Annotated in this window: 47 protein-coding genes, 1 tRNA gene and 1 pseudogene; 17 read left to right on the top strand and 32 right to left on the bottom strand. The window is 71.5% G+C overall.

Annotated elements, in window-relative coordinates:
• Positions 1–144 precede the first annotated feature (144 nt).
• From ACZ7N4_RS21920 to ACZ7N4_RS21895, 6 genes are all read right to left on the bottom strand, one after another.
• Positions 145–1,149: a helix-turn-helix transcriptional regulator gene (locus ACZ7N4_RS21920; RefSeq protein ID WP_471360103.1), complete on the bottom strand. Its 1,005-nt coding sequence runs from the start codon at positions 1,147–1,149 to the stop codon at positions 145–147.
• Between the two features lie 15 nt (positions 1,150–1,164).
• Complete coding sequence (locus tag ACZ7N4_RS21915; protein ID WP_471360101.1) at positions 1,165–2,118, bottom strand: helix-turn-helix transcriptional regulator; 954 nt, start codon at positions 2,116–2,118, stop codon at positions 1,165–1,167.
• A gap of 148 nt (positions 2,119–2,266) precedes the next feature.
• Complete coding sequence (locus tag ACZ7N4_RS21910; protein ID WP_360745168.1) at positions 2,267–2,638, bottom strand: FKBP-type peptidyl-prolyl cis-trans isomerase; 372 nt, start codon at positions 2,636–2,638, stop codon at positions 2,267–2,269.
• 85 nt (positions 2,639–2,723) lie between these two features.
• Positions 2,724–3,728, bottom strand: coding sequence for an FKBP-type peptidyl-prolyl cis-trans isomerase (locus tag ACZ7N4_RS21905; protein ID WP_471360099.1), 1,005 nt, complete (start codon positions 3,726–3,728; stop codon positions 2,724–2,726).
• A gap of 146 nt (positions 3,729–3,874) precedes the next feature.
• Positions 3,875–5,236 (bottom strand): Pup--protein ligase, encoded by a 1,362-nt coding sequence (gene pafA, locus ACZ7N4_RS21900; RefSeq protein WP_471360097.1) that lies wholly within the window; start codon positions 5,234–5,236, stop codon positions 3,875–3,877.
• A 9-nt stretch (positions 5,237–5,245) separates the two neighbouring features.
• The gene (locus ACZ7N4_RS21895) at positions 5,246–6,505 is read right to left on the bottom strand and encodes an MFS transporter (protein WP_471360095.1); all 1,260 of its coding nucleotides are present in this window, start codon (positions 6,503–6,505) and stop codon (positions 5,246–5,248) included.
• A 116-nt stretch (positions 6,506–6,621) separates the two neighbouring features.
• Between ACZ7N4_RS21895 and ACZ7N4_RS21890 the strand changes: the two genes are divergently transcribed.
• Positions 6,622–7,641 carry a LacI family DNA-binding transcriptional regulator gene (locus ACZ7N4_RS21890; protein ID WP_471360094.1) on the top strand — a complete coding sequence of 340 codons (1,020 nt, stop codon included), beginning with the start codon at positions 6,622–6,624 and terminating at the stop codon, positions 7,639–7,641.
• A 57-nt stretch (positions 7,642–7,698) separates the two neighbouring features.
• On the opposite strand, the gene prcA is transcribed toward ACZ7N4_RS21890, so the two are convergent.
• The 6 genes from prcA to arc form a co-directional block, all read right to left on the bottom strand.
• Entirely contained in the window at positions 7,699–8,451 is a 753-nt protein-coding gene (gene prcA, locus ACZ7N4_RS21885) for a proteasome subunit alpha (protein WP_471360092.1), read from the bottom strand.
• A gap of 61 nt (positions 8,452–8,512) precedes the next feature.
• The gene (gene prcB / locus ACZ7N4_RS21880) at positions 8,513–9,358 is read right to left on the bottom strand and encodes a proteasome subunit beta (protein WP_471360090.1); all 846 of its coding nucleotides are present in this window, start codon (positions 9,356–9,358) and stop codon (positions 8,513–8,515) included.
• Positions 9,310–9,729: an endonuclease VII domain-containing protein gene (locus ACZ7N4_RS21875; RefSeq protein WP_471360487.1), complete on the bottom strand. Its 420-nt coding sequence runs from the start codon at positions 9,727–9,729 to the stop codon at positions 9,310–9,312. The genes prcB and ACZ7N4_RS21875 overlap by 49 nt, the downstream gene beginning before the upstream one ends.
• 220 nt (positions 9,730–9,949) lie before the next feature.
• On the bottom strand, positions 9,950–10,168 hold the full coding sequence (locus ACZ7N4_RS21870) for a ubiquitin-like protein Pup (protein WP_030608326.1): 219 nt from the start codon (positions 10,166–10,168) through the stop codon (positions 9,950–9,952).
• A gap of 172 nt (positions 10,169–10,340) precedes the next feature.
• The gene (dop, locus tag ACZ7N4_RS21865) at positions 10,341–11,852 is read right to left on the bottom strand and encodes a depupylase/deamidase Dop (protein WP_471360087.1); all 1,512 of its coding nucleotides are present in this window, start codon (positions 11,850–11,852) and stop codon (positions 10,341–10,343) included.
• A 232-nt stretch (positions 11,853–12,084) separates the two neighbouring features.
• Positions 12,085–13,851 (bottom strand): proteasome ATPase, encoded by a 1,767-nt coding sequence (gene arc / locus ACZ7N4_RS21860; protein WP_471360085.1) that lies wholly within the window; start codon positions 13,849–13,851, stop codon positions 12,085–12,087.
• A gap of 512 nt (positions 13,852–14,363) precedes the next feature.
• On the opposite strand from arc, the gene ACZ7N4_RS21855 reads away from it, so the two are divergent.
• Positions 14,364–14,666 (top strand): ferredoxin, encoded by a 303-nt coding sequence (locus ACZ7N4_RS21855; protein WP_467928978.1) that lies wholly within the window; start codon positions 14,364–14,366, stop codon positions 14,664–14,666.
• Positions 14,667–14,673: 7 nt separating this feature from the next.
• On the opposite strand, the gene ACZ7N4_RS21850 is transcribed toward ACZ7N4_RS21855, so the two are convergent.
• The 3 genes from ACZ7N4_RS21850 to ACZ7N4_RS21840 form a co-directional block, all read right to left on the bottom strand.
• Positions 14,674–15,297 carry a hypothetical protein gene (locus tag ACZ7N4_RS21850; RefSeq protein ID WP_471360083.1) on the bottom strand — a complete coding sequence of 208 codons (624 nt, stop codon included), beginning with the start codon at positions 15,295–15,297 and terminating at the stop codon, positions 14,674–14,676.
• A 225-nt stretch (positions 15,298–15,522) separates the two neighbouring features.
• Positions 15,523–16,425: a tRNA (adenine-N1)-methyltransferase gene (locus ACZ7N4_RS21845; RefSeq protein ID WP_189996165.1), complete on the bottom strand. Its 903-nt coding sequence runs from the start codon at positions 16,423–16,425 to the stop codon at positions 15,523–15,525.
• A 55-nt stretch (positions 16,426–16,480) separates the two neighbouring features.
• A complete protein-coding gene (locus tag ACZ7N4_RS21840; protein WP_471360080.1) occupies positions 16,481–17,938 on the bottom strand; it encodes a site-2 protease family protein in 1,458 nt (485 codons plus the stop codon).
• A 655-nt stretch (positions 17,939–18,593) separates the two neighbouring features.
• On the opposite strand from ACZ7N4_RS21840, the gene ACZ7N4_RS21835 reads away from it, so the two are divergent.
• Both ACZ7N4_RS21835 and ACZ7N4_RS21830 read left to right on the top strand, forming a co-directional pair.
• A complete protein-coding gene (locus ACZ7N4_RS21835; RefSeq protein WP_471360484.1) occupies positions 18,594–19,481 on the top strand; it encodes a RecB family exonuclease in 888 nt (295 codons plus the stop codon).
• 53 nt (positions 19,482–19,534) lie between these two features.
• On the top strand, positions 19,535–20,206 hold the full coding sequence (locus tag ACZ7N4_RS21830) for a response regulator (protein WP_010045368.1): 672 nt from the start codon (positions 19,535–19,537) through the stop codon (positions 20,204–20,206).
• Between the two features lie 87 nt (positions 20,207–20,293).
• Here ACZ7N4_RS21830 and ACZ7N4_RS21825 read toward each other — a convergent pair whose 3' ends face one another.
• From ACZ7N4_RS21825 to metH, 4 genes are all read right to left on the bottom strand, one after another.
• Positions 20,294–21,874, bottom strand: a complete 1,581-nt coding sequence (locus ACZ7N4_RS21825) for an ABC transporter substrate-binding protein (RefSeq protein WP_471360078.1) — start codon at positions 21,872–21,874, stop codon at positions 20,294–20,296.
• Between the two features lie 100 nt (positions 21,875–21,974).
• Complete coding sequence (locus ACZ7N4_RS21820) at positions 21,975–23,579, bottom strand: ABC transporter substrate-binding protein (RefSeq protein WP_471360076.1); 1,605 nt, start codon at positions 23,577–23,579, stop codon at positions 21,975–21,977.
• Between the two features lie 433 nt (positions 23,580–24,012).
• Positions 24,013–24,714, bottom strand: coding sequence for an HAD family hydrolase (locus ACZ7N4_RS21815; RefSeq protein ID WP_471360074.1), 702 nt, complete (start codon positions 24,712–24,714; stop codon positions 24,013–24,015).
• 112 nt (positions 24,715–24,826) lie between these two features.
• Positions 24,827–28,342 (bottom strand): methionine synthase, encoded by a 3,516-nt coding sequence (gene metH, locus ACZ7N4_RS21810; protein ID WP_471360072.1) that lies wholly within the window; start codon positions 28,340–28,342, stop codon positions 24,827–24,829.
• A 276-nt stretch (positions 28,343–28,618) separates the two neighbouring features.
• Here metH and ACZ7N4_RS21805 point away from each other — a divergent pair, with 276 nt between their 5' ends.
• The 6 genes from ACZ7N4_RS21805 to ACZ7N4_RS21780 all read left to right on the top strand — a co-directional run bounded on the left by ACZ7N4_RS21805 (position 28,619) and on the right by ACZ7N4_RS21780 (position 36,333).
• Positions 28,619–29,383, top strand: a complete 765-nt coding sequence (locus tag ACZ7N4_RS21805; RefSeq protein WP_467928991.1) for an IclR family transcriptional regulator — start codon at positions 28,619–28,621, stop codon at positions 29,381–29,383.
• 779 nt (positions 29,384–30,162) lie between these two features.
• Entirely contained in the window at positions 30,163–30,957 is a 795-nt protein-coding gene (locus ACZ7N4_RS21800; protein ID WP_471360071.1) for an MIP/aquaporin family protein, read from the top strand.
• 78 nt (positions 30,958–31,035) lie between these two features.
• Positions 31,036–32,574 carry a glycerol kinase GlpK gene (gene glpK / locus ACZ7N4_RS21795; protein WP_471360069.1) on the top strand — a complete coding sequence of 513 codons (1,539 nt, stop codon included), beginning with the start codon at positions 31,036–31,038 and terminating at the stop codon, positions 32,572–32,574.
• Positions 32,575–32,621: 47 nt separating this feature from the next.
• Positions 32,622–34,238: a glycerol-3-phosphate dehydrogenase/oxidase gene (locus ACZ7N4_RS21790; protein WP_467928995.1), complete on the top strand. Its 1,617-nt coding sequence runs from the start codon at positions 32,622–32,624 to the stop codon at positions 34,236–34,238.
• Positions 34,239–34,574: 336 nt separating this feature from the next.
• Positions 34,575–35,246, top strand: a complete 672-nt coding sequence (locus tag ACZ7N4_RS21785; protein ID WP_471360067.1) for a FadR/GntR family transcriptional regulator — start codon at positions 34,575–34,577, stop codon at positions 35,244–35,246.
• Positions 35,247–35,409: 163 nt separating this feature from the next.
• Entirely contained in the window at positions 35,410–36,333 is a 924-nt protein-coding gene (locus ACZ7N4_RS21780) for a PAC2 family protein (RefSeq protein WP_471360065.1), read from the top strand.
• A gap of 171 nt (positions 36,334–36,504) precedes the next feature.
• Here ACZ7N4_RS21780 and mshC read toward each other — a convergent pair whose 3' ends face one another.
• The 4 genes from mshC to ACZ7N4_RS21760 all read right to left on the bottom strand — a co-directional run bounded on the left by mshC (position 36,505) and on the right by ACZ7N4_RS21760 (position 40,007).
• A complete protein-coding gene (mshC, locus tag ACZ7N4_RS21775) occupies positions 36,505–37,734 on the bottom strand; it encodes a cysteine--1-D-myo-inosityl 2-amino-2-deoxy-alpha-D-glucopyranoside ligase (protein ID WP_471360063.1) in 1,230 nt (409 codons plus the stop codon).
• Between the two features lie 93 nt (positions 37,735–37,827).
• Entirely contained in the window at positions 37,828–38,667 is an 840-nt protein-coding gene (locus tag ACZ7N4_RS21770) for an SCO1664 family protein (RefSeq protein ID WP_471360061.1), read from the bottom strand.
• Complete coding sequence (locus ACZ7N4_RS21765; RefSeq protein ID WP_471360059.1) at positions 38,631–39,221, bottom strand: DUF3090 domain-containing protein; 591 nt, start codon at positions 39,219–39,221, stop codon at positions 38,631–38,633. Before ACZ7N4_RS21765 ends, ACZ7N4_RS21770 begins: the two co-directional genes overlap by 37 nt.
• A 99-nt stretch (positions 39,222–39,320) precedes the next feature.
• Complete coding sequence (locus ACZ7N4_RS21760) at positions 39,321–40,007, bottom strand: histidine phosphatase family protein (RefSeq protein ID WP_471360058.1); 687 nt, start codon at positions 40,005–40,007, stop codon at positions 39,321–39,323.
• A gap of 62 nt (positions 40,008–40,069) precedes the next feature.
• On the opposite strand from ACZ7N4_RS21760, the gene corA reads away from it, so the two are divergent.
• Positions 40,070–41,065 (top strand): magnesium/cobalt transporter CorA, encoded by a 996-nt coding sequence (gene corA, locus ACZ7N4_RS21755; protein ID WP_471360481.1) that lies wholly within the window; start codon positions 40,070–40,072, stop codon positions 41,063–41,065.
• A gap of 16 nt (positions 41,066–41,081) precedes the next feature.
• Here corA and ACZ7N4_RS21750 read toward each other — a convergent pair whose 3' ends face one another.
• Complete coding sequence (locus tag ACZ7N4_RS21750; protein ID WP_471360056.1) at positions 41,082–41,870, bottom strand: ferritin-like domain-containing protein; 789 nt, start codon at positions 41,868–41,870, stop codon at positions 41,082–41,084.
• Between the two features lie 218 nt (positions 41,871–42,088).
• The gene (locus ACZ7N4_RS21745; protein WP_471360054.1) at positions 42,089–43,144 is read right to left on the bottom strand and encodes an LLM class F420-dependent oxidoreductase; all 1,056 of its coding nucleotides are present in this window, start codon (positions 43,142–43,144) and stop codon (positions 42,089–42,091) included.
• Between the two features lie 168 nt (positions 43,145–43,312).
• Between ACZ7N4_RS21745 and ACZ7N4_RS21740 the strand changes: the two genes are divergently transcribed.
• Entirely contained in the window at positions 43,313–44,296 is a 984-nt protein-coding gene (locus tag ACZ7N4_RS21740; protein WP_471360052.1) for an aldo/keto reductase, read from the top strand.
• The gene (locus ACZ7N4_RS21735; RefSeq protein WP_471360050.1) at positions 44,293–47,016 is read left to right on the top strand and encodes a helix-hairpin-helix domain-containing protein; all 2,724 of its coding nucleotides are present in this window, start codon (positions 44,293–44,295) and stop codon (positions 47,014–47,016) included. Before ACZ7N4_RS21740 ends, ACZ7N4_RS21735 begins: the two co-directional genes overlap by 4 nt.
• Positions 47,017–47,121: 105 nt before the next feature.
• Here ACZ7N4_RS21735 and ACZ7N4_RS21730 read toward each other — a convergent pair whose 3' ends face one another.
• A complete protein-coding gene (locus ACZ7N4_RS21730; RefSeq protein WP_471360048.1) occupies positions 47,122–47,877 on the bottom strand; it encodes a hypothetical protein in 756 nt (251 codons plus the stop codon).
• Between the two features lie 47 nt (positions 47,878–47,924).
• On the opposite strand from ACZ7N4_RS21730, the gene ACZ7N4_RS21725 reads away from it, so the two are divergent.
• Positions 47,925–48,113, top strand: a complete 189-nt coding sequence (locus ACZ7N4_RS21725; protein ID WP_014671721.1) for a DUF5703 family protein — start codon at positions 47,925–47,927, stop codon at positions 48,111–48,113.
• Between the two features lie 68 nt (positions 48,114–48,181).
• Here the strand turns inward: ACZ7N4_RS21725 and ACZ7N4_RS21720 are convergent, their stop codons facing one another.
• From ACZ7N4_RS21720 to ACZ7N4_RS21710, 3 genes are all read right to left on the bottom strand, one after another.
• On the bottom strand, positions 48,182–49,015 hold the full coding sequence (locus ACZ7N4_RS21720) for a chaplin (RefSeq protein ID WP_471360046.1): 834 nt from the start codon (positions 49,013–49,015) through the stop codon (positions 48,182–48,184).
• Positions 49,016–49,134: 119 nt separating this feature from the next.
• Positions 49,135–49,368 carry a chaplin ChpH gene (chpH, locus tag ACZ7N4_RS21715; protein WP_471360044.1) on the bottom strand — a complete coding sequence of 78 codons (234 nt, stop codon included), beginning with the start codon at positions 49,366–49,368 and terminating at the stop codon, positions 49,135–49,137.
• A gap of 146 nt (positions 49,369–49,514) precedes the next feature.
• A complete protein-coding gene (locus tag ACZ7N4_RS21710; RefSeq protein ID WP_471360042.1) occupies positions 49,515–50,840 on the bottom strand; it encodes a M20/M25/M40 family metallo-hydrolase in 1,326 nt (441 codons plus the stop codon).
• A gap of 234 nt (positions 50,841–51,074) precedes the next feature.
• Here ACZ7N4_RS21710 and ACZ7N4_RS21705 point away from each other — a divergent pair.
• Positions 51,075–51,162, top strand: a tRNA-Leu gene (locus ACZ7N4_RS21705).
• 63 nt (positions 51,163–51,225) lie between these two features.
• Complete coding sequence (gene polX / locus ACZ7N4_RS21700; RefSeq protein WP_471360040.1) at positions 51,226–52,953, top strand: DNA polymerase/3'-5' exonuclease PolX; 1,728 nt, start codon at positions 51,226–51,228, stop codon at positions 52,951–52,953.
• Between the two features lie 4 nt (positions 52,954–52,957).
• On the opposite strand, the gene ACZ7N4_RS21695 is transcribed toward polX, so the two are convergent.
• The 3 genes and pseudogenes from ACZ7N4_RS21695 to ACZ7N4_RS21685 all read right to left on the bottom strand — a co-directional run bounded on the left by ACZ7N4_RS21695 (position 52,958) and on the right by ACZ7N4_RS21685 (position 55,697).
• Positions 52,958–54,076, bottom strand: coding sequence for a CapA family protein (locus ACZ7N4_RS21695; protein ID WP_471360038.1), 1,119 nt, complete (start codon positions 54,074–54,076; stop codon positions 52,958–52,960).
• Between the two features lie 10 nt (positions 54,077–54,086).
• Positions 54,087–55,386: pseudogene (locus ACZ7N4_RS21690) on the bottom strand (phosphoribosyltransferase family protein).
• Between the two features lie 11 nt (positions 55,387–55,397).
• Entirely contained in the window at positions 55,398–55,697 is a 300-nt protein-coding gene (locus tag ACZ7N4_RS21685) for a dsRBD fold-containing protein (protein WP_471360037.1), read from the bottom strand.
• A gap of 106 nt (positions 55,698–55,803) precedes the next feature.
• Between ACZ7N4_RS21685 and ACZ7N4_RS21680 the strand changes: the two genes are divergently transcribed.
• The gene (locus tag ACZ7N4_RS21680) at positions 55,804–56,178 is read left to right on the top strand and encodes a YchJ family protein (RefSeq protein WP_471360035.1); all 375 of its coding nucleotides are present in this window, start codon (positions 55,804–55,806) and stop codon (positions 56,176–56,178) included.
• The last annotated feature ends 88 nt before the right edge of the window (positions 56,179–56,266 follow it).

Raw genomic sequence — 56,266 nt, 5'->3', positions numbered from 1 at the left:
CGGACGCTCGCTCACAGGCCTCGCTCCCTCTTCTCTGGTCCGCCGGGCGTGCCACCGAGGCTGCCGTGTGGTGCCGTGGTGGCCGGTCGCGCCGACACGGCGGAGCCGCGCATCCGTCACGGCCCCGCGCCCCGCCGGGCGCTCTCACCGCCCGGAGCGCGCCGGTTCCGCCGTGTCGTACGCCGCCAGTGCCTCCGCCGCCGCCCGGCGGGCGCTGTCGGCCAGCTCCGGCGGCGAGACGATCCGGCCGTCGCGGCCGAGCCGCAGGGCGAGCCGGCGCAGGGAGGCCGGGTCGGGGGTGCGCAGAGTGATACGCAGCCCGCCGTCGGAGAGCTCATCGGCGCTGTCGTGCGGGTAGTACTCGGCGACCCAGCGGCCGCCGGGGCCGACCTCGACCACGACCTCCGGATCCTCGGCGGCCGGCTGCACCAGGGCCTCGGAGAGGTCGCGCAGTTCTATCTCGGGCGGGGCCGAGGGCTCGTCGAGGATGCGGATCTCGGCGACCCGGTCGAGCCGGAAGGTGCGCCGGGCCTCGGAGCGGCGGCACCAGGCCTCCACATAGGTGTGGCCGACGCTGACCAGCCGGATGGGGTCGATCTCGCGCTCGGTGACCTCGTCGCGGGCCGGGGAGTAGTAGCGGATCCACAGCCGGCGGCGCTCGGAGATCGCCCGGTCGACGTCGGCGAAGACACCGCCCTCGGACTCGAAGGTCACCGACAGGCGGGAGCTGGCCCCCGCGGCCTCTCCGGCCGCGGCCTCCACCTTGGCGGTGGCCCGCAGCAGCGCCTGCCGGTCACCCTCCCGCAGCCCGGGCAGGGTCGAGACCGCGCGGGCGGCGACCAGCAGCGCGGTGGCCTCGTCGGCGGCGAGACGGAGCGGTTCGGCCGCCTCCTCGCCCAGCGCGGCCGGGTTGTGCCACCAGATGCGCTCGCCGTCGGTGTCGATGTCGAGCAGGTCGCCGCCGCGGAAGCTGGTGCCGCACATGGGCAGCAGGTCGAGGTCGGCGACCAGCTCGTCCTCGGTGATGCCGAAGGCGCGCGCGACGTCGGCGATCCGGGCGCCGGGGCGCTCTCTGAGATAGGTCACCAGGGAGAGCATCCGCCGGGTCTGGTCGATGGCGTTGACGGTTCTGGCCGGTTTGACTGCCATGGTTCCGCTCCCCCTTCAGCCCTTGGCCACGGCACGCAGCCGGTCCACCACGTCGGCCCGCAGCTCGGCCGGCTCCAGGACCACCACGTCCGGCCCGAACTCCACCAGCCAGGCGTCCAGGCCGTGCCCGTACGGAATCTCCAACTCGTCCCAGCCGTCCCCGAGTTCCCGGACCTGGGTGGCTTTCGCCCGAAGGGGGTAACCGGCGCCGGAACGCAGCCGGATCAGCGCCGAGCGGTCGGCTATCTCACCGGCCCAGCCCGCGACGGTCTCCCGCACGGTGACGACGTCCGGCACGGGCGCGGTGAACCCGGTACCGCGGGAGCGCACCCTGCCGGTGATCCGGGAGAGCCGGAAGACCCGCTCGGCGCCCCGGTCGCGGTCGAAGCCGGCCAGGTACCAGTGGCCGCGCCAGCACTCCAGCGCCCACGGCTCGACGTGCCGGGGCTCGGGGTGGGCGGCGGAGGCCTTGCGGTAGTCGAAGACGACGGGGCGGCGGTCGCGGCAGGCCAGCATCAGCGGCTCGAAGGCGGCCTCGTGCACCGGGATGCGCGGCTCCAGCGCGCCGTGCGCCTCGTACGGGTCGACGTCCTCGGGGAGCCCCGCGGCGCGCAGCTTCTGCAGTGCTCCGCTGGCGGCCCCGGCCAGCCGGGCCTGCTGCCAGACCTTGGCGGCCAGGCCCAGGGCGGCGGCCTCCTCGGCGTCCAGGGTGATGGGGGGAAGGCGGTTGCTGTCGCGGCGGGCGAGGTAGCCGACCTCGCCCTCGATGTTCTCCACGGTGGCGATGACCAGGCCCAGCTCGCGCAGGTCGTCCTTGTCCCGCTCGAACATGCGGTTGAAGGAGTCGTCGCTGCCCGCTTCCAGATAGGCCTCGATCGACTCCCGCAGCTCGCGCTTGCTGAGCGGCCGGCGGGTGCCGAGCAGACACAGCGCGAGGTTCATCAGCCGCTCGGCCTTGGCAATGGCCATCGACGCCCTTCGCCTTCCCTATGGTGCTTCTGACCGATGACCGTACCGCTCCGCGGGGCCGTGACAAAAGCCGAGGGCCCATGCCCGAACAGGCATGGGCCCCAGGTGATCGAATCCGGTCGCATCCGGCCGGTCGATCGGGCGTGGATCAGACGCCGAGCAGGTCCACCACGAAGATGAGCGTCTCGCCGGGCTTGATCGCCGGGGTCGGGCTCTGGTTGCCGTAGGCGAGGTGGGCGGGGATGGTCAGCTGACGGCGGCCACCGACCTTCATGCCCTGCACGCCCTGGTCCCAGCCCTTGATGACCCGGCCCCCGCCCAGCGGGAAGCGGAACGGCGTGCCGCGGTTCCAGCTGGCGTCGAACTCCTCACCGGTGCTGAAGGCGACACCCACGTAGTGGACGGTGACGTTCTGACCGGCCTGCGCGACCGGGCCGTCACCCTCCCAGATGTCCTTGATCTCAAGGTCCGCCGGAGGCTCGCCGCCCGGGAAGTCGATCTCGGGCTTCTCGATGCTCACGTCAAAAGCTCCTTGTGTACGACACGAAACGCCGACAGTCTTTCATCCCCGCCGCCCTCCCGCCCTCCCGGGCGCCACCGGAGCGCTACATCGCCGCGAGGATGTCCACCGTGAACACCAGGGTGGAGCCCTTCTTGATCACCCCGCCGCTCGGCGGCTTGTCCCCGTACCCCAGCTCCGGCGGGACCACGATCAGCACCCGGCTGCCCACCTTCTTGCCGGTCAGCCCCTGCGCGAGCCCCTTGACCGCCTGCTGCATCTGCTCCAGCCCGAACTGGCTCAGCCGGCCCGAGCCGTACGTCCGCTGGAAGGTCTTGCCTCCGTCCCAGACCAGCCCCTGGAACTGGCACAGCACCGCCTGGTCGCTCTTCAGCTCCGGGCCGTCGCCCTCCAGCACGTACGCCGACACGAGCTTCTTCGGCGGGTCCGTCTTCGGCACGGTGACCTTCGGCACCAGCCCGTCGGTGTTGGTCCCCACCTTCGGCAGCGCGGCGTCGTCCTGCGCGACCGCCTTGCCCTTGACGCTACTCCTGGAGTTGAACGACTCGATCAGGTCGATGACGAAGACCAGCGTGTCGGTGCCCTTGATACCCGCCTGCGCGTTGCCTCCCTTGCCGTAGCCCAGCTGCGGCGGGACGGCGATCTCGACACGGCTGCCGGTCTTCTTGCCCGCGAGCGCGTACCGCCAGCCGTCGATGACGCTGCCCTGCGCCAGCTGGATCACGATCGGACGCTTGCGGTCGTAGGAGTTGTCGAAGACCTTCCCCGTGCTCCAGATCGCGCCGAGGTAGTCGGCCTTCACGAAGTCGTTCTCCGCGACCACCCGGCCACCGCCCGCGACCAGCGTCTTCACCGCGAGATTCCTCGACGGCTCCCCCGACCCCTTGGCCAGGGTCGGCTTCTCGCCGAACCCCGTCCCCGCCGTGACCGCCGGCAGCGGCCCGTCCACGATCTTCGGCGGCGGCGCGGAGGACGCCGAGGCCGACGGCGAGGCGCCGGTCCTGCTGGAGTCGGACGTGTCGTCACCGCATCCGGCGACTGTGACCAGTCCCGCGGGTACGGCGGCCAGGAGGAGTGAGCGTCGGCGCACGGAAGAGCCTCGTAATCGGTCGGTCTTTCGGATGACGTGCGCGCAACTCTACGACGTGAGAAGGGCGCCGTACGGGAAACGTACGGCGCCCGTGTGGCGTTCCGGCACCTGCGCGGCCCCGACGCCCGACTCCCCGGCCGGCGGCCCTACATACCGGCGATCAGCTTCTCCACCCGGTCGTCCACCGAACGGAACGGGTCCTTGCACAAGACGGTGCGCTGCGCCTGGTCGTTGAGCTTGAGGTGCACCCAGTCGACCGTGAAGTCCCTGCGCTGCTCCTGCGCCCGCCGGATGAAGTCGCCGCGCAGCCGGGCCCGAGTGGTCTGCGGCGGAACCGACTTGCCCTCGAAGATCTTCAAGTCGTTGCAGATCCGCGCCGCTTGGCCCTTCTTCTCCAGCAGGTAGTACAGGCCACGACGGCGGTGGATGTCGTGGTAGGCGAGGTCTATCTGGGCGACCCGCGGATGCGACATCGTCATGTTGTGCTTGGCCCGGTACCGCTCGATGAGCTTGTACTTCATGACCCAGTCGATCTCGGTCTCGATCCGGTCCAGTTCCTCGTTCTCGATGGCCTCCAGCGTGCGGCCCCACAGGTCCAGCACCTGCGCGACCGTACCGGTGCGGATGCCCCGGCGGTCACAGAAGTCCAGCGCCTTGTCGAAGTACTCGCGCTGCACCTCCAGCGCCGAGGCCTCCCGGCCGCTGGCGAGGCGCACCTTGCGCCGGCCCGTGATGTCATGGCTGACCTCGCGGATCGCCCGGATCGGGTTCTCCAGCGTCAGGTCACGCATCACCGTGCCCGCCTCGATCATGCGCAGCACCAGGTCGGTGGCACCGACCTTGAGGAGCATCGTCGTCTCCGACATGTTCGAGTCGCCGACGATCACGTGCAGCCGGCGGTACCGCTCCGCGTCCGCGTGCGGCTCGTCACGCGTGTTGATGATCGGACGGGAACGCGTCGTCGCCGAGGAGACGCCCTCCCAGATGTGCTCCGCGCGCTGGCTCACGCAGTACACGGCACCGCGCGGAGTCTGCAGCACCTTGCCGGCACCGCACAGCAGCTGCCGGGTGACCAGGAAGGGGATGAGGATGTCCGCGAGCCGGGAGAACTCCCCGTGCCGCGCCACCAGGTAGTTCTCGTGGCAGCCGTAGGAGTTGCCCGCCGAGTCGGTGTTGTTCTTGAAGAGGTAGACGTCGCCTGCGATTCCCTCCTCGTGCAGGCGTCGTTCCGCGTCCACCAGGAGTCCTTCGAGAATGCGCTCGCCGGCCTTGTCGTGGGTGACCAGTTCGATCACGTTGTCACATTCGGGTGTCGCGTATTCCGGATGTGAGCCCACGTCGAGATACAGCCGGGCGCCGTTCCGCAGAAAGACATTGCTGCTGCGGCCCCATGACACGACACGGCGGAAGAGGTACCGCGCCACCTCGTCAGGAGACAGACGCCGCTGTCCCCTGAACGTGCACGTGACGCCGTACTCGTTCTCCAGCCCGAAAATGCGGCGGTCCATGAGGGAACATTACGCCCGATCCCCCGACCTGAAACGGGGTTCGACGGCACGATTTGGATCATTTTCCGATGAAGCCGCAACAACCCCGGCCCTCGCGGAAGCTGCGAGGACCCGTCCGGTGGCCAGCAGGACCAGCAACGACACCGTCCCCGCCGCACCCGGCAGCGCGAAACCCCACAGCGCGCCACCGGCCTGGACCACCGGCCCGGCCAGGCCCGTTCCCACCGACGCACCCACCGTGAACGTCGTCACGAGCCAGGAGAACGCCTCGGTGACCGTCCCGCTCGGCGCGTGCCGGTCCACGATGATGAACGCGCAGGCGATGCACGGCGCCAGGAACACCCCCGAGACCACGCTCAGCAACACCATGGCCACAGCACCCGGCATCAGCATCAGCGGCAGATAACACACCGCCAGAAGAGCCGTCAGCACCCTCAGTCGCCGCTCCGGAGCACCCGCCCACCGCCGCGCACCGTAGACCGCGCCACCGGCCAGCGCCCCGAGCCCCAGCCCCGCCATCAGCCACCCGTACACCGCGTCACCACCGTGCCCGTCCGCGTACGACACCGACGCCACCGTGATGGAACCCAGCGCGATCCCCACGAACAGGAACGCCGCCAGCAGCGCCAGCAGCCCCGGCGACCGCAGGGCACCCAGCCAGTGCGCCTCCCGCGGAGCCGACCGCCACGCACGCGACGGCGGCGACACCACCACCGACAGCGCGCCCAGCACACCCAGCAGGTTCAGCACCAGCAGGGCCGCGCGCTCGTCCCACACCGACACGCACACCGTCACCAGCAGCGGGCCGACGGTGAACATCACCTCCTGCGCGATCGCGTCCATGGCGTACGCCGTGTGCACCTGCTCCTCCCGGGCCAGCACCGACGGCCACAGCGCCCGCAGACCGCCCTCCAGCGGCGGAGTGAACAGACCGGCCACCCCCACCGCGGCATAGGCCGACGGCAGCGGATCCGTGCCGCCGAACGCGAACAGCGTCATCGCCAGCGCCGCGACCACCGCGGCGGGCAGCTGCACCCGAGGCTGGCCGTACAGGTCCACCAGCCGGCCCAGCACCGGCTGACCCACCGCGTTCGCCACGCCGTACACGGCCGCGAGAGCACCCGCCAGGCTGTACGTCCCGCCCTCGGCCCGCACGAACAGCACCAGGGCGATCGCGGCCGTCGCGTTGGGCAGCCGGCCCACCAGGGTCCCCGTCAGCAGCCGCAGGGCGTGCCTCGCCCGCAGGATCTCCAGGTACCCCGTCGCCATCCCCAGCCTCCCGTGCCTTGCCCGGGACGCCGCGACGGCCCGAAGTGTTACGTATAACGTCCCTCTTCATACGTACCATGAGCGCTGTCACACGTCCAGACGACCGGGAGAGAGTCGTGGCCCGCAGCAACACCCGCCCGACCAGCCGGGACGTCGCCCACGCAGCCGGCGTCTCCCAGGCCGCCGTCTCCCTCGTCCTCGGCGACAAATGGCGCGGCCGGGTCTCCGAGACCACCGCCGAACGCGTCCGCGAAGCCGCCCGCGAACTCGACTACCGGCCCAACCTCGCCGCCCGCAACCTCCGCCTCGGCCACACCCGCACCGTCCTCCTCGTCGTCCCCGCCCTCACCACCGAATTCTTCGCCGGCGTCTACACCGGCGCCGCACGCATCGCCGCCCGGCACGGCTTCGGCGTCGTCCTCTACCCCTCCCCCGAAGGCATCGGCCCCGCCCGCGACCCCTTCGCCTCCGCACAGGCCGCCCTCGACGGCGTCATCGCCTCCTCCATGGCCGCCGACGCCCTCACCGCCATCCGCGGCGACCAGCTCCCCCTCGTCATGCTCGACAGCGACCCCACCGGCAGCCTCGGCGCCGCCACCGTCAACCTCGACATCACCGACGGCGTCCGCCAGGTCGCCGACCACCTCCTCGGCCTCGGCCACCGCCGCATCCTCCACCTCGCCGCCGACGTCCCCTCCTGGACCTTCGACATCCGCGCCAGAGAACTCGCCGCACGCACGGCCACCGTCCCCGGCACCGAGATCCGCACCGCCCGCGCCCCCATCTCCATCGACGGCGCCCGCACCGCCACCGAAACCGCGCTCGCCGCCCCCGGCCCCCGCCCCACCGCCGTCGTCTGCGACGACGACAAACTCGCCGCCGGCGCCTACAAGGCCCTCCGCCGCCTCGGCCTCCGCGTCCCGGACGACATGTCGGTCACCGGCCTCGACGACCTCGCCCTCGCCACCGCCATCGACCCCGAACTGACGACCGTACGACTCGACGCCGAAACCTTCGGAGAACGCGGCATGCAGGCCCTCCTCGCCGTCCTGGACGGCCGCCGGCCCGACAGCGGGGACATCCCCGTCGAACTCGTCGTACGAGGCTCCACAGCACCACCGCACACCGCCGGATGAACCGAGTGCCCCGGCCGGATCACCGGCCGGGGCACTCACACACCTGAGCGAGCAGGATCACTCCTCCTCGGAACCGCCCTCATCCGAGGTCTCCGCCTCCGTGCTCGCACCGTCCGCCGCCAGCAGACGGGCCAGCTGACGCCCCACGATCCGCTTGAACTTCCGCTTCTGCGGACGCGTACGATCCAGCACCGCCACCTCCAGGCGCTCCGCCGGAATCTCCCGCTCACTGCCGTTGGTGTCCCGCGACAGCGCCTGCACCGCCAGCTTCAGGGCCTCCGCCAACGACATCCCGTCACGATGACGCTGATCGAGGAAACCGCTGATCTGCTCGGCGTTGCCACCCACCGCGACCGAACCGTGCTCGTCCACGATCGACCCGTCATGCGGCAGCCGGTAGATCTGGTCACCCTCCGGGGTCTCCCCCACCTCGGCGACCACCAGCTCCACCTCGTACGGCTTCTCGGCCGCCGACGAGAAGATCGTGCCCAGCGTCTGCGCGTACACGTTCGCCAGACCCCGGGCCGTCACATCGTCCCGGTCATAGGTGTAACCCCGCAGGTCGGCGTAGCGCACACCACCGATCCGCAGATTCTCGTACTCGTTGTACTTACCGGCCGCCGCGAAACCGATCCGGTCATAGATCTCGCTGAACTTGTGCAGCGCACGGGACGGGTTCTCGCCGACGAACACGATGCCGTCGGCATACTGCAGCACGACCAGGCTGCGGCCACGGGCGATACCCTTCCGGGCATACTCCGCCCGGTCGGCCATCGCCTGCTGGGGTGAGACATAGAACGGCGTCGACACCGGTTATCCGTCCCTTTCTGTCATGGTCACTGGATCACCTTGAAAAGAACCGGGCCCGCACTCAGAGCAGCGCGGCCTTCGGACCGTCCGGCTCCTCCAGACGCTTCTGGAGCACCGCACGGGACAACTCCGACGCCTCGTCCTCCGTGAGCCGGCGGAAACCGTCCTCGGTGATCACCGTGATGATCGGGTAGATCCGGCGGGCGACATCGGGACCACCGGTCGCCGAGTCGTCGTCTGCCGCGTCGTACAGAGCCTGCACCACCAGCGTGGTCGCCTGCTCCTCGGTGAGGTCGTCGCGGAACAGCTTCTTCATCGCACCCCGCGCGAAGATCGAGCCCGAACCCGTCGCCGCGTAGTTGTGCTCCTCCGAACGGCCACCCGTCACGTCGTACGAGAAGATGCGCCCCCTCTCGCGGTCCACGTCGTACCCCGCGAACAGAGGCACCACAGCCAGGCCCTGCATGGCCATGCCGAGGTTGGAGCGGATCATCGTCGACAGCCGGTTCGCCTTGCCCTCCAGCGACAGCTGCGCACCCTCGACCTTCTCGAAGTGCTCCAGCTCCAGCTGGAAGAGCTTCACCATCTCCACGGCGAGACCGGCCGTACCGGCGATACCCACCGCCGAGTACTCGTCCGCCGGGAACACCTTCTCGATGTCCCGCTGCGCGATGACGTTGCCCATCGTCGCCCTGCGGTCACCGGCGAGCACCACGCCCCCCGGGAACGTCACGGCGACGATCGTCGTCCCGTGCGGCGCCTCGATCACGCCCTGCGTGGGCGGCAGCTGCCGGTTGCCGGGCAGCAGCTCCGGCTGGTACTCGGAGAGGAAGTCCATGAAGGAGGAGGATCCTGGCGTCAGGAAGGCAGCTGGTAGACGCCCGGTGCCACGAGAGTTGGCTTCCACAAGTTTCCTTCCACGTAAGCAGCAGCCCGCCTGATGACCTCGGGCTGATCCTTGAACTGCCCCAGTGCGGCATTGCAGCTGAAGCACAGTACGCCACGGACCCTACCCGTCTCATGGCAGTGATCCACATGTGCCGGCAGAGCGCTCAGACAGATACAACAGACGCCCCCTTGGGAGGCGATCAACTCGTCACGCTCGGCCTCGGTGATTCCGTAAGTACGCTTCAAGTGGTCCGACCGCCCTTTGGCCGCACGACACGACTTGCAGCTCGTGGAGAGGCCGTCGGAGGCCGTCGCGTTGCGGTGCCATTCACTGTGCGGCTTGATCGCACCACAGCTCCGGCACAGCTTGTACCCCTCGGGCGTCTCCACTCGCGGACGGACGTTCCTGCCCTTGGCCAGTTGCCGGGCCTGGTGGTACGCGGCCCAGCACGTCCGGCAGTAGGCCTGCAGTCCGTCACGGGCCGCCCTGTTGCCGGCGAAGGCCGCTCGCGGCTTGACCTGCTTGCACCGCGAGCAGCGCTTCACCCCGCCTTCGTCGCTCACTCACACCCCCGAACCCCCGAACCTTAGATTCGAAGGTGAAAATGGCCTACTGGCCACCCTTCTGAACGAATGAGCGCACGAAATCCTCCGCATTTTCCTCGAGGACATCGTCGATCTCGTCCAGCACGGAGTCCACGTCGTCGCTGAGCTTCTCGTGCCGTTCCTTGAGGTCCTCCGAGGCCTGCGCGTCCTGCGCCTGCTCCTCGACCTCTTCGGTGGACCGGGTGGCCTTCTGCTGACCGCCGCCGGTGTCCTTGGTTGCCATAACCCTCACCCCGCTCAGTTCGCCTGCCGATCGGTGATGATCAGACCCTATAGGCCGGGTCCGACATCGGCCCCGCAGTTTCCACAACGTGCGGGGGCCACCTCGATGATTCCCGGGCGGTGGGGTTTCCACCCTGTCCGCCCGGGGCGGTACGAGTACCCGCTGATCGTGCTCAGCTGCCGGACAGGACCCTGACCAGGTCTTCCGCCGTGCGGCAGCGGTCCAGCAGCTCCTTGACGTGATTTCGCGTTCCGCGTAGCGGTTCCAGGGTTGGAACGCGCTGCAACGAATCCCGGCCCGGGAGGTCGAAGATCACCGAGTCCCAGCTCGCGGCCGCGACGTCGTCGGCGTACTGCTCCAGGCAGCGGCCGCGGAAGTAGGCGCGCGTGTCCTCCGGCGGCTTCGTACGGGCCTCGTCGACCTCGGACTCGTCCAGGAGGCGCTTCATGCGTCCACGGGCCGCCAGGCGGTTGTAGAGGCCCTTCTCGGCGCGTACGTCGGCGTACTGGAGGTCGACCAGGTGGAGCCGGGCGGCGTCCCAGTCGAGGTCGTCGCGGCGGCGGTAGCCCTCCATGAGTTCCCGTTTGGCGACCCAGTCGAGTTCGCCGGCGAGGCTCATGGGGTCGTTCTCCAGCCGGGTGAGGGTGTCCTCCCAGCGGCTGAGGACGTCCTTGGTCTGGTCGTCGGCGTCGGCGCCGAAGCGTTCCTCGACGTACTTGCGGGACAGCTCGTAGTACTCCATCTGGAGCTGGACGGCGGTGAGTGTGCGTCCGCTGCGGAGGGTGACCAGGCGCTTGAGCGAGGGGTCGTGGGAGACCTGGTGGAGGGTGCGTACGGGCTGGTCGACGGCGAGGTCCACGGCGATGAAGCCGTCCTCGATCATGGAGAGGACCAGGGCGGTCGTGCCGAGCTTGAGGTACGTGGAGATCTCGGAGAGGTTGGCGTCGCCGATGATTACGTGGAGGCGGCGGTACTTCTCCGCGTCGGCGTGGGGCTCGTCGCGGGTGTTGATGATGGGGCGCTTGAGGGTGGTTTCGAGGCCTACCTCGACTTCGAAGTAGTCGGCGCGCTGGCTGAGCTGGAAGCCGTGTTCGTGTCCGTCCTGGCCGATGCCGACGCGGCCGGCTCCGGCGAAGACCTGGCGGGAGACGAAGAACGGGGTCAGGTGGCGCACGATGTCGGAGAAGGGGGTTTCCCGCTTCATGAGGTAGTTCTCGTGGGTGCCGTAGCTGGCGCCCTTGTTGTCGGTGTTGTTCTTGTAGAGGTGGATGGGCTGGGCGCCGGGGAGCTGTGCGGCTCGTTCGGCGGCTTCGGCCATGATGCGTTCGCCGGCCTTGTCCCAGAGGACGGCGTCGCGGGGGTTGGTGACCTCGGGGGCGCTGTATTCGGGGTGGGCGTGGTCGACGTAGAGGCGCGCGCCGTTGGTGAGGATCACGTTGGCGAGGCCGATGTCCTCGTCGGTGAGCTGGCTGGAGTCGGCGGCTTCCCGGGCGAGGTCGAAGCCTCGCGCGTCCCGTAGGGGGTTTTCCTCCTCGAAGTCCCAGCGGGCCCGGCGGGCCCGGTGCATCGCCGCCGCGTAGGCGTTGACGATCTGGGATGAGGTGAGCATCGCGTTGGCGTTGGGGTGGCCGGGGACGGAGATCCCGTACTCCGTCTCGATGCCCATTACTCGCCGTACGGTCATGCGGCCCTCCTTGCCCGGCGGCACCCTCGGTGATGGGCGCCGCTCGCGTCCCGCTGGCGCTCCGGTGGGTGTGCGGTGCCCGTGCCCGCACTGCGCGACTCGGCGGTAGGAACGAGCCTAGAACGCCTTTGCGCTGGTGGGGAGATCATTTGCGTCATTGGCTGCTCCGGTCGTGGCCTGGAAAGCACGCGGCTGCGGGTACCCGTGGTGGGCACCCGCAGCCGCCCTGCTTTTACAGGTACTGACCGGTGTTCGCCACCGTGTCGATGGAGCGTCCGGTGTCCGCGCCCTGCTTTCCGGTGATGAGGGTGCGGATGTAGACGATCCGCTCGCCCTTCTTTCCGGAGATCCGGGCCCAGTCGTCCGGGTTGGTGGTGTTGGGGAGGTCCTCGTTCTCCTTGAACTCGTCCACGCAGGCCTGGAGGAGGTGGGAGACGCGGAGGCCCTTCTGGCTCTTTTCGAGGAAGTCCTTGATCGCCATTTTCTTGGCGCGGCCGACGATGTTCTCGATCATGGCGCCGGAGTTGAAGTCCTTGAAGTAGAGGACTTCCTTGTCTCCGTTGGCGTAGGTGACTTCCAGGAAGCGGTTTTCCTCGGATTCGGCGTACATGTGCTCGACCGCCGTCTGGATCATGCTCTGGACGGTGGTGGTCTTGTCGCCGCCGTGTTCGGTGAGGTCGTCCGCGTGGAGCGGGAGGCGCTCGGTGAGGTACTTGCCGAAGATGTCCTTGGCGGCTTCGGCGTCGGGGCGCTCGATCTTGATCTTCACGTCGAGGCGGCCGGGGCGCAGGATGGCCGGGTCGATCATGTCCTCGCGGTTGGAGGCGCCGATGACGACCACGTTCTGCAGGCCTTCGACGCCGTCGATCTCGGCGAGGAGCTGCGGGACGATGGTGTTCTCGACGTCGGAGCTGACGCCGGAGCCGCGGGTGCGGAAGAGGGATTCCATCTCGTCGAAGAAGACGATCACGGGGGTGCCCTCGCTGGCCTTCTCGCGGGCACGCTGGAAGACGAGGCGGATCTGCCGCTCGGTCTCGCCGACGTACTTGTTGAGCAGCTCGGGGCCCTTGATGTTGAGGAAGAAGCTCTTGCCGGCGGCCTGGCCGGTGACCTCGGCGACCTTCTTGGCGAGTGAGTTCGCGACGGCCTTGGCGATGAGGGTCTTGCCGCAGCCGGGGGGGCCGTAGAGCAGGACGCCCTTGGGCGGGCGCAGCTCGTGCTCCTTGAAGAGGTCGGGGTAGAGGTAGGGCAGCTCGACGGCGTCGCGGATGGCTTCGATCTGGTTGCCGAGGCCGCCGATCTGCTCGTAGCCGATGTCGGGGACTTCCTCGAGGACGAGTTCCTCGACCTCGCTCTTGGGGACGACCTCGTAGACGTAGCCGGAGCGGGGTTCGAGGAGGAGGGCGTCGCCGGCGCGGATGGTGGTGCCGAGCAGGGGCTCGGCGAGGCGGACGACGCGTTCCTCGTCGGTGTGGCCCAGTACGAGGGCGCGCTCGCCGTCCTCGAGGATCTCCTTGAGGGTGACGATGTCGCCGACGCTCTCGAACTCCATGGCTTCGACCACGTTGAGCGCTTCGTTGAGCATGACTTCCTGGCCGCGCCGCAGGTCGTCGAGGTCGACGCTGGGGCTGACGTTCACGCGGAGTTTGCGGCCTCCGGTGAAGATGTCCGCGGTGCCGTCCTCGTTGGCCTGCAGGAAGACACCGAAGCCGGCCGGCGGCTGAGCGAGCCGGTCGACCTCCTCCTTGAGGGCCACGATCTGGTCGCGGGCCTCGCGGAGGGTGTTGGCCAGTCGTTCGTTCTGGGCGGACACGCCGGCCAGGTTGGTCTGCAGCTCGACGATCCGCTCTTCGAGAATCCTCGTGTGGCGCGGAGAGTCGGCGAGCTTGCGGCGCAGGACGGCGATCTCCTGCTCAAGGTAGGCAATCTGCCCGGCCGGGTCGTCGGACCCTCGTCCCGGGCGGATGCCGCGGTTCATGTCGTCGTCGTGGGCTGCCACGGTCCTCACCTCCTCCAAGGGGAGCTGGACGTTTCCAGACCCTACCTGGGTGGGTGTCGATTGAAACCCCTAGATCACAAAGACTGTCAAGGTGTGTCGTCGGTCACCCGGTGCGCACTCCCTCGCACGGAGGGGATACCCACTCAACGTGATGGGAAAGCAGGTTGTTCCGTGCTTGGCGTGGTCGAATCCCTTCGCGGCTGGCCGGAGTTGTCCGCTGGGTCGGTGTGCGGGCAGCACTCAGGCCGCTCGTACGATCATCACGCAGAGCGACGGTACCGGCGGGCGGGGTCACGGCAGGGGTGGCCTGAAGTGTTCGGTCCGGCCGCCGGGGGGGGTGGGTGTCCCGGTCCGGCGCTGGTACCCGAGGGGGCGGGGCCGGAAACCCCGGGCCGGTGCGGCGGGGCTGTTGGGCGGGCGGAGGTAGGGTCGGGGGTGTTCAACAGCCGCTGGAGCGGACCCGGCTGGCCCTTGGGGTGCCGGGCCGGTCCGGCGAACCGAGGGCAGGAGAGATGACCGTGCAGCAGGAGGCCGCGGGCGGCGAGGCGCTGGAGGTCTGGATCGACCAGGATCTGTGTACCGGCGACGGGATCTGCGCCCAGTACGCGCCGGAGGTGTTCGAGCTGGACATCGACGGGCTGGCCTATGTGAAGGGTGCGGACGAGGAGCTGCTGCAGGCTCCGGGGGCGTCGGTGCCGGTGCCGTTGCCGCTGCTGGCGGACGTGGTGGACTCGGCGCGGGAGTGTCCGGGCGAGTGCATCCATGTGCGCCGGGTTCTGGACAGGGTCGAGGTGTACGGGCCCGACGCGGAGTGAGTCCGGTTCAGACGCTGTGGGCCCCGGCCGGGGTGGTGCGGAGGAAGGCGTTGCCGTTCCATCGCCACTTGGCCGGGGTTTTCACGTCGGGGCAGCAACTGGGCACGGTGTCCGAGGAGTAACCGAGCAGGGTGGCGGAGACGGCCTGTGCGCGGAGGGTGAAGTCGGTGACCGTGAGCCGTTCCCGGGGTGCGACGAGGGTGGCGACGATGCGGGGGGTGTCGCGGTCCGCGGCGTGGGTGAGGACGTAGACGCCGTCGGGTGGGGTGCCCATGGGGGCGTCGCAGTGGACGACGGCGACGGTTTCCGGCCTGCCGTCGCCGTCGAGGTCTCCGGTGGCCTTCTTGGCGACGACGGCTTTGACGGGTCCGCAGTCCAGGGGGAACCTCACGCCGGTCGTGCCGGGCGGGGCGGCGGCCGCGGGGGCGGTCCTGCCGGTGGTGCCGGGGGCGGACTGGGCGGCGGTGGCCGATCCGGGCTGGACGACGGAGGAGAGGGCGACGACGCCCGCGACGGCTGTGGCGGTGGCGACCCAGTGGATGGGCCGGGTACGGGTGTGGGCCAGTTCCGGGACGGCGGGTTGCACGAGGAGTGTCTCCTGTGAGGGCTGTGCCGGTGGGATGGGCTGCATGGTGCCACACGTCACAGTGCGGGGGAACGGCGGGGTCCGGGATTCCCGCAGGCGAGGGGCCCGCGCGCGTGGGCCGGCGTCGGGGGGCGGTGTCGACGCGTGGGGGCTGGTGGTGCCGGGTGCCGGTACTGGTGCCGTGTCAACGGAGGGGCGCCGTGGCGGGGTTCCCGTGGGTGGGTGGGAACTCGGCCACGGCGCCCTTGCGTTGTCCGTGCGGGGGGCCGGTCAGCGGCCGGTGCCGCCGTCGGCGTTGGGGCCGGCGTAGTCCTCGCCGTAGGCGCCCTTGGCGGGGCGGCGGCGGCGCATGGGCGGCTCGACGCCGTCCGCGAGGCGGCGGGCGGTGAGCAGGAAGCCGGTGTGGCCGATCATCCGGTGGTCCGGGCGGACGGCCAGGCCCTCGATGTGCCAGTTGCGGATCATGGTCTCCCAGGCGGTCGGCTCGTTGAAGCAGCCGATCTCCCGGATGGACTCCACGGTCCGGGCGAGCTGGGTGGTGGTGGCGACGTAGCAGCACAGGATGCCGCCGGGGACGAGTGCCTTGGAGACGGCCTCCAGGCATTCCCAGGGGGCGAGCATGTCGAGGATGACGCGGTCGACGTCGGTGTCGGACAGGTTGTCCTGGAGGTCGCCGACGGTGAGCTGCCAGGCGGGGTGCGGGCCGCCGAAGTAGCGCTCGACGTTCTGCCGGGCGATCTCGGCGAAGTCCTCGCGGCGCTCGTAGGAGTGCAGCATGCCCTGGTCGCCGATGGCCCGCAGCAGGAAGCTGCTGAGCGAGCCGGAGCCGACGCCGGCCTCCACGACGCGGGCGCCGGGGAAGATGTCGGCGAAGGCGAGGATCTGCCCCGCGTCCTTCGGGTAGACGACGGCTGCCCCGCGGGGCATGGACAGGACGTAGTCGGGGAGCAGGGGGCGCAGCGCGAGGTAGGCGACGTTGCCGGTGGTGCGGACAACGCTGCCCTCGGGAGCGCCGATCAGTTCGTCGTGCGGGAAGGAACCCTTGTGGGTGTGGAAGTTCTTCCCTGCTTCGAGCGTGAACGTGTAGTGGCGGCCCTTGGGGTCGGTCAGCTGTACCTGGTCCCCGACCTTGAAGGGCCCGCGACGGCGGGCGGCACCGGTCGGTTCGGACATGTGACCAGCCTACCGGTTGTCTGCCGGGGGCTTGACCGGCGGCGGGGCGCGGGGGTCAGGAGGGTCGTGCCATCGCCTTGACGAAGGCCCGCTCCACGTCCGCGGCGGACAGGACGCCGTAGATCTCGCCGGTCTCCTCTACCACGAGGTATTCGGTGGCCGGGGTGGCGCGCAGGACGTCCAGCAGTTCTTCTCCGGCCAGCTCGGCGGAGACGCGCATGCCGTCGGTCAGGTCCTGGGCGAGGCCGCTGACGGCGACCCAGGGGCGGCGGTGCTCGGGTACGCCGACGATGGCGGCCTCGCGGACGAGGGAGAGCGGGTGGCCGTCGGCGTCGACCACGACGAGGGCGCGGGCCCCGGCGGCGTTGGCGCGGCGCAGGGCCTCGGAGAGGGGGGTGTCGTTCTCGACCGGTACGGCGCGCCGGGTGAGGGTGCGGGCGCGGAGTTCGGGGAGGTGTTCGCGCAGGCGTGCCATGCGCAGGCTGTTGCCGGCGCCGGTCCAGATGATCGCGGCGAGGATGGCGGCGAGCAGGGCGTCGGTGACGGTGTCCATGCCGCCGGTGTCCTCGCCGCTGCCGCCGAGTGCGCCGGACTGGTTGAGCAGGGGCAGGCCGATGAGGACGGCGACGGCGAGGGCGCGGCCGACCCAGGCGGCGGCGACGGTGCCGGTCATCGGTTTGCCGCTGAGCTTCCAGACGACGGCGCGGAGCATGCGGCCGCCGTCGAGGGGGAGGCCGGGGAGGAGGTTGAAGATCGCCACGATGAGGTTGGAGACCATCAGGCCGGCCAGCAGGACGCCGGGGACGGTGCCGGGTTCCACGGGTTTCATGGCGAGGTAGAAGAGGCCGGCGAGGACGAGGGAGAGCAGGGGGCCGACGAAGGCCAGCACGAACTCGCGGCCGGGGGTCTCGGCCTCCTTCTCGATCTCGGAGACGCCGCCGAAGAACTGGAGCTGGATGCGGCGGACCGGGAGTTTGAAGCGGATCGCGGCGAGGGTGTGGGCGAGCTCGTGGACCAGGACGGAGGCGTAGAAGGCGACCGCGAAGAAGAGGGAGACCAGGTAGCGGGCGGCGCCGAGTTCGGGCAGGACGCGGTCGAGCTGGCCGCCGAAGACCCAGGTGATCAGGGCGGCGACGAGGAACCAGCTGGGTGCGACGTAGACGGGTACGCCGAAGGGGCGGCCCATGAGGATGCCGCCGCCGGGTTCCTTGGGCCGTGGCTCGGGCGGTTCGCCCTTGGCGATGCCGGAGTGGGCGAGGGTGCGGTGGTCGGGGGTGCTGTCCGTGCCGGTCCCGGGCGGGGTTCCGGCGGGGTCGGTTCCGGCGGGGTCGGTTCCGGTGGGGTGGGAGGACGGTTTCGCCGCCGGTGGTCCGGACGCGTCGCCGGGTGCGTGCTCGGGCTCGGGGCCGGGGTGGTCGGTGGGTCCGGTCGCCGGGGCCGTGGGGTCGGCGTCGTGCTCGGCCGGCTCGTCGTTGCCGGACCGCGGCTGCCCGCTCCCGCCGCTCACGTCCACGGTGTCCCCTCGTTCGAAGCGTCCTCCGCACCTGCCGGGCGGAAGGTCTCTGGTCGATGGTATGCGGCCTTGGTGGCACGTTTCGCCCCGGCACCCCTTGTGTTTGCCCCGAGGTCGGGTGGTCGACGCGGGCCGCGGGCTGGGTCACTGTCAGTGCTGGGCCGTAAGGTCTGTGGACATGGACAGCAGCATCGAAGAGGCGGCGGCCCTGCCGGGCGGCGCCGACCAGCCGCCCCCGGCCGCCCCGCCCCGGCCGCGCCCCACGATGCCTGCCCCCACGGAACAGGCCGGGGAGGCGGAGCCGCCGACTCCTCCGGCACGGCCCACGGAACCGACCCCGGACGCCGCCGAACCGGCGGTGCCCGCGGGCACGGACGCTTCGGCGACCGCCGTGACGGTCCGCACCGCCCTTGACGGTGACCCGGGCGCGCCCGGTTCGGCTGCCGGCGCCGACCAGCACGGCGACCGGGCAGCCGGCGGTCCCGCCGAGAGCGGCGCCCCCGGCACCGCCGCCCCGGCAGCACCCCGCGCCGGTGAAAGCACCGCCGGGCCCGCATCCCCCCGGGGAGCCCAGGGCGCCGCCGACAGCGACGGCACGGCCGGGGCCGCCGGGAGCAGCGCTCCCCCGACGGCCTCCCCGGCCCCCGTCGCCGCGGTGGGCGGCGGGTCGTCCGGGGGCGAGGAGTCCGGGGCGGCCGTGTCCGCCGGGCGGGGTGCCGGGGCGCCGACCTCGCTGTCGCCCTCGCGGGCCAGTGACTTCATGCAGTGTCCGTTGCTGTACCGGTTCCGGGTGATCGACCGGCTGCCGGAGAAGCCGAGTCCGGCGGCGACGCGGGGCACGCTGGTGCATGCCGTGCTGGAGCGGCTGTTCGACGCGCCGGCCGGGGAGCGGACCGCTCCGCGGGCGAAGGCGCTGATCCCGGGGCAGTGGGACCGGCTCAGGGAGAGCAGGCCGGAGGTGACCGAGCTGTTCGCGGACGATCCGGACGGCGAGCGGCTGGCCGGGTGGCTCGCGGAGGCGGAGCGGCTCGTGGAGCGCTGGTTCACGCTGGAGGATCCGACGCGGCTGGAGCCGGCCGAGCGTGAGCTGTTCGTGGAGGCGGAGCTGGAGTCGGGGCTGCGGCTGCGCGGGATCATCGACCGGGTGGACGTGGCGCCGACCGGCGAGGTGCGGATCGTCGACTACAAGACGGGCAAGGCGCCCCGCCCGGAGTACGCCGAGGGCGCGTTGTTCCAGATGAAGTTCTACGCGCTGGTGGTGTGGCGGCTGAAGCGCGTGGTTCCGCGCCGGCTGCAGCTGGTCTACCTGGGCAGCGGGGACGTGCTGACGTACGACCCGGTGCCGGCCGATCTGGAGCGGGTGGAGCGGAAGCTGCACGCGCTGTGGGAGGCCATCCGGCAGGCCACGGAGACGGGGAACTGGCGCCCCCGGCCGACGAAGTTGTGCGGCTGGTGCGACCACCGGGCGCACTGCCCGGAGTTCGGCGGCACTCCCCCGCCCTACCCGCTGCCCGTGACGGTCGCGGAGTCCGGGACCGGGTGAACCGGGGATCCGGGGCAGGGCAGAATGGGCCCGGACTAGCGAAGGAGTGTCACGTGGCCATCCGCGTCCTACTGGTCGACGACCAGCCGCTGCTGCGTACGGGTTTCCGGATGATCCTGGAGGCCGAGCAGGACCTCGCGGTCGTCGGCGAGGCAGGTGACGGCCTGCAGGCCCTGGACCAGGTGCGAGCGCTGCAGCCGGACGTCGTGCTGATGGACATCCGGATGCCGCGGATGGACGGTGTGGAGGCCACCCGGCAGATCACCGGGCCCGGCCGGGACGGTCCGGCCAAGGTGCTGGTGCTGACGACGTTCGACCTGGACGAGTACGTGGTGGAGGCGCTGCGTGCCGGTGCCAGTGGTTTCCTGCTGAAGGACGCGCCGGCCAATGAGCTGGTGCAGGCGATCCGGGTGGTGGCGGCGGGCGAGGCCATGCTGGCGCCGAGCATCACGCGGCGGCTGCTGGACAAGTACGCCACGCATCTGCCGTCGGGTGAGGAGCCGGTGCCGGACACCCTGCACACCCTCACCGACCGTGAGGTGGAGGTGCTGAAGCTGGTGGCGCGGGGGCTGTCCAACGCGGAGATCGCGGCGGATCTGTTCGTCAGCGAGACGACGGTGAAGACGCATGTGGGGCATGTGCTCACGAAGCTGGGGCTGAGGGACCGGGTGCAGGCCGCGGTGTACGCGTACGAGAGCGGTCTGGTGCGTCCCGGCGCGCAGTAGGCGTACGCCGCGTGGGACGCGGTGGGCCGTGAACGGCCGGGGCGCCCCTCCCCCGCGGGGAAGGGGCGCCCTCTCGTGTGTCCGGGGTCAGCTCTTGCTGATCTCCCAGAAGCGGAACACGGTGGAGGCGTCCAGGCAGTACTCCAGGCCGTAGACGCCGTCGCGGACGACGGCGTACTGCTTGGCCTGCCAGACCGGCAGGACGGGCAGTTCGTCGGCGACGATGTCCTGGAGCCTGTCGAAGTCCTTGTCGGTCGCCGTGCGGTCGCTCTGCGCGGCGGTGTGGGGGATCAGGGACTTGGTGATGGTGTTGTTGCCGTAGTTGTTGTTCAGGACGTTGCCCTTGCCGAAGAAGGGCGCGGTGAAGTTGTCGGCGTCCGGGTAGTCCGGCACCCAGCCCTTCACGTAGACGCCGTACTTGCCGGCGGCGATGTCCTTCTCGTACTGGTCGTAGGCGACGGACTGGACGTCGGCCTGGAACAGGCCGCTGGCGTTGAGCTGGCCGGCGATGGCCTTGAGTTCCTGGTCGGTGGCGGGGCCGTAGCGGGACGGCGTGGACCACAGGGTGAGCTTGACCTTGCCGGTGATGCCGTCGGCGCGGAGTGCGGCGGCGGCCTTGTCCCGGGAGGGGCGGGCGCCGTAGGTGTCGAAGAACGCGGTGTTGTGGCCCGCGATGCCGGCCGGGATGATCGAGTACAGGGGGGTGGCGGTGCCCTGGTAGACGTCGTGGATGAGGGCGTCGCGGTCGATGAGGTAGGCCATGGCCTTGCGGACGCCGGGCTTGCCGGCCACCGGGTCCTTCATGTTGAAGACCAGGTGCTGGACTTCGGCGCTGCTGCCGTCGATGACCTCGACGCCCTTGTTGTCGGCCTGTTGGTCGAGGGCGGCGATGTCGGCGGCGGACAGGCCTCGGTAGGCGATGTCGATGCCGCCGTCGAGGAGTGCCTTGCGCAGGGCGGTGCGGTCGCCGTGGAAGAACTTGAGGGTGACGCCGGAGTTCTTGGGCTTGGCGTCGCCCCGGTAGTTGTCGTTGACCGAGAAGACGGCCTCGTCCTTGTCGAAGGAGTCCAGCTTGTAGGGGCCGGAGCCGACGGCCTGGTGGTCGGTGCGCAGGCCGTTCGCGTCGTACTGGCGGTGGTCCACGATGGCGCCGGCGCCGGAGGCGATCTTGCTGGGGAAGGTGGCGTCGGGCACCTTCAGGTGGAAGACCGCGGTCTTGGCGTCCGGTGTCTCGACGCTGTCGAGCATCGGGAACATGATGGCGGGGCCGGCGGGGTCGTCGATCTTCAGCATGCGGTCGAAGGAGAACTTCACGTCCGCGGAGGTGAGGGCGTCACCGTTGCTGAACTTCAGGCCGTCCTTCAGCTCGCACTTGTAGACCATCGCCCGGGTGTCGGTGAAGAGGCACTGTCTGGCGAGGTCGGGTTGGGGTTCGGTCGCGCCCTTGGGGAAGCTGAGCAGCGACTGGAACACGTTGTTGAACAACAGCCAGGAGCCGGGGTCATAGCCGGATGCCGGGTCCGTGGCGAGGACGTCGTCGGACATCCCCATCACCACGGAGGAGCCGGTGCCCCCGGAGTCACCGGTCTCGGAGCCGCAGCCGGTCAGCAGGCCGGAGGCCAGTCCCGCCACGATGGGCAGAACTGGCCACTGGTTGCGCATGTTCACTTGAATATGTGCCTTGTCGTCGGTTCGTCAGCCCGGGGCCGCCGTCCCTGGTCCCGGGCACCGGGGCCGCATCGTGCTCGGCCCCGGCTGCATGGAGCCGTCAGCCGCTCACACCGCGGCCCAGCTCCCACAGCTGAAGCGTCGAGGAGGAGTTCAGGGCGTAGGCCACGCCCGTGATGTCGTCCCGTGCGGCGACGTACTGCTTGCCCTGCCACAGCGGCAGGACCGGGACGTCCTCGGCGACGATGTCCTGGATCTCCGTCAGGCTCTTGGAGGCGCCGATCCGGTCGGCCTCGCGACGGGACTGCGGGATCAGGGTGCGCTGGATGGTGCCGTTGTTGTACGGCGATCCGAGGAAGTTGTTCTTGTCGAGGAACGGCGCGAGGAAGTTGTCGGCGTCCGGGAAGTCGGGGAACCAGCCCATGCCGTAGACGTCGTACTCGCCCTTGCGCTCGGCGGGCCGGAAGGTGGACCAGGGGTGGCCCTCGATGGAGACGTCGAACAGGCCGCTGTCGTTGAGCTGCTTCTGCAGGATCTGGAACTCCTGCTTGGTGGCCGAGCCGTAGTGGTCGGTGGTGTAGTGCAGGGTCAGCTTCACCGGGGTGGTGATGCCGGCCTTGCCGAGCAGGCTCTTGGCCTTGTCGACGCTGGGGTTGCCGTACTTGTTGAAGAACGAGTTGGAGTGGCCGGTGACGGTGGCGGGGACCATCGAGTACAGCGGCTCGGCCTGGGTGCCGTAGACCTTGGAGACCAGTTCGCCTCGGTTGATGAGCTGGGCCATGGCCTGGCGTACGGCCTTGGACTTGACGCTGGTGGCGTCGGTGTTGAAGGCGAGGTAGCGGATCTCCAGACCCGGCATGTCGACCAGGTCGGCGTTCTTGTCGCTGCCGGCGTCGAGCTTCTGGATCTGCGCGGGCGCCATGGTGCGGGTCATGACGTCGATGTCGCCCTTGTCGATGGCGGCGCCCATGGCGTCGGCGTCGGCGAAGGAGCGCAGCTCGACCTCGTCGTTGTTCACCTTCATGCTGCCCTTGTAGGAGGCGTTCCTGGTGAAGGTGGCGCTGACGATCGCGTCGTTCTTGACGTCGGCCTTGAAGGTGTACGGGCCGGAGCCGTCGATCTCGAAGCCGTCGCGGAGCTTGTCCTTCTGGTAGTCCTTCGGGTTGACGATGCCCGCGACCGGGGTGGACAGCTTGTACGGGAAGGTGGCGTCGGCGGTCTTCAGGTGGAAGACGACCTCGCGGTCACCCTGCGTCTCGATGGTGTCGATGGTGTTCAGCAGGGCGGAGACACCGCTGTCGGAGTTGATGCGGAGCGCACGCTCGATGGAGTACTTGACGTCCTGGGCGGTCACCGGGTCGCCGCCGGCGAACTTCAGGCCGTCGCGCAGCTTGCAGACGTAGCGCTCGCTGCCGCTGTCGGTGAAGGAGCAGCTCTCGGCGGCCTCGGGGACGGGCTCGCCCTCGCCCCTGGGCTGGGCCATCAGGGTCTGCACGGACTGGCGCAGGATGTTCCAGGTGCCGACGTCGTAGGCGTAGGCCGGGTCGAGGGGCGCGGGGGCGTCCTTGGTGGCCGTGAACTGGTCCGTGGTACCGACGACGATGGCGTCACCGCTCTTGCTCCCGCTGCCGGATCCGCCGCACGCGGCGAGAACCGGGGTGAGCAGGCCGGCCACCGCCGGCAGCACCAAAGTCTTGCGGTTCATGCGGGAGTTTCTCCAGAGCTGTTCGGGTCCGTGTATCCGGCATGCAGGGGTGGTGCGGCGGATCACAGGGGTTCTCGGCGATGTTCTCGCGATGAGATTAGTCCGCGCCCGCAGCCCGCTTCGCAGCCGCGTGAGTTGACCCCTCATCACGCAGTGGAACCGGCTGTGGACGCACCGAAAACCCGACAGCGGCATGATTAGTGCAGCGTCCCCCCAATCAGGACACAACGTGCCGCCGTTTCCGTCCTCCCGGAGCGGGTCAGCACACTTGGTCAACGTTGTCGAGCCGCTCCGGCGTGGGGAACGTCACACTCCCAACTGTGCAGCCGGTCAGCAGAATTCGGCCGGGGCGGTCCTCCGTGAATTCCACTCGGGGTTGTTCCCCGGAAATGTGTCCGGCACGGTCATTGGACTTCGCACGCTGGGTGAACGGTCAGCGCATTTCCGTCATCAGGTTCCGGAGAAATGCCAGGTCGACCTCTTCCAGAGAGGTGACGACGGTGCGTCCGGCGGCGGGGCCGATGGGGGCGACGGAGGGGACGGCGACGACCCGGCAGCCGGCGGCCTCGGCGGCGGCGACACCGGTCGCGGTGTCCTCGACGACGGCGCATCTGGCCGGATCCGCACCGAGGCCCGCGGCGGCGAGCAGGTACGGGTCGGGGAAGGGCTTGGTGCGGGAGACCTCGTCGCCGGCGATGGAGAGGGTGAAGTGGTGCGGGCCGAGCACGGACAGCACCCGGTCGATGATGCGCCGGTGGGAGGCGGAGACCAGGGCGGTCGGGGTCTCGGACTCGTACAGCTCGGCGAGGAGCCGGACGGCGCCCGGCATCAGCGGCAGGGCTCTGCCGATGCGCTCCTCGAAGCCCTCGTTGAGGAGCACGGTGAGTTCGGCGAGGGTGATGTCGGCGCCGGTCGCCTCGATGAGGAAGCCGGCGCTGCGGGTCATGGGGCCGCCGACCACGACGTGCCGCCAGGTGTCGTCCAGGGTGTGCCCGAGGGAGGCGAAGACCTCCACCTCGACGTCCCACCAGAACCCCTCGGTGTCGACGAGGGTGCCGTCCATGTCGAGGAGCACCGCCTGCAGGGCGGAGCCTTCGGCCGTTCTGGTTCCGAGCGCGGGGACCGTGCTGGTCATCCGGGCGCACCTCCTTGAGGGACGGCCAGGCCGGCTCCCCGGCGGGGAACCGGCCTGCGGTGGACCGACCAGTGTACGACTTATCCGATCAGGATGCCGGGTGGGACACGCCTCACCGTGCGTTGAAGTACTTGGCCTCGGGGTGGTGGATCACGATGGCGTCCGTGGACTGCTCGGGGTGCAGCTGGAACTCCTCGGACAGGTGGACGCCGATCCGCTCGGGCCGCAGCAGCTCGGCGATCTTGGCGCGGTCCTCCAGGTCGGGGCAGGCGCCGTAGCCGAGGGAGAAGCGGGCACCGCGGTACTTCAGGTCGAACATGTCCGTGATGTCGGCGGGGTCCTCGCCGGCGAAACCGAGTTCGGCGCGGACGCGCGCGTGCCAGTACTCGGCCAGGGCCTCGGCCAACTGGACGGACAGGCCGTGCAGTTCGAGGTAGTCGCGGTAGGCGTTGGCCTCGAAGAGCTTGGCGGTCTCCTCGCCGATGCGGGAGCCGACGGTGACCACCTGGAGGCCGACGACGTCGGTCTCGCCGGACTCCTCCGGGCGGAAGAAGTCGGCCAGGCACAGGCGCCGGCCGCGGCGCTGGCGGGGGAAGGTGAAGCGGGTGCGCTCGTTGCCCTGCTCGTCCAGGATGATCAGGTCGTCGTCCTTGGAGACGCAGGGGAAGTAGCCGTAGACGACGGCCGCTTCCAGGAGGTTGTCGGTCTGGAGCCGGTCGAGCAGGCCGCGCAGCCGGGGCCGGCCGTCGGTCTCGACGAGTTCCTCGTACGTCGGTCCCTCGCCGGTGCGGGCCTGCTTCAGTCCCCACTGGCCCTTGAACAGGGCGCCCTCGTCGAGCCAGCTCGCGTACTCCTTGAGCTGGATGCCCTTGATGACACGGGTGTCCCAGAAGGGCGGGGTGGGCACGGGGTTGTCGGTGGCGACGTCGGAGCGGACATGGCCCTCCTCGGGCCGCTCCTCGACCTGGACGGCGGTGGTCGCGCGGACCCGGCGCTGGCGCAGCTCCGGCAGCTTCGCCCCGGGCACTCCCCGCTTGACACCGATCAGGGCGTCCATGAGGTGCAGGCCCTCGAAGGCGTCGCGGGCGTAGCGGACCTCGCCCTGGTAGATCTCGTGCAGGTCCTGCTCGACGTAGGCGCGGGTGAGGGCCGCGCCGCCGAGGATGACCGGGAAGCGGGCGGCGAGGCCGCGCTGGTTCAGCTCCTCCAGGTTCTCCTTCATGATCACCGTGGACTTCACCAGCAGTCCGGACATGCCGATCACGTCGGCCCGGTGCTCCTCGGCGGCCTCCAGGATGGCGGAGACCGGCTGCTTGATGCCGAGGTTGACGACGTTGTAGCCGTTGTTGGACAGGATGATGTCGACGAGGTTCTTGCCGATGTCGTGGACGTCGCCGCGCACGGTGGCGAGCACGATGGTGCCCTTGCCCTCGGCGTCCGACTTCTCCATGTGCGGTTCGAGGTAGGCGACGGCGGCCTTCATGACCTCGGCGGACTGCAGGACGAACGGCAGCTGCATCTGGCCGGAGCCGAACAGCTCGCCGACGACCTTCATGCCGTCGAGCAGGGTCTCGTTGACGATGTCCAGGGCGGGCCGCTCGGCCAGCGCGAGGTCCAGGTCGGCTTCCAGGCCGTTGCGCTCGCCGTCGATGATCCGGCGCTTGAGCCGCTCCTCCAGGGGCAGCGCGGCCAGTTCCTCGGCCTTGCCCGCCTTGAGGGACTTGGCCGTGGCGCCCTCGAAGAGCTGCATGAGCTTCTGCAGGGGGTCGTAGCCCTCGCTGCGGCGGTCGTGGATCAGGTCGAGAGCGGTCTGCACCTCTTCCTCGCTGAACCGGGCGATCGGGAGGATCTTGGAGGCGTGGACGATCGCGGAGTCCAGGCCGGCCTTGACGCACTCGTCCAGGAAGACGGAGTTGAGCAGGATGCGGGCGGCCGGGTTGAGGCCGAAGGAGATGTTCGACAGGCCCAGCGTGGTCTGCACGGCCGGATGGCGCTTCTTCAGCTCGCGGATGGCCTCGATGGTGGCGATGCCGTCCTTGCGGGACTCCTCCTGACCGGTGCAGATGGTGAAGGTCAGGGTGTCGATGAGGATGTCCTCCTCGCGGATGCCCCAGTTCCCGGTCAGGTCGTCGATCAGCCGTTCGGCGATCTCGACCTTCTTCTCCGGGGTGCGGGCCTGGCCCTCCTCGTCGATGGTCAGCGCGATCAGGGCGGCGCCGTGCTCGCGCGCCAGCTGGGTGACCTTCGCGAACCGGGAGTCGGGGCCGTCGCCGTCCTCGTAGTTCACGGAGTTGATCACCGCGCGGCCGCCGAGCTTCTCCAGGCCGGCCTGGATGACGTCGACCTCGGTGGAGTCCAGCACGATCGGCAGGGTGGAGGCGGTGGCGAAGCGGCCGGCCAGTTCCTCCATGTCGGCCACGCCGTCCCGGCCGACGTAGTCCACGCACAGGTCGAGCATGTGCGCGCCCTCGCGGATCTGCTCCCGGGCGATCTCCACGCAGTCGTCCCAGCGGGCCTCCAGCATGGCCTCGCGGAACTTCTTGGAGCCGTTGGCGTTGGTGCGCTCGCCGATGGCCAGGTAGGAGGTGTCCTGCCGGAAGGGGACCGACTGGTACAGGGAGGCGGCGCCCGGCTCGGGGCGGGGGGCGCGCTCGGCCGGGGTGAGGTCACGGACGCGCTCGACGACCTGGCGCAGGTGTTCGGGGGTGGTGCCGCAGCAGCCGCCGATGAGGGAGAGGCCGTAGTCCCGTACGAAGTTCTGCTGGGCGTCGGCCAGGCCCTCGGGGTCGAGGGGGAAGTGGGCGCCGTCCTTGGTGAGGACGGGCAGGCCGGCGTTGGGCATGCACAGCAGCGGGATGCGGGAGTGCCGGGTGAGGTAGCGCAGGTGCTCGCTCATCTCGGCGGGGCCGGTGGAGCAGTTCAGGCCGATCATGTCGATGCCGAGCGGTTCCAGCGCGGTGAGCGCGGCGCCGATCTCGGAGCCGAGCAGCATGGTGCCGGTGGTCTCGAAGGCCATCGACACCAGCAGGGGGACCTCGCTGCCGAGGCGTTCCATGGCGCGCCGGGCGCCGAGGACGGAGGCCTTGGTCTGCAGCAGGTCCTGGGTGGTCTCGACGATCAGGGCGTCGGCGCCGCCGGTGAGCAGGCCCTCGGCGTTGGCCTGGAAGCCGTCACGGAGGGTGGTGAACCCGATGTGGCCCAGGGTGGGCAGCTTGGTGCCGGGGCCGATGGAGCCGAGGACCCAGCGGGTGCGGTCGTCCCGGGCGGAGTAGGCGTCGGCGGTCTCGCGGGCGATGCGGGCGCCGGCCTCGGACAGCTCGTACACGCGGTCGGCGATGTCGTACTCCGCCATGGCCGCGTGGTTGGCCCCGAAGGTGTTGGTCTCGACGCAGTCGACGCCCACGGAGAAGTACGCCTCGTGGACGGAGCGGACGATGTCGGGGCGGGTGAGGTTGAGGATCTCGTTGCACCCTTCGAGGTTCCGGAAGTCCTCGAGGGTGGGCTCCTGTGCCTGGAGCATCGTGCCCATGGCTCCGTCGGCGACCACCACACGGGTGGCGAGCGCCTCTCGGAGCGCGGACACGCGAGTCCGGCTGTCGGCGGAAGGGGACGTCGGCGACGAGGCCATGTAGGGGCTCCCTGTGGTGCGACGGCTGTCGGCTATGCGGCTTCCCGGGCACGCCGGAGTTGCCGCACGGCGCCAGAGTAACCGGGAGTCGGCTTGGATGGGCACATCCGTCCACGAGGCGGACGCGGGTGACCCCGATGCGACGCTCGGGTCACCTGTGATGTAACAGGTGCCGTCCGACCATTAGCGGGACGTCGGCATGGACCGGTAGTGTTCGACATTGCCGAACGGTGGTTTCCGCACCGGGGCAGGTCGAGGGACGGAGGCAGAACGGCGATGGCACGGAACATCCAGTCGCTCGAACGGGCGGCGGCGATGCTGCGGCTGCTCGCGGGCGGCGAGCGGCGACTCGGCCTCTCGGACATCGCCTCGTCGCTGGGCCTCGCCAAGGGCACCGCCCACGGGATCCTGCGCACCCTCCAGCAGGAGGGCTTCGTGGAGCAGGACGACGCCTCCGGCCGCTACCAGCTCGGCGCGGAGCTGCTGCGGCTCGGCACCACCTATCTCGACGTGCACGAGCTGCGCGCGCGGGCCCTGGTGTGGGCCGACGACCTGGCCCGGTCCAGCGGGGAGAGCGTGTACCTGGGGGTCCTGCACCAGCAGGGCGTGCTGATCGTGCACCACGTCTTCCGGCCCGACGACAGCCGGCAGGTGCTGGAGATCGGGGCCATGCAGCCGCTGCACTCGACGGCCCTGGGCAAGGTGCTCTCGGCGTACGACCCGGTGGCGCACAGCGAGGCGCTGGAAACGGACCGGAAGGCCTTCACGGACCGCACGGTGTGCGATCCCGGCGACTTCGAGCACCTCCTCGACATCACGCGCGCGCGTGGGTACGCGGCGGACGTGGAGGAGACCTGGGAGGGCGTGGCGTCGATCGCGGCGCCCATCCACGACCGGCGCCGGATGCCCGTGGGCGCGGTCGGCATCACGGGGGCGGTGGAGCGGCTGTGCCGGGACGGCGAGCTGCGTCCGGAGCTGATCGCGGCGGTACGGGACTGCGCCCGCGCGGTCTCCCGGGACCTGGGCGCGGGACGGTTCTGACCGACTGCGGGAGCGGCGAGGGCCGGCGGCCGGAGCGGCTGACGAATGGCGGGCCGGGGCGGGTGACGGCCGGCGGCCCGAAGCGGCTGACGACGGGCGGGCCGAAGCGGGTGACGACCGGCGGCACGAAGCAGGCAACCGGCGGCCCCTAAGCAAAGGACGGCCGACTACCCGGAGCGGGTGACGACCGGCTGCCGAAGCGGCTGACGACGGGCGGGCCGAAGCGGGTGACGACCGGCGGCTCGAAGCGTGTAACGACCGGCGGCTCGGAGTGGGTGACAGCCGGCAGCCCGGCGCAGGAACCCGGCGGCCCGAGGCCAGTGCCCGCCGGCTGCCCGGAGCGGGTGACGACCGGCAGCCCGGAGCTGGGAACGGGCCGGGGACCGGGCAGGGGATCGGCCGGGGGTCAGGGTACGGAACGACCGGGACGTCAGGCGACGTTCCGGTCCTCGCCCTACCCTGAAAGCGGATAAACAGGGCTATATGGACTATCGAGGCTAGAACGTACGGCGGTACACGAAGGTCGATGACCAGCGACGATGATCGATAACCCGCAGCGATCAATAACGATCCTGCTTTCGATAACAGAACTCTTGACGCACGCGTAACGCCGAACAAGACTCCCGTCCATCGGTCGGCATTGTCGAACACCTACCGGCAATACGCGCTAGAGTGTGACAACGCCAAGGGCCGGCATCGCTCTCACCCCCGAGGGCGCCAGAACCCCCGGTGGGACCCGGGGTTCGGCTAACCCTGGACGAAGGACAAAGGAGTCGCGGGTGTCCAGCTCCGACATCTTCATCGGCGAGACCATCGGTACCGCCATACTCATCCTGCTCGGCGGCGGCGTCTGTGCCGCTGTCACGCTGAAGGCCTCCAAGGCCCGTAACGCCGGTTGGCTCGCCATCGCCTTCGGGTGGGGCTTCGCCGTCATGACGGCCGTGTACATCTCCGGACCGCTGTCCGGTGCCCACCTCAACCCGGCCGTCACCGTCGCCCTGGCCATCAAGGACGGCGACTGGAGCAACGTTCCGACCTACTTCGCCGGCCAGCTGCTCGGCGCGATGATCGGCGCGGCCCTGGTCTGGGTCGCCTACTACGGCCAGTTCCAGGCGCACCTGACCGACCACGAGATCGTGGGCGGCCCCGGCGCGCAGGCCACCTCGGCCAAGGCGGTGGAGGCCCAGGAGAAGGGGGCCGGCCCGGTCCTCGGCGTCTTCTCCACTGGTCCGGAGATCCGGAACGCGGCGCAGAACCTCGCCACGGAGATCGTCGGCACCGTGGTGCTGATCCTCGCGGTCCTCACCCAGGGCCTGAACGACAAGGGCAACGGCCTCGGCGTCCTCGGCGGCCTGATCACCGCGTTCGTGGTGGTGTCGATCGGTCTCTCGCTCGGCGGCCCGACGGGCTACGCGATCAACCCGGCCCGCGACCTGGGACCGCGCATCGTGCACGCCCTGCTGCCGCTGCCCAACAAGGGTGGCTCCGACTGGGCCTACGCCTGGATCCCGGTGGTCGGTCCGCTGGTCGGCGGCGCCATCGGGGCAGGCATCTACAACGTCGCCTTCGCCTAGAAAGCTCGTCGACCGCATCGAGTCTTCGAGCACGCGCCGTACGTACGCCCCTCACCACGGACCTTCCAGGAGCACACAGTGACCGACGCCCACACCGCAGGCCCCTTCATCGCGGCGATCGACCAGGGCACGACCTCCTCGCGCTGCATCGTCTTCGACCGGGACGGCCGTATCGTCTCCGTCGACCAGAAGGAGCACGAGCAGATCTTCCCCAAGCCGGGCTGGGTCGAGCACGATGCCAACGAGATCTGGACCAACGTCCAGGAAGTCGTCGCCGGAGCCATCGAGAAGGCCGGCATCACCCGTGACGACATCAAGGCCATCGGCATCACCAACCAGCGCGAGACCACCGTGCTGTGGGACAAGAACACCGGTGAGCCCGTCCACAACGCCATCGTCTGGCAGGACACCCGCACGGACGCGCTCTGCAGGGAGCTGGGCCGCAACGTCGGCCAGGACCGCTTCCGCCGGCAGACGGGCCTGCCGCTCGCGTCGTACTTCGCCGGGCCCAAGGCCCGCTGGCTGCTCGACAACGTCGAGGGCCTGAAGGAGCGCGCCGAGGCCGGCGACATCCTCTTCGGCACCATGGACACCTGGGTCATCTGGAACCTGACCGGCGGTGTCGACGGCGGCAGGCACGTCACCGACGTGACCAACGCCTCCCGGACCCTCCTCATGAACCTGCACACGATGCAGTGGGACGAGAAGATCGCCGAATCCATCGGCGTGCCGCTGCAGATCCTCCCCGAGATCCGGTCCTCCGCCGAGGTCTACGGCGAGGTCACCGGCGGCAGGCTGGGCGACCTGCTCGGCGGCATCCCGGTCGCCTCCGCGCTCGGCGACCAGCAGGCGGCCCTGTTCGGCCAGACCTGCTTCTCCGAGGGCGAGACCAAGTCGACCTACGGCACCGGCACCTTCATGGTGATGAACACCGGCTCGAAGATCATCAACTCCTACGCCGGTCTGCTCACCACCGTCGGCTACAAGATCGGCGACCAGCCGACCGTGTACGCCCTGGAGGGCTCCATCGCCGTCACCGGCTCGCTGGTGCAGTGGATGCGCGACCAGATGGGCCTGATCTCCACCGCCGCCGAGATCGAGACGCTCGCGCTCTCGGTCGAGGACAACGGCGGAGCCTACTTCGTGCCGGCCTTCTCCGGCCTGTTCGCCCCGCACTGGCGCTCCGACGCCCGCGGTGTGATCGCCGGTCTGACCCGGTACGTCACCAAGGCGCACCTCGCGCGCGCCGTCCTTGAGGCCACCGCCTGGCAGACGCGGGAGATCGCCGACGCCATGGTCAAGGACTCCGGCGACGAGCTGGTGACCCTCAAGGTCGACGGCGGCATGACCGCCAACAACCTGCTGATGCAGACCCTCGCCGACGTCCTGGACGCACCCGTGGTGCGCCCGATGGTCGCCGAGACCACCTGCCTCGGCGCCGCCTACGCCGCCGGTCTCGCCGTCGGCTTCTGGTCCAGCACCGACGAACTGCGCGCCAACTGGCGCCGGGCCGCCGAGTGGACCCCCCGCATGGACGCGGAGACCCGCGACCGTGAGTACAAGAACTGGCTCAAGGCCGTCGACCGGACCATGGGCTGGATCGAGGACGAGAGCTGAGCGGCCGTAGCCGTCTCGGACAGTCTGACGAGGAGTAAGTACCCGACATGACCAGTCAGTCCACCCTGCAGTCCGTACCTGCCCTGGGGACGCACCCGGCCTCCGGCTCCAACCCGAGCCGCGCCGAGACCAGGGAGCAGCTCGCCAAGGCGTCGTACGACCTTCTTGTGATCGGCGGCGGCATCCTGGGCATCTCCACCGCCTGGCACGCCGCGCAGTCCGGGCTCAGGGTGGCGCTGGTCGACGCCGGCGACTTCGCCGGCGCCACCTCCTCCGCCTCCTCCAAGCTGCTCCACGGCGGCCTGCGCTACCTGCAGACCGGCGCGGTGAAGCTGGTGGCGGAGAACCACTTCGAGCGCCGTGCGGTCTCCCGCCAGGTGGCCCCCCACCTGGCGAACCCGCTCACCTTCTACCTCCCCGTGTACAAGGGCGGGCCGCACGGCGCGGCGAAGCTCGGCGCGGGCGTCTTCGCCTACTCCGCGCTCTCCGCGTTCGGTGACGGCGTCGGCCACCTGCTGTCGCCGGCCAAGGCGGCGCAGGACGTGCCCGAGCTGCGCACCGAGAACCTCAAGGCCGTGGCCGTGTACGGCGACGACCAGATGAACGACGCGCGCATGGCGCTGATGACGGTCCGCGCGGCCGTCGAGGCGGGCGCGGTCGTCCTCAACCACGCCGAGGTGACGGGCCTGCGCTTCACCAAGGGCCGGGTCACCGGCGCCGACCTCAAGGACCGGACCACCGGTGACGAGTTCGGGGTCAACGCCCGCCTGGTGCTGAACGCGACCGGCCCCTGGGTCGACCACCTGCGCCGGATGGAGGACCCGAACGCGGCGCCGTCCATCCGCCTGTCCAAGGGCGCGCACCTGGTCCTGAAGCGGACCTCCCCGTGGAAGGCCGCGCTCGCGACCCCCATCGACAAGTACCGCATCACCTTCGCCCTCCCCTGGGAGGACATGCTGCTGCTCGGCACCACCGACGAGGAGTACGAGGGCGACCCGGCGGACGTGTCCGTCAACGACAAGGACATAGCCCAGATCCTGGACGAGGCCGCGTTCTCCGTCCGGGACCAGCAGCTGAAGCGCGACCTCATCACCTACGCGTTCGCCGGTCTGCGGGTGCTGCCGGGCGGTCCCGGCGACACCGCCAAGGCCAAGCGCGAGACCGTGGTGACCGAGGGCAGGGGCGGCATGCTGTCCGTGGCGGGCGGCAAGTGGACGACGTTCCGCCACATCGGCCGGACGATCATGAAGAAGCTGGAGGCGCTGCCGGGTCACCCGCTCGGTGACGACTTCGAGCCGATCTCCTCGCTGCCGAAGAAGCTGCCGCTGCCGGGTGTCGCCAACCCGCGCGCGGTCGCCCACCGGCTGCTGGTCGACGGTCCGGCGCCGGGCCCGCGCATGGCCGCCGACACCGCGAAGCACCTGGCCACCCACTACGGCTCCCTGGCCTTCGACATCGCCCGCCTGGCGAACGACAACCCGGAGCTGGCCGAGCGCGTCCACCCCGACGCCCCGGAGATCTGGGCGCAGGTCGTGTGGGCCCGTGACCACGAGTGGGCGGAGACCCCGGACGACGTGCTGCGCCGCCGCACCACCCTGACGATCCGCGGCCTGGCCACGGACGAGGTCAGGGCCAGGGTCCAGGACCTGCTGGACAAGAAGTAGACCCGCGCGGCGGCCGGTCCTCCCCCGACCCGAGCCCGACCGCCGCCGGCACTCCGGCCCCCGCCGCACCGGGTCCGGAACACCAGGGGGCGGCTCCCGCCGAGGGAGCCGCCCCCTCGGCCTGCCCGGCTCGCTCCCGCCGCGACGCCCTCTCCCGGCCCCGGCGCGATCGGCGCGGTCCCGGTGCCCTCGGGGGGTGACTTGCGGGGCGTCGTCCCGCGGGCCCGGAGATCGTCGGCGGAGTGGCTGCCGGAGCCGGCCGACGGGGAGGTGGGCCCGGCCCGTTCCCGCGTAATGTGCGGAGACATCCGATGTCTGGGCGACAGGAGACCGGCCGTGGCAGTCACCGACGAGGCGATCGAGAAGATCAAGGGCATGATCGTCTCCGGTGCGCTGCGGCCGGGCGACCGGCTGCCCAAGGAGAGTGAACTCGCCGCCGGGCTGGGCCTGTCCCGCAACTCCCTGCGGGAGGCCGTACGGGCGCTGTCGCTGATCCGGATCCTCGACGTCCGGCAGGGTGACGGCACGTATGTCACCAGCCTCGACCCGCAGCTGCTGCTGGAGGCGATGAGCTTCGTCGTGGACTTCCACCGCGACGACACCGTCCTGGAGTTCCTGGCGGTGCGCCGGATCCTGGAGCCGGCCGCGACCGCGCTGGCGGCCTCCCGGATCGGCGAGGACCAACTGGACGCGCTGGCCGCGCGGTTGGACGCGCTGGGCGCGCAGCCCTCGGCGGAGCAACTGGTCGCGGCCGACCTGGAGTTCCACCGGAGCATCGTGCAATGCGCCGGCAACTCGGTGCTGTGCTCCCTGCTGGACGGGCTGTCCGGGCCCGCCACGCGGGCGCGGGTCTGGCGGGGCCTCACCCGGGAGGACGCGGTCGGCCGCACCCTGCGCGAGCACCGGGCGATCCTGGGCGCGCTGCGCGACCGGGACGCGGAGGCGGCGCGCTCCTGGGCGACGGTGCACATCGCGAGCGTGGAGCAGTGGTTGCGCGGCACCCTGTGAGTGCGGCCGGGGACGCGGGGCCTCGCCGCTGACCGGGGGTGTTCGGGGCCCGGGAACGGGGCAGTGATCCGTTCACTCCCCCGTGCAAGGGGGCTGCGGGCGCCCCCGCCGGACGCCGTAAGGTTGGTGAGTCAAGCGAGGGCACGTCGGAAGGAGGCACTGGGTGATCGAGCTGGAGGGGGTTCCCGAGCTGATCGACCCAGTCATGGTGGCCGCGTTCGAGGGCTGGAACGATGCCGGTGACGCCGCCTCCACGGCGGTCGCGCATCTGGAACGCGAGTGGAAGGGCGAGGTGTTCGCGGCGCTGGACGCCGAGGACTACTACGACTTCCAGGTGAACCGCCCCACGGTGTTCATGGACGGCGGTGTGCGCAAGATCACGTGGCCGACGACGAGGCTGTCGGTGGTCCGTGTCGGCGGGGAGAAGCCCCGCGATCTGGTGCTGGTCCGCGGTATCGAACCGTCCATGCGCTGGCGTTCGTTCTGCAACGAGCTGCTCGGCTTCGCGCACGAGCTGGGCGTGGAGCTGGTGGTCGTCCTGGGCGCCCTGCTCGGAGACACCCCGCACACGCGTCCGGTGCCGGTCAGCGGGGTCACGTCCGACCCGGACCTGGCGCGCCGGATGAACCTGGAGGAGACCAAGTACGAGGGGCCGACGGGCATCGTCGGCGTCCTGCAGGAGGCGTGCACGCACGCGGGCGTCCCGGCGGTGTCGCTGTGGGCGGCCGTACCGCACTACGTCTCGCAGCCGCCCAACCCGAAGGCGACGCTGGCGTTGCTCAACCGGCTGGAGGACCTGCTGGACCTGCGGATCCCGCAGGGTGAGCTGCCCGAGGACGCGCGGGCCTGGCAGGTGGGCGTGGACCAGCTGGCGGCGGAGGACAGCGAGGTCGCCGAGTACGTCCAGACGCTGGAGGAGGCCCGGGACACCGCGGAGCTGCCGGAGGCGTCCGGCGAGGCGATCGCGCGGGAGTTCGAGCGGTATCTGCGGCGCCGGGACGTGGGCCCTCCGGGCGGGAAGCAGAGGCCTCCGGCCGGCGGCGGTGGCGGCCCCAGGGAGGATGACGAGGACGGCCCGGAGGACTGAGGCCGCACACGCCGGAGGGTACGGAGAAGGGGCGCTTCCCCGGTGGGAAGCGCCCCTTCCGCGTGTCGCCGGCGCCTCGTGCGGTGCCCCTGGGGGCCGTCGGGCGGCCGCGGGTGCGGCGGCGGCCGGTCGCCCGGTGCCCCGGACGGGGCGCCGCCCCCGCGGTGCCGTCTAGAGGGCCACTCCCAGCAGCGCGTCCACGGCACGTGTGACCACGCCGGGCGCACCCGTGTCCGTGCCGCCCTCCTGCTCCTGGCGGGCCGCCCAGCGGTCCACCGCCGCGAGCGCGGCGGGGGCGTCGAGGTCGTGGGACAGGGCCTCGCGGACCTCCTCGACCAGGGCGTCCGCCGTCGGGCCGTCGGGGCGGGAGACGGCCGCGCGCCAGCGGGCCAGGCGGGCTTCGGCGTCCTGGAGGACCTGGTCGGTCCACTCCCAGTCGGCGCGGTAGTGGTGGGCCAGCAGGGCCAGGCGGATGGCGGCGGGGTCGACGCCGTCACGGCGCAGCGCGGAGACGAAGACGAGGTTGCCCTTGGACTTGGACATCTTCTCGCCGTGCAGGGCGACCATGCCTGCGTGCACGTACGCCTTGGCCATGGGGAACTCGCCGGTGAGCACCTGGGCGTGCGAGGCGCCCATCTCGTGGTGCGGGAAGGCGAGGTCGGAGCCGCCGCCCTGGACGTCGAAGCCCATGCCGAGGTGGTCGAGGGCGATGGCCACGCACTCGATGTGCCAGCCGGGCCGGCCCCGGCCGAGGGTGCCGCCGTCCCAGCTGGGCTCGCCGGGCCGGGCCGCCATCCACAGCATCGGGTCGAGCGGGTTCTTCTTGCCCGGGCGGTCCGGGTCGCCGCCCCGCTCGGCGGACAGCAGCCGCATCGCGGCGGCGTCCAGGCGGGAGACCTTGCCGAAGTTCGGGTCGGCCTCGACGGAGAAGTAGATGTCGCCCTCCAGCTCGTAGGCCGCGCCGAGTTCACGCAGCCGCTCCACGAGCGGGACGATGCCGGGTATCGCCTCGACGGCGCCTATGTAGTGCTGCGGCGGGAGCATCCGCAGGGCGGTCATGTCCTCGCGGAAGAGGGCCGTCTCCTTCTCGGCGAGGGCGACCCAGTCGACGCCGTCCCGGTCCGCCCGCTGCAGCAGGGGATCGTCGACGTCGGTGACGTTCTGGACGTAGTGGACCTGCCGCTTGGTGTCGAGCCACACGCGCTGAACGAGGTCGAACGCGTTGTAGGTCGCCGCGTGACCCAGGTGGGTCGCGTCGTACGGCGTGATGCCGCAGACGTAGATGCGGGCGACGGGACCGGGGTCGAGGGTGACCAGACCGCCGGTCGCGGTGTCGTGGATCCTCAGGTCGCGGCCCTGACCAGGCAGGGCGGGGACCTCGGAAGCGGGCCAGGCATGCATGTACATGAGCCTAACCGGCGCCGAGCTGCGCGTACGAACGGGACCGGGCCGGATGGCCGGTTTCGCGTTCTTGTACCTCGGCGCCGGATGTGCTTACACGGGCGGCCAGGGGATGGCGGGCCACTCCCCGCTCGGCTCCGGATGCAGGCCGGAGGTGAGCAGCGCGTCGACACGCGCGCGCGTGGCGTCGATCTCGGCCGCCGTGATCAGTGCGGCCAGCCGCTCGCCCAGCGCCCCGTGCAGGCCGTGCCGCAGCTCCTTGAGGACCTCCACGGCGTCCGGGGCGAGGGGTTCCCCGGCCCAGCCCCACAGCAGCGTGCGCAGCTTGTTCTCGACGTTGAAGGTGACGCCGTGGTCGATGCCGTAGAGCCGGCCGTCGGCGGTGGGCAGCAGATGGCCGCCCTTGCGGTCGGCGTTGTTGATCACGGCGTCCAGGACGGCGAGCCGGCGCAGCCGCTCGTCGTCGGCGTGCACGAGGAGCGCGGTGCGGCCCTCGCCGACCTCGGCGAACCCGATGGCCTTCCAGCCGGGCTCCGGTTCCTCGCCGTCGACCAGGGCGAGCAGCTCGGCCTCGGCGTGGACGTCGATCCACAGCTGGCACATGCCCTCGCCGTAGGGCCCGTCGCGCAGCACGGTGGGCGGCACGAGCCCCCAGCCGGTGGCCTCGGAGACCTCGTAGGCGGCCACCTCGCGGCCGGCGAGGGTGCCGTCGGGGAAGTCCCACAGGGGGCGTTCGCCGGCCACGGGCTTGTAGACGCAGGAGGCTTCCCGGCCGTCCAGCGCGACCGTGCAGAACAGGGCCGCGTTGGACGCCTCGCGGATCCGGCCGCGCACGGTCAGCTCACCCCGCGCGAGCAGCTCGGCGGAGGACGGGCCGGCCTCCGCGGGGGCGGCCGTCACGCCCCGCGGCGGTATCCGTTCTGGCGCGGACATACGTGTCCTTCCGGATCGAGCGGGAGGCTGCACAGCGGGCACGGCGGCCGCCCGGCGTTGACGACGTCGAGGGCGCGCTTGGCGAAGGCCCGGGCCTGCGCGCCGGTCAGCCGGACCCGCAGCATCGGGGGTCCGTTCTCCTCGTCCTGGAGCAGCCGTTCCTCGGCCTCCGCGAGGTCCTCCTCGGTGTCGGCGTCCAGCTCCACCAGGGCCTGGGCCTCGACGATCATGCGCTGGTCCTCGCCGTCCCAGGCCAGCGCCATGGTGCCGACGCGGAACTCCTCCTCGACGGGGGTCTGGAGGGGCTCCGTGTCGGCGATCTCCGAGGGGGCCACGGCGGGGACCGCGGCGCTGCCGCCACTACGGCGTACGACCTCGTCCAGCAGTTCGTCCATGCGCTCGGCGAGCGCGGCGACCTGGGTCTTCTCCAGGACCACGCTGGTCACCCGGGGGCCTGCGGTGGCCTGGAGGAAGAACGTACGGCGCCCGGGCAGTCCGACCGTGCCGGCCACGAAGCGGTCCGGCTGGTCGTAGAGGAACACCTGACGGGACACGTCCTGTCTCCATTGATTTCGTGGTTTCGAGCGGTTCGGCGGTGCCGGCCGTGCGGATGCGCGACGGGGTGGGTCGCTTCACCCTACTGCGGCCGACGATCACGGTGCGCCCGCACCACCCCCGACCGGTGCGTCGCCGTCGCCGGGTTCCTCGCGCGGGGCGAGCGAAGCGAAGTCCCCGGTGTCCCCGAGGCGGACGAGGAACGGCCGCAGGCGGGTGTGGCGGATGACGGTGACGGAGCAGGGCTCGACGGAGATCCGCTGGAAGAGGTCGAGGTGGAGGCCGAGGGCGTCGGCGACGAGCGCCTTGATGATGTCGCCGTGGGAGCACATGAGGTAGACGGCGTCGGCACCGTGTTCCCGCTCCACGCGCGCGTTCCACTCGCGTACGGCCTCGGCGGCGCGGCTCTGCATGGCCCGCATGGACTCCCCGCCGGGGAAGGCGGCGGCGGACGGGTGGGCCTGGACGACCTCCATCAGCGGCTCGTCCTTCAGCTCGGCGAGCTTGCGGCCGGACCAGTCGCCGTAGTCGCACTCCCCGATCCGCTCCTCGGTGTGGCAGCGCAGGCCGGGGCGGGCCTGGAGCAGCGGCTGTACGGTCTCCTGGCAGCGCTGGAGGGGGCTGGTGACGACCTCGGAGATCGGCAGGGCGGCGAGCCGTGCGGGCAGGGCGGCGGCCTGACAGGCGCCGCGCTCGTCCAGGGCGACGCCGGGCGTCCGCCCGGCGAGCACTCCGGAGGTGTTGGCGGTGGACCGTCCGTGCCTGACGAGGATCAGCGTGGGCATGCGGACCAGGGTAGGCGCACCGTCCGGTGCGCCGGTGGTCGGGCGAAGGGAGAATGCGCAGCGTGATCATGGACTGCGCCGTCTACCGGCATGGACACCGCACCGAGGGACCGGAGGACCTGTCGGACGCGCTCGCCGAGGCACGAGCGGCGGGCGGGTTCGTGTGGATCGGGTTGTACGAGCCGTCGGAACGGGAGTTCGACCTGGTCACCGACGAGTTCGGGCTGCATCCGCTGGCCGTGGAGGACGCCTTGAAGGCGCATCAGCGGCCGAAGCTGGAGGTGTACGACGACTCGCTGTTCATGGTGCTGAAACCGGTCGTGTACGAGGCCGACAGCGACACCGTCTCGGCCGGCGAGGTGATGGTGTTCGTCGGTGACTCCTTCGTGGTGACCGTCCGGCACGGGGACGGGGCGCCGCTGGCGGCCGTGCGGCGCCGGCTGGAGGAGGAGCCGGAGATGCTCGACAAGGGGCCCACCGCCGTGCTGTACGCGATCGCCGACGCCACCGTGGACCACTACCTGGAGGTGGCGACGGAGCTGCAGACCGACCTGGACGAGCTGGAGGCGGAGGTGTTCCAGCCGGAGACCGGCACCTCCCGCAACACCGCGTCCCGGATCTACACCTTCAAGCGGCAGGTCCTGGAGTTCCGCCGGGCCACCGGACCGCTGACGGTCCCGCTGACCCGGCTGGCCGGCAACGGCCCGCTCGGCGGCGCGGTGCCGTTCGTGCACGACGAGGCGCGGCCCTTCTTCCGGGACGTGGGCGACCACCTCACGCGCGTGAACGAGTCCGTGGAGGGCCTGGACCGGCTGGTGTCGGACATCCTGTCGGCCCACCTGGCGCAGATGAGCGTGCGGCAGAACGACGACATGCGGAAGATCTCGGCGTGGGCGGCGATGGCCGCGGTGCCCACGATGATCGCGGGGATCTACGGCATGAACTTCGACCACATGCCGGAGCTGCACTGGGTGGCGTCGTACCCGGCGGTGATCGTGCTGATGGCGGTGCTGGAGGTGCTGCTGTACCGGCTGTTCAAGCGGCGCGGCTGGCTGTGATCCCCGGGCGCGCGTCCTACGCGAGCCCGGGGGCCGGGACCGCCGGTCCGCCGAGGGCGTCGCGGTGTTCGGGCATGCGCAGGCCGACCATGCGGTGCCAGCCGACGAGGCGTTCGTAGGCGTAGACGGCGTGGATGCCGGCCGCGAGCAGCGCCGACCTGGCCCGGGACCAGCCGAGGATGCGGCCCATGCGGGCCATGACGGCGAGGCTGACGTCCCGGTGGACGCGGATCTCGGCGAGCGCGCACGCGCGCAGGGTGCGCTGGATCAGCCGGCCGTGCCCGGCGGCGGCGAGGCGCAGCAGTTCCTCGTGGGTGTAGGCGAGGTGGTTGTCCTCGTCGCGGGAGATCGCGCGGACGGCCCGGCCGATGTCGGGGTGGCCCGCGAAGTGCTTGAGCAGCAGTCGCATCTGCTCGCAGGCGCGCTGTTCGGTGACCCTGCTGTGCGCGAGGTAGACGACGATGTCCCGCTCGGTGAGCGGCTCGTCCCGCCTGAGCCTGTCGTGGGCGAGACCGATGCCGTCGCGTTCCAGGAGCATGGTGTAGTCGGTCTCGGGCGGTACGGGTACGGGGGTGAGCCCCCGTTTCCTCAGCAGGGAGGTGAAGATGCGGCCGTGTTTGTCCTCGTCGGCGCCGTGACGGGCGATCCTGGGGGCCAGGGCGAGCCGGCTCCGCGGGACCAGGGCGGCGATCCGTCCGTTCTCCCAGCCGCCCTGGGCCTCTCCTCCGGCGGCGATGGAGCAGAAGAGCCGGAAGGACTCGTCGTGGGCGAGGATCTCCCGGAACAGGCTCTTGGCCGACAGCATGGGCGCCACCTCTCCGCAGCGGTTCCACGGGGTTTCCGCAAAGAACGAGTCAAACGAGTCAAATGCGGACGAACCTGAGCCGCAACAGGGGTGCGGGGCCGCTCGGCCGAAAGAAGGACGGCGGGGGTCGTAACCGCGCGGCTCCGGGCGCGTTGTTCCCCGTGACGGCCGTGGCGGGGAAGACCCCCGAGCCCCCACCACGGCCGCGGAAACCCCCCTTACGCGAGCCCGGCACGCTCCAGGGCCTCGCTGCCGGCGCGCAGGGAGGCGAGCCGCTCCTCCAGCGTGAAGCCGGCCGGGGACAGGCTGAGGGTGGTGACGCCGGCGTCGGCGTAGGCCTTCATCCGGTCGGCGATCCGGTCGACGGAGCCCAGCAGGGTGGTGCGGTCGATGAGGTCCTGCGGGATCGCGGCGGCGGCTCCCTCCTTGTCCCCGGACAGGTACTTCCGCTGGATCTCGGCGGCCTCCTTCTCGTATCCCATGCGCTGCGCGAGCTGGTTGTAGAAGTTCTGCCGGGCGCTGCCCATGCCGCCGACGTACAGCGCGGTGTACGGGCGGAAGACGTCGGCGAGCCGGGAGACGTCCTTGTCGTCGCCGAGGGCGATCGGCAGGGTCGGGCACACGTCGAAGCCGTCCAGCGTCAGACCGGCCTTCTCCCGGCCCGCGCGCAGGTGCTTCATCGTGGTCTCCCCCAGGTGCTCGGCGGAGGGGAAGATGAGCAGGGCGCCGTCGGCGATCTCGCCGGTCTGCTCCAGGTTCTTCGGACCGATCGCGGCGATGTACAGCGGGATGTGCTCGCGCTGCGGGTGCACGGTCAGCCTGATCGGCTTGCCCGGGCCGCCGGGCAGCGGCAGCGTCCAGTGCTCGCCCTCGTACGTCAGCCGCTCCCGGGTCATCGCCCGGCGGACGATCTCCACGTACTCGCGGGTGCGGGCCAGCGGCTTGTCGAACTTCACGCCGTACCAGCCCTCGGAGACCTGCGGGCCGGAGACGCCGAGGCCGAGCCGGAAGCGGCCGCCGGAGAGCGAGTCCAGCGTGGCCGCGGTCATCGCGGTCATCGCGGGCTGCCGGGCCGGGATCTGGAAGATGGCCGAGCCGACGTCGATGCGCTCGGTCCGGGCCGCGACCCAGCTGAGCACCGTGGCCGCGTCGGAGCCGTAGGCCTCGGCGGCCCAGCACACCGCGTAGCCCAGCCGGTCGGCCTCCTGCGCCACGGCCAGGTTGTCGCCGTCCATTCCGGCACCCCAGTAGCCGAGGTTGATCCCGAGCTGCATGGCCGATTCCCCTTACCCGTGAGTAACGTGCCTGTCGTGGCAGACCTTAGCGCGGCGGCCTGCGCGGGGGCACCCATCCGGCGTGGCCACGTCACCCCGCCCCCACCAGCCGATCCGGTTGTCCACAGGCAACCCACCGCACCGGTTCTGGCCAGTAATCTCGCGGACATGGAGCAGAGGCATCTCGGCCGGACCGGCCTGCGCGTGTCCCGGATCGGACTCGGCACCCTCACCTGGGGGCGGGACACCGACGAGCACGACGCGGCGGACATGCTGAAGGCGTTCTGGGAGGCCGGCGGCACCCTGGTCGACACCGCCGACGTGTACGGCCACGGGGAGGCGGAGTATCTGCTCGGACGCCTCATGGACGGCCTGGTACCGCGCCATGACCTGGTCGTCTCCACCAAGGCGGGCAGCATCCCCGACCCGGACCGCCGCTTCGACGGCTCCCGCGGCCATCTGCTCGCCGCGCTCGACGCCTCCCTGGCCCGCCTGGGCACGGACCACGTGGACGTGTGGCACGTCCACGCCTACGACCCCGACACCCCGCTGGAGGAGACGCTGCACGCCCTCGACCTCGCGGTGAGCAGCGGCCGGGCCCGCTACGCGGGCGTCTCCAACTTCTGCGGCTGGCAGCTGGCCAAGGCGGCCACCTGGCAGCTCGCCGCGCCGGGCGCCCGCACCCGGCTGGCCAGCACGCAGATGGAGTACTCGCTGTTGCAGCGGGGCGTGGAGCGGGAGGTGCTGCCGGCCGCGCTCGACCTGGGCGTGGGCCTGCTGCCCTCCTCCCCGCTCGGCCGGGGCGTGCTGACCGGAAAGTACCGGCACGCCACTCCCCCGGACTCGCGCGGCGCCTCCGAGCACCTGGCGCCGTTCGTGGAGCCGTACCTGGACGACACGGCGACCCGGATCGTGGACGCGGTGACCACGGCCGCCGACGGGCTCGCCGTGACCCCGCTGCAGGTGGCCCTCGCCTGGGTCCGGGACCGGCCCGGAGTGGCCGCGCCGATCGTCGGTGCGCGCAACGCGCAGCAGCTCACGGCGGCGTTGTCAGTGGAGGCCCTTAGTCTTCCTGACGAGATCTGCCGGGCGCTGGACGATGTGTCGGCGCCCGTGCACCGCTATCCCGATCACGACTGGAGCACGCTGTGAGCACGGAGCCGGAGACCACGGAGAAAGCCGGGCCGGGGACGCCGGACACCCGTGAGCCCCACGGGACCCCGGGCCGGGGGGCTGACGGGGGCGCCGCGGCCGAGGGGGTCGAGACCGCCGGGGGCATGGAGGCCTCCGGGGCTGCCGGGACTGCTGCCGGGGGCAGGGCGGCTGCCGGGGGCGCGGCCGGGGCGGCTGCCGAGAGCGCCGAGACGGCTGAGGGCGCGGACGCCGTGCAAGACTCCGGCGCTGCCGACGGGCCGGTGGCCGCCAAGGGCGCGGAGGCCCCGGGCACCGCCGAGGGCGCGGAGGCCCCGGGCACCGCCGAGGGCGCGGAGAGCCCGGGCGGTGCGGAGGTTTCCGGAGGAGCGGGGAGGGCCGGCAACGTGGACGCCGGCAGCACCACGGACGCCGCCGACGGCGCGACGGGCGCCGACAGCCCGGTCAGCGCCGAGGGCGCGGAGAGCCCGGGTGGTGCGGAGGCTTCCGAAGAGGTGGTCAGCCCCGCCGACGTGGACGCCACCGGTACCACGGATGTCGCCGGGGGCGCGGCGGACGCCGACGGCCCCGGCACCGCGGAGGGTGCGGAGAGCCGGGGTGATGCGGAGGCCTCCGGAGGAGCGGCGAACCCCGGCAACGTGGACGCCGACGGCACCGCGGACGTAGGCGAGGGCGCGGCGGGTGCCGGTGGGGGTGGCACTGACGGTGGCGACGGGGCCGGGGAGTTGTCCGAGGCGGAGGCCGAACTGGCCGCGCAGCGGCTTGAGCGGGAGCGGATCGAGCGGCGCAAGGCCGAGAAGCCGGGCCCGATCGACAGCGGCGGCAAGCTGAGTGGCAAGGCCGCCGACCTGCTCGCGGCGATCCGGGCCGTGGAGAGCGGCGAGAAGCCGGTGGCCGCGGTGTTCGCGGAGCCCGCGCCGGCCCCGCGCCGCACCGCCCCGGAACCGGTGCGCAGGCCCCGGCCGGCCCCCGCGCCGGCCGTGCCCACCGGCCCCGCACCGCGGACCGTCGACGCCGTACGCCGCGTGCTGGCCGAGGGCGGCGCGCCCGAGGCCCTGGCCCCCCAGGTCGCCGCGGCCCTCGGCGAGGGCGCCGACACCGCGCTCCGGGAGGACCCCTGGCAGCTGCTCCGGGTCGGCGGCGTACGGCCGGAGCAGGCCGACGGCTTCGCCCGGGCGCTGCTCGGCGCCGCCTGCGGCCCGGACGACGAGCGGCGGGGCCGCGCGATGACCGTCTGGCTGCTGGAGCAGGCGGCCGTGGCCGGGCACACCGCACTGGACCTGCCCGCGCTCACCGCGGCGCTGGGCCGGCAGGGCGTGCCGGATCCGGACGCGGCCGTGCAGGACGCGCTCGCCGAGGGCGAGGCACTCGTCTTCCAGGACGCTCTGGAGGAGCCCGGCGCCCCCGCGGCCCAGGAGACCGACGAGGAGGAACAGGCGCGGCCGGTCCGGGTCCTCGTCGGCCTGGAGCGGTACGCACTGGCCGAGGAGAGCCTCGCCGACGGCCTGGCCCGCCTGGTCAACTCCCCGGCCACGGAGGCCGGGCAGGACTGGGGGACGGTCGCCGCCGGGCTGTCCGGCGGTGCGGCCGAACTGGCGCGCGCGGTCGCCGGGCACGCCCTCGTGCTGCACACCGGCGGGGAGGCGGCCCGCGCCGAACCGGCCGCGCTGCTCGGGGCCGCCCGCGCCGCGGGCCTGAGGGCCTTCGCCGTCTGCCACGCGCCGGACGGGTGCCGGCGCCTGGCCGAGCGGCTGGGCGGGGAGCCGGCGGAGCGGGGCGTGGGCACGGTCGCCGGGCTGCTGTCCGGCGTCGAGGGCCCGGGCCGGGACGCGGACGGCGCCCTGGAACTCGACCTGCTGATCGTGCTGGACGCGCCCCAGCTGGACGTGGAGAGCGCCGCGATGCTGGTGGAGTCGCTGCCCGACGGGGCCCGGCTGGTGCTCAGCGGCGATCCGGGGGTGCTGTGGTCGGCCGGTCCGGGCCGGGTCTTCGCCGACCTGCTCGCGGCCCGGGTCTGCCCGCAGACGGCCTCCCGCGTCCCGGACCCCGGTCCGCTCGGCGAGCTGGTCTCCGGCATCGGCGTCGGCGAGCTGAACCAGGTCGACGCCCCCGGCAAGGAGCTCGTCATCGTGCCGGTGCGGGACGCGGCCGAGGCCGTGCACCGCACGGTGCAGCTGGTCGCGGACTCGGTGCCGCGAGCGCTCGGCGTCCCGGCCGACCAGACCGTGGTGATCACCCCGGGCCACGGCGGGGCCGCGGGCACCCGCGCCCTCAACTCCGCCCTGAAGGAGCGCCTCAATCCCGGCCCCGGCCGGTTCGGCGGCTTCGACCCCGGCGACCGGGTCGCCCACTCCCCCGCGCCGGGGCGCACGGTCCCCGGTGTGGTGGTGAAGGCCGACGCCGACGGGCTGCACCTGTCGTGCGCCGGCGCCCCCGTCGTCGTACCCCGGGAGCGGGTGGAGGGCAGCGTCCGGCACGGGTGGGCGCTGACCGCGCACCAGGCGGTGGGCGCCCGCTGGCCCGCGGCGGTCGTGGTCCTGCCCGGCGACGCGGTGCAGGTGCTCAGCCGGCCGTGGGTGTACACGGCGTTCGGCCGGGCGGAGCGGCACCTGTCCGTGGTGCACGGGGTGGAACAGGCCCTGCCGAAAGCGGTCGCGGAGATCCCCGCCAAGCCCCGCACGACCCGTCTGCAGACGCTGCTGCGCACGCAGGGCGCCTGACCCCTTCCGCACCCGCCCGCCCCGCGTCCGCGTCCGCGTCCGCGTCCGGCGGTGCCGTACCGGCCCCAGGGCCCCTACGGCACCGCCGTCACCCTTGTGTCCCGGCTACTTGTCGGCGTCGAGGGGGGCCGACTCCCCGTCCCCGTCCTCGACGTCCTCCGACTCCGCTCCCTCGTCCTCGTCGTCCTCGCCGTCTTCGTCTTCGTCCTCGACGAACTCCAGGTCGTCGTCCCCGTCCTCACCGTCGGAGACGTCGTCGTCGAAGACCGCGCTCACATCGAACCGGCACACCACCTGCTGCGCGTCGGCGTGCTCGAACGGTGCCTCCAGCCACTCCCCGGCCTCGGGCGGTTCCTCCGCCGCGGTGACCCAGAGCGTGGAGTCGCCCTCCTCCAGGCCGAACTCCTTGTGCCGGGAGGCGATCTCGTCCGGTTCGAACTCGCCGAAGAGGATGCCGAGCGCCCCGGGTACGGTCCCGGCGACAGCGTCCTCGTCCGTGCCGTCGTCGTACTCGGCGGCCTCCACGCGCTGGGCCTGCGCCAGCAGCCGCTGAGGTTCGGTGACGGTGTAGTCGCGGCGGATCAGCACACTGATCGCGTGGGGTTCCTCCGGGCCCGCGTACGGCGGCAGCGTGTCCTCCGCACCGGGGATCTCGAAGGGGGTGACCTCGTCGTAGCGGTCGTAGAGCAGCTCGTCGTACGCCTCGGCGGCAGCGGCCAGCTGGTTGAACGCCTCGGAGACGGCCGGGTCGTCCTCCCCCGACCTGCGTTCGACCGCGGCCAGATGACGGTCGAGCGCGGTCTTGACGGCCTCGGCGGCGGCGCGTACCTCGGCAGCGGTGGGCTGCGCAGCATCAGACATAGTGCAGACGCTATCCGTACCGGGCACCAGCCCGCACAATAGATGCGATGCCGGAATACGAATTTGTCGACGTGTACGTGCCTCGCGGGGTCTCCCGCAAGGAGGCCACACGTCTGCTGACGGACCATGCCGAGTACGGACACTGGGAGTTGGACCGACTGAGCCTGTTGCGCGACGGCAGCCGCAGGGTGCGGTTGCGCCGGCGGATCATCCGCCAGGTGCGTGCCACGTGGTGAGTCCGGACAGTGACCGGACGTGACGGAGCGGGCCCCGCCGGCATGGCAGGGCCCGCTCCGTTTTCCGCTCAGGCCGCGGCCCGGGCCTTGCGGTAGATCACCGCGCCCGCGAGCAGCGCGCCCGCGCCGGCCGGCAGCGCGAGGCCGAGCGGCACGTCACTGCCCGTGTGGGCGAGCTGGGCGTTGCCCAGGGGCTGGGCGGAGCGGCCCGTCTGCGCCGTGACGTGGGACGAGTCGTGACCGGTGGAGCCGGTGCCGGGGTGGGTGCCGGTGCCTGGGTGGCCCGGGTGGCCCGGCTTGCCGGGGTGGCCCGGAGTTCCGGGGGTGCCCGGTTTGCCCGGCTGACCGGGGTGGCCAGGCTGACCGGGGTGCCCGGGCTCGCCCGGATGACCAGGGTGCCCGGGGTGACCAGGGTGGCCGGGGTGGCCCGGCTTTCCGGGCTGGTTGCCGTACCCGCCCTCGTTCGCGCAGTCGTTCCCCGTCGTGGCGTTGCCCGCGCCGATGACGTCGACGCTGTTGCCGCACACGTTCACCGGGACGTCGATCGGCACCTGGACGGTGTTGCCGGAGCCGACGCCCGGCGAGCCGCCGGTGTGGCCGCCCGCGTGGGCGCCGCCGGAGCCGCTGTGGCCGCCCCCCGTGGAAGCGCCCGAAGTGCCCCCGGGGTGGGCGCACTTGTTGCCCACCGACGGGTTGAGCAGTCCGACCACGTTCACGGTGTTGCCGCAGATGTTCACGGGTGCGTGCACCGGCGCCTGCACCGTGTTGCCGGACAGTACGCCGGGCGAACCCCCGGCGCTGCCCGCCGCGCCCGCGTCGGCGTGGGCGTAGCCGCCCGCCGCGGCGATCACGCCGGTCGCCGCCGCCATGGTCATCAGGCCTTTGCGCGTGCCCTGTCGCATGCTGAATTCCCCCCTGCCTTCCATCTCTTCGCTCGTGAAAGACCGGTCGGCCTCGGAGCGCATGGCGCGCGCTCCGAGGCCGACGGCTCGTTAAAAGGACGCCCCTCAGGGAGCCGGCGTCACTTGTTGACGCAGGCGTTGCCGAAGGCGGGGTTCAGGAGCCCGATCACGTTGATCGTGTTGCCGCACACGTTCACCGGGACGTGCACGGGCACCTGGATGACGTTGCCGGACGCCACGCCCGGGGAGTGCACGGCGGCACCCTGGGCACCGGAGTCGGCGACGGCGAGGCCCGCACCCGCGAGAACCAGCCCACCGGTGGCAGCCGCAGCAGCGACGATCTTCTTGATCATTCTTCCTCCTAGTTGACAATGCGACCCCAAGGCGCGGGATCACATCAGCTGTAACGAGGAGCAACTGATGAAGCTACGAACCGATCGTCGCATTCACCCTTCTCAGGAGGTGTCGTACGGCTGCCCGAATGGCTGGGGGCAGAGCGTCACGACGCGTCGATGAACCGGTCGAGCACCCGCACGCCGAACTGCAGGCCGTCCACCGGTACCCGCTCGTCCACGCCGTGGAACATGCCGGCGAAGTCCAGCTCCGGGGGCAGCTTGAGCGGGGCGAAGCCGAAGCCGCGGATGCCGAGGTCGTCGAAGGACTTGGCGTCGGTGCCGCCGGACAGCATGTACGGGATCGCCTTGGCGGTCGGGTCCTCGGCGAGCAGCGCGGACTGCATCGCGTCGACCAGGGCGCCGTCGAAGCTGGTCTCCAGCGCCTTGTCGGAGTGGACGTCCTCGCGGCGGACCTTCGGGCCGAGCAGCCGGTCGAGGTCGGCGAGGAACTCCTCCTCGTGGCCGGGCAGGAAGCGGCCGTCGATGTGGGCGGTGGCCTCGCCAGGGATGACGTTGACCTTGTAGCCGGCGCCCAGCTGGGTGGGGTTGGCGGTGTTGCTCAGGGTCGCGCCGATCAGCTTGGCGATACCGCCGAGCTTGGCGATGGTGGCCTCCATGTCCTCCGGGTCCAGCTCGGTGCCGAGCGCGTCGCCCAGTTCGTCGAGGAAGGCGCGGGTGGTCTTGGTGACCCGCACCGGGAACCGGTGGCGGCCGACCCGGGCGACGGCCTCGGACAGCTCGGTGATGGCGTTGTCCCGGTGGATCATCGAGCCGTGCCCGGCGGTGCCGGCCACGGTCAGCTTCATCCAGTGCATGCCCTTCTCGGCCGTCTGGATCAGGTACAGCCGCCGCTGGTCGTTCACGGTGAAGGAGAAGCCGCCGACCTCGCTGATCGCCTCGGTGACGCCCTCGAACAGCTCGGGGTGGTGGTCGACCAGGTGGCGGGCGCCGTAGGTGCCGCCGGCCTCCTCGTCGGCGAGGAAGGCGACCACGATGTCCCGCGGGGGCCGGCGCCCGCTGCGCAGCCGGTCGCGGACGACCGCCAGCGTCATGGCGTCCATGTCCTTCATGTCGACGGCCCCGCGGCCCCACACACAGCCGTCGGCGATCTCCCCGGAGAAGGGGTCGTGGGTCCAGTCGACCGCGTTGGCCGGTACGACGTCCAGGTGGCCGTGGATGAGCAGCGCGGGCCGGGACGGGTCCTCGCCCTCGATGCGGGCCACCGTGGAGGCGCGGCCGGGGTGCGACTCGTAGATCTTCGGCTCCAGGCCGACCTCGGCGAGCTTCTCGGCGACCCACTCGGCGGCCCTGCGCTCGCCCGGGCCGGAGTGGTCGCCGTAGTTGCTGGTGTCGAACCGGATCAGCTCGCGGCAGAGGTCCACCACCTCGTCCTCGCCGGTGACGCTCCTGGCCGTGTCCGTCTCGCTCACGTGCTTCCTCCCGCTGTCACTGCTGATGGTCCCGCCACTGCCGGGGTCCTCCTCATCCTCCCTCCGGCCCCGCCCCGGACCCAAGACCGGGCCCGGCCTGTGACACGCCGTTCACGCGCGACCGGCTCCGGGGACGGGGGGTGATCAGCCACCTCGGAAAGCCTGGTAATGTTTCCTTCGTCGCCGCGAGGGAAACCCCGCCGAAAAGGGGAAACCTCGCACGACAGACACCTTGTCCGGGTGGCGGAATGGCAGACGCGCTAGCTTGAGGTGCTAGTGCCCTTTATCGGGCGTGGGGGTTCAAGTCCCCCCTCGGACACCAGCAAGGCCCCTGCTTCGGCAGGGGCTTTTCGCGCGCCCGGGCCCGGCTCCCTAGACTTGTGGAGTGGCCCGGGCCAACGACGAGGTCGAGGCGATCCTGCGGGAGTACGCCGACCTCATCGCGATCACCGGAGGCGATGCCTTCAAGGCACGCGCCTACGAGAAGGCGGCGCGGGCGATCGGGGGGTATCCGGCGGACGTCTCGACGCTGGACGCCGAGGGGTTGCGGGAGATCCCGAACGTGGGACGGTCGATCGCCGACAAGGTGGCCGAGTACCTGCGCACCGGGAGGATGGCGGTGGTGGAGGAGCGCCGGGCCAGGATCCCCGCCGGGGTGCGGGAGCTGATCGCGATCCCGACCCTGGGGCCGAAGAAGGCGCTGCGGCTCTACGAGGATCTGCACATCTCGTCGGTGAGCGAGCTGGCCGCGGCCGTCGAGGCGGACGCGCTGGCGGATCTGAAGGGCTTCGGCGAGAAGACGCAGGACAACATCCGGCACGGCATCGAGCTGCTGCGGCGGGCGGGCGCGCGGGTGCCGCTGGCGACGGCACTGGACACCGCCGAGGAGATCGTCGCGGAGCTGTCCGGGGTGACGGGCTGCGAGCGCTGCGCGTACGCGGGTTCGCTGCGCCGGATGCGGGAGACCGTGGGCGATCTGGACGTGCTGGTCGCGGCGCGGCGGTCGGCGCCGTTCATGGACGCGCTGTGCGGGCTGCCGGTGACCGCGGAGGTGATCGCGCGGGGCACGAAGAAGACGTCGGTGCGCACCGGTACGGGGCTCCAGGTCGATCTGCGGGTGGTGCCGCCGCGGTCGTGGGGCGCGGCGATGCAGTACTTCACCGGGTCGAAGGCGCACAACATCCGCACCCGGACCCTCGCGGTCCGCCAGGGGCTGAAGCTGTCCGAGTACGGCGTGTTCGACAGCGGGAGCGGGGAGTCGGTCGCGTCCCGCAGCGAGGAGGAGGTGTACGCGCGGCTCGGGCTGCCGTGGATCCCGCCGACGCTGCGCGAGGACCGCGGGGAGATCGAGGCGGCGCTGCACGGCGGGCTGCCGGAGGTGGTGCGCGAGCGGGACATCCGGGGCGACCTGCACACGCACACCGATCTCACGGACGGTCTGGCCTCGCTGGAGGCGATGGTGGAGGCGGCCGCCGCGCGTGGTCACGCGTACTACGCGGTCACCGACCACGCGCCCGACCTGTACATGCAGCGCATGACGGACGAGAAGATCCTCGCCCAGCGGGAGCGGTTGCGGGAGCTGGACGGCATCCGGCGCCGGATGCGGCTGCTGCACGGCACGGAGCTGAACATCGGTCCGGACGGGGAGGTGGACTGGCCGGAGGAGTTCCTGGCGGGGTTCGATCTGTGCGTGGCCTCGCTGCACTCGCACTTCGACCTGGGCCGCGAGGCGATGACGCGGCGTCTGGTGCGGGCCTGCGAGAACCCGTACGTCAACATCATCGGGCATCCCACGACCCGGCTGATCGGAAAGCGGCCGGGGGTCGACGCGGACTGGGACGAGGTGTTCGCGGCGTGCGCGCGCACCGGTACCGCGCTGGAGGTCAACGCCCAGCCGGACCGGCTGGACCTGTGCGACGAGGACATCCTGCGGGCCCGGGAGCACGGGGTGCGGTTCGCCGTGAACACCGACGCGCACTCCGTCCCGCACCTCGCGCAGCTGCGTTACGGGGTGGGCACGGCGCAGCGCGGCTGGCTCACCGCGGAGGATGTGATCAACACCTGGCCGCTGACCCGGCTGCGCCGGTTCCTGCGCAAGGGCGGGCGCGCCTGAGGACTCAGCTCGGCGGCCGTACCGTCAGCGTGCCGTCGGCGGCGGGCACGACCCGGGTGCCGAGGGGGCGGGCGTGTTCGTCGAGGACGGTGCGCAGCCAGGCGGAGTCCTCGGCCGGTGCGTGTTCCAGGCGCAGCCGGCGTGCCCGGAGCGGCACCATCCGCAGGCCGGTCAGCCGGCCGGTGCCGGCCTCGACGGACACCAGGTACAGCAGGCGCAGGTCGTCGCGGTAGCGCGGGTGGCCGCCGATGCCCTCGTAGTCGTCGACGAGGTCGCCGCAGCCGTACAGGACGAGCCGGTCCCGGTAGATCTCCGGCGGGCGCGGATGGTGGGAGGAGTGCCCGTGGACAAGGTCGGCGCCCGCGTCGATCAGCGCGTGGGCGAAGCGGACCTCGGCGCGGGAGGGGGTGTAGCCCCAGTTGGGGCCCCAGTGGACGGAGGCGACGACGAGGTCGCCGGGCTGCCGTCCCATCCGCCGCAGGCGGTCGGCGAAGTCGGTGGCGGCGGCCGTGGTGGGCGCGGTGACGAGGGCGACGCCGGGCCGTTCGGCGGTGGCGGCCCAGCCGTGCGGGATGCCGCTGGAGGGCATCCCGAAGGCGAGCACGAGAACGCGTGCGTCCGGCCGCAGCGGGACGGTGGCCGGGCGCCACGCCTCCCGCGCGTCCCGGCCGGCGCCGGCGGTGCGCAGCCCGGCCGAGGCGAGGGAGTCCAGCGTCTCCCGGAGGCCCGCGGGGCCGAAGTCGAGGACGTGGTTGTTGGCGAGGACGCAGACGTCGGGGCGGACCGCGGCGAGGCAGGGCAGGTTGTCGGGGTGCATCCGGTAGTGGACGGCCTTGCCGGGGGCGAAGGTGCCGTCGCGGGTCACGGCGGTCTCCAGGTTGATCACCCGTACGTCCGGTGCGGCCCGCTCCAGGACGGTGAGTGCCTCGCCCCAGGGCCAGGCGGGGTCCGCGGGCCGGGGTACGGGTCCGTTCGCGGCCTCGGCCAGGGCGACGTAGTCCCGGGCGTCGCGGACGTGGTCCTCCCGCAGGGCCGGGTCGCCGGGGTGCGGCAGGATCTGGTCGACGCCCCGGCCGAGCATGACGTCACCGGCGAGGAACACGGTGACGGTCTTCCGGCGCATGGCCGCGGGACTACACGTGCGCGGGTGCCATGTGGTCCGTGAACCAGTCACGTGCCAGGTCGGTCACCCGTTCCAGCGCGCCGGGCTCCTCGAAGAGGTGGGTGGCGCGGGGGACGATCTCCAGCCGGTTCTCGCAGGGGAGCCGGGTCTGTGCCTCCCGGTTGAGTTCGAGGACCAGTGGGTCGGCGCCGCCGACGACGAGCAGGGTGGGTGCCGTCACCTCGGCGAGCCGGGGTCCGGCGAGGTCGGGCCGGCCGCCGCGGGAGACGACGGCGGCGGGCCGCGCGTCGGGCTCGGCGGCGGCCCAGAGCGCGGCGGCGGCGCCGGTGCTGGCGCCGAAGTAGCCGAGGGCGAGCCCCTCGGCGTCGGGTTCCGCGCGCAGCCGGCGGGTGGCGGCGAGCAGGCGGCCGGCCAGCAGGGCGATGTCGAAGACGTTGTCCCGGTCGGCCTCCTCGGCGTCGGTGAGCAGGTCGAACAGCAGGGTGCCGAGCCCGGCCCGCTGCAGTCCCTCGGCGACGAACCGGTTGCGTGGGCTGTGCCGGCTGCTGCCGCTGCCGTGGGCGAAGACGACGACGCCGGTGGCGCCGTCGGGCAGGGTGAGCCGTCCGCCCAGCCGGGTGCCGCCGGCGGTCACGGTCACCTCGCGGTCGGTGGAGCGGGCGCCCGCGGTGTGCCGGTGGCGGCTCGCGGCCCGGCGCAGGCAGGCGGTGACCTCCTCGTCCTCGACCTGGGTGAAGTCGCCGTAGAACTGGCCGACGGCGGCGAAGTCCCACGGGTTCTCCAGGCAGACCAGGTCGTCGGCGTCCCCGCCGAGGCGCCGGGTGAAGTCGAGGGGGGCCACGGGGACGGCCAGGACGATGCGGGCCGCGCCGCGGGCGCGGGCGATGCGGCAGGCGGCCCGTGCGGTGGAGCCGGTGGCGACGCCGTCGTCCACGACGACGGCGGTCCGCCCGGCGACGGAGACCGGGGGTGTCGCTCCGCGGTAGCGCGCGGCCCGGTCGTGCAGCACCCGGCGCTCGCGTTCCTCGACCCGGTGGAGGTCGTCCGGCGAGACGCCGGTCCCGCGCAGCACCTCCTGGTTGATGACGCGGACGCCGTCCTCGCCGATCGCCCATGCCCAGTTCGGGCTGGTAGGGCACGCCGAGTTTCCGTACCAGGCAGACGTCCAGGGGGGCGTCGAGCGCCGCGGCGACCTCGGCGGCGACCGGTACGCCTCCCCGGGGCAGTCCGAGCACCACCACGTCCCGGCCCCTGAGGTGCTCCAGGCGTTCGCCCAACCGCCGTCCTGCTTCGAGGCGGTTCCTGAACACGGTGGCCTCCTTCACTCCCGGGGCAGCCAGAGCGGTGCCGGGCCGTCCGTGTCGGCGGCTCCCGTCGCCTTCATGTCGCCGTCGGCGGCGCGCAGCAGCATGCGGCCCATGGCGATGAGGGCGCGTCCGGCGGCGAGTTCGTCGCCGATCTCCGCGCTCGCCTGGTCGTAGGGGTTGCGGCGGGCCTCCGCGTGGCTCTCCAGGACGTTGTCGCCGGTGTCGAGGATGATCCGGGCGGTGGTGTCCGGATCGTGCTCGGACAGGTACAGGTTCAGCCGCCACTCCTTGACGGCGGGAGGACGGCTGCTCATCGGTCCGGTCATCGTCCGGTTCACCTCCCGGGCTGCGCCGCGCTGCTCTTCCACTGTGCACCCGGCCCGGGGCGGACGCCTCCCCCGCTCCGGGCAGAATGGGGCCATGACCTCGCGCACCTGCCCCTGCGGGCTCCCTGGGACCTACGACGCCTGCTGCGGGCGTTTCCACGCGGGGGCCGCCGCCGCGCCGACCGCGGAGCTGCTGATGCGGTCGCGGTACAGCGCGTTCGTGCGGGGGGACGCGGGGTACCTGCTGCGCACCTGGCATCCGCGGACCCGGCCGGAGCGGCTGGACCTGGACCCGCGGATGCGGTGGACGGGGCTGGAGATCCTGGACACCCGCGACGGGACCGCCTTCCACGGCACGGGCTCGGTGACGTTCCGCGCCTCCTACCGGGGCGGTTCGCTGCACGAGCGGAGCCGGTTCGAGCGGGTGGACGGGGCGTGGGTGTACGTGGACGGGGAGTTCCTCGACTAGGACTTGTCCGGCCGATCATGTGACTACTCCGCACCCGTGTCGTTGATGTGGACATGGGGCGGGGCGATCTGACGGATGCCGAGTGGGA

It is taken from the genome of Streptomyces sp. NPDC107654, assembly GCF_055639035.1.
This window is presented reverse-complemented; position numbering and strand designations above follow the sequence as displayed.

What these genes read in the sequence shown, in the direction of transcription:
- ACZ7N4_RS21920 (WP_471360103.1), bottom strand. Translation starts at nt 1,149, where the DNA reads ATGGCAGTCAAACCGGCCAGAACCGTCAACGCCATCGACCAGACCCGG.
- ACZ7N4_RS21915 (WP_471360101.1), bottom strand. Translation starts at nt 2,118, where the DNA reads ATGGCCATTGCCAAGGCCGAGCGGCTGATGAACCTCGCGCTGTGTCTG.
- pafA (WP_471360097.1), bottom strand. Translation starts at nt 5,236, where the DNA reads ATGGACCGCCGCATTTTCGGGCTGGAGAACGAGTACGGCGTCACGTGC.
- ACZ7N4_RS21895 (WP_471360095.1), bottom strand. Translation starts at nt 6,505, where the DNA reads ATGGCGACGGGGTACCTGGAGATCCTGCGGGCGAGGCACGCCCTGCGG.
- ACZ7N4_RS21870 (WP_030608326.1), bottom strand. Translation starts at nt 10,168, where the DNA reads ATGGCAACCAAGGACACCGGCGGCGGTCAGCAGAAGGCCACCCGGTCC.
- dop (WP_471360087.1), bottom strand. Translation starts at nt 11,852, where the DNA reads ATGACCGTACGGCGAGTAATGGGCATCGAGACGGAGTACGGGATCTCC.
- ACZ7N4_RS21855 (WP_467928978.1), top strand. Translation starts at nt 14,364, where the DNA reads ATGACCGTGCAGCAGGAGGCCGCGGGCGGCGAGGCGCTGGAGGTCTGG.
- ACZ7N4_RS21850 (WP_471360083.1), bottom strand. Translation starts at nt 15,297, where the DNA reads ATGCAGCCCATCCCACCGGCACAGCCCTCACAGGAGACACTCCTCGTG.
- ACZ7N4_RS21845 (WP_189996165.1), bottom strand. Translation starts at nt 16,425, where the DNA reads ATGTCCGAACCGACCGGTGCCGCCCGCCGTCGCGGGCCCTTCAAGGTC.
- ACZ7N4_RS21820 (WP_471360076.1), bottom strand. Translation starts at nt 23,579, where the DNA reads ATGAACCGCAAGACTTTGGTGCTGCCGGCGGTGGCCGGCCTGCTCACC.
- ACZ7N4_RS21815 (WP_471360074.1), bottom strand. Translation starts at nt 24,714, where the DNA reads ATGACCAGCACGGTCCCCGCGCTCGGAACCAGAACGGCCGAAGGCTCC.
- metH (WP_471360072.1), bottom strand. Translation starts at nt 28,342, where the DNA reads ATGGCCTCGTCGCCGACGTCCCCTTCCGCCGACAGCCGGACTCGCGTG.
- ACZ7N4_RS21805 (WP_467928991.1), top strand. Translation starts at nt 28,619, where the DNA reads ATGGCACGGAACATCCAGTCGCTCGAACGGGCGGCGGCGATGCTGCGG.
- ACZ7N4_RS21790 (WP_467928995.1), top strand. Translation starts at nt 32,622, where the DNA reads ATGACCAGTCAGTCCACCCTGCAGTCCGTACCTGCCCTGGGGACGCAC.
- mshC (WP_471360063.1), bottom strand. Translation starts at nt 37,734, where the DNA reads ATGCATGCCTGGCCCGCTTCCGAGGTCCCCGCCCTGCCTGGTCAGGGC.
- ACZ7N4_RS21770 (WP_471360061.1), bottom strand. Translation starts at nt 38,667, where the DNA reads ATGTCCGCGCCAGAACGGATACCGCCGCGGGGCGTGACGGCCGCCCCC.
- ACZ7N4_RS21760 (WP_471360058.1), bottom strand. Translation starts at nt 40,007, where the DNA reads ATGCCCACGCTGATCCTCGTCAGGCACGGACGGTCCACCGCCAACACC.
- ACZ7N4_RS21750 (WP_471360056.1), bottom strand. Translation starts at nt 41,870, where the DNA reads ATGCTGTCGGCCAAGAGCCTGTTCCGGGAGATCCTCGCCCACGACGAG.
- ACZ7N4_RS21745 (WP_471360054.1), bottom strand. Translation starts at nt 43,144, where the DNA reads ATGCAGCTCGGGATCAACCTCGGCTACTGGGGTGCCGGAATGGACGGC.
- ACZ7N4_RS21740 (WP_471360052.1), top strand. Translation starts at nt 43,313, where the DNA reads ATGGAGCAGAGGCATCTCGGCCGGACCGGCCTGCGCGTGTCCCGGATC.
- ACZ7N4_RS21730 (WP_471360048.1), bottom strand. Translation starts at nt 47,877, where the DNA reads ATGTCTGATGCTGCGCAGCCCACCGCTGCCGAGGTACGCGCCGCCGCC.
- ACZ7N4_RS21725 (WP_014671721.1), top strand. Translation starts at nt 47,925, where the DNA reads ATGCCGGAATACGAATTTGTCGACGTGTACGTGCCTCGCGGGGTCTCC.
- ACZ7N4_RS21720 (WP_471360046.1), bottom strand. Translation starts at nt 49,015, where the DNA reads ATGCGACAGGGCACGCGCAAAGGCCTGATGACCATGGCGGCGGCGACC.
- chpH (WP_471360044.1), bottom strand. Translation starts at nt 49,368, where the DNA reads ATGATCAAGAAGATCGTCGCTGCTGCGGCTGCCACCGGTGGGCTGGTT.
- ACZ7N4_RS21695 (WP_471360038.1), bottom strand. Translation starts at nt 54,076, where the DNA reads ATGCGCCGGAAGACCGTCACCGTGTTCCTCGCCGGTGACGTCATGCTC.
- ACZ7N4_RS21685 (WP_471360037.1), bottom strand. Translation starts at nt 55,697, where the DNA reads ATGAGCAGCCGTCCTCCCGCCGTCAAGGAGTGGCGGCTGAACCTGTAC.
- ACZ7N4_RS21680 (WP_471360035.1), top strand. Translation starts at nt 55,804, where the DNA reads ATGACCTCGCGCACCTGCCCCTGCGGGCTCCCTGGGACCTACGACGCC.